Here is a 53,697-nt window from a genome sequence, read left to right as displayed (position 1 = left end):
GCAGTTGGCTGTCCCCGATCAGGTCGCGGCTGAGCGAGCCCGGGTCGGCGCACAGGTCGTCCACGGACCGCCCCAGGACGTGCGGGCGCAGCGCCGCGATCGCCGCGACCTGGACGTCGTTGCCGCGTCCGATGGTGAAGGTGAAGCCATGGCCTTCGAGCCCGTCTCCGGCGTCGGTGCGCAGCACGACATAGGCGGCGGAGTAGTCGGGATCCGGGTTCATCGCGTCGGAGCCGTCCAGTTCCCGCGAGGTGGGGAAGCGGACGTCGTGGGTGTCCACCGCGATGATCCGGGCGGGGGTTGCGGTCAAGGGGTGCCTCTCTTGGCTTGACAGCACTCATTCATCGGAGGTCGGAGGAATGACAGAACTGCGACTTTAGGGGCAGTGCGACGCCGTGACAACACCCCAAGAAGCCCGCGGATTCGTTTGAGGACGACCCCTTGTCAGCGCCGGCAACGCCGTCGTAACGTCCTCGGCGTTCCGAGATACATCGGAGGAATCACCCCCGCGCGGCTCCCAGCCCTGGCTAAGGAGATACCCGGCCATGAAGCTCGCTCGCACCCGCTCCACCGCCGCCGCAGTCGGCGCCGTCGTCGCGGCCCTCAGCCTCCTCACCGCGTGCAACCGCGACAGCGCGGGGTCGGACAGCGCGGGCGGCGACAAGCCGGCCATCGGCATCGACCTGCCGCGTTCCGACTCCGACTTCTGGAACTCCTACGCCGAGTACGTCCAGAAGGACATCAAGTCCGAGGGCGTCAAGGCGCTGCCGCTGAGCAACTCGCAGAACGACGTCACCAAGCTGGTGGCCAACGTGCAGGTGTTCCAGAACACGGGGGCCAAGGCCGTCGTCATGGCGCCGCAGGACACCGGCGCGATCGCCTCCACGCTGGACACCCTGGCGTCGAAGAAGATCCCGGTGGTCAGTGTCGACACCCGTCCCGACAAGGGCGACGTGTACATGGTGGTCCGGGCCGACAACCGGGCGTACGGCACGAAGGCCTGCGAGTTCCTCGGCAAGCAGCTCGGCGGGAAGGGCAAGGTCGCCGAGTTGCAGGGCGCCCTGGACTCCATCAACGGACGCGACCGCTCCGAGGCCTTCGCCGCGTGCATGAAGCAGAAGTTCCCCGGCATAACGGTGTTCGAGCTGCCCACCGACTGGAAGGGCGACGTGGCCTCCGCCAAGCTGCAGAGCCTGCTCGCCCAGCACCCCGACCTGAACGGCGTCTACATGCAGGCCGGCGGCGTCTTCCTGCAGCCCACCCTCGCACTGCTGGAGCAGAAGAAGCTGCTCAAGCCGGCCGGCCGGCCGGGGCACATCTCGATCATCTCCAACGACGGCATCCCGCAGGAGTTCGACGCCATCCGCAAGGGCCAGATCGACGCCACCGTCTCCCAGCCCGCCGACCTCTACGCCAAGTACGCGCTGTACTACGCCCAGGCCGCGGCCGAGGGCAAGACCTTCAAGCCGGGTCCGACCGACCACGGCTCCACCATCATCACGATCCCGAACGGCCTCGAGGACCAGCTGCCCGCGCCCCTGGTCACCAAGGACAACGTGGCCGACAAGACCCTGTGGGGCAACACCGTCGGCCAGTGACCGACCGGCCCGGCGACAGCGCCCGCACCCCTGGAAGGACGGTATCCCCCATGGCGGACACCGCGACCGCGCCCCGGCCGGCGCACGGCGGCGCCGGCCCCACCCCGGTGGCCGAGGCCGTCGGGGTCGGCAAGAGGTTCGGCGCCACCGTCGCGCTGCGCGACGCCCGTATCGCCGTCGCCCCCGGCGATTCGCACGCGCTGGTGGGCCGCAACGGAGCCGGCAAGTCGACGCTGGTGTCCCTTCTGACCGGACTGCGCCGGCCCGACACCGGCGCCGTGCGCTTCAACGGCGAACCCGCGCCGCCCGTCGGCGACATCGACGCCTGGCGGTCCCGGGTGGCCTGCGTCTACCAGCAGTCCACGATCATCCAGGACCTGACCGTCGCCGAGAACCTCTTCCTCAACCGGCAGAGCGCGAGCCCGCTGCAGCCCATCCGCTGGAAGCAGTTGCGCCGCCGGGCCGAGGAACTCCTCGGCGACTACGGCGTGGACGTCGACGCCGGTGCCCGGGCTCGTCAACTCACCGTGGAACAGCGGCAGTTCGTGGAGATCGCCCGCGCCCTGTCGTTCGGCGCGCGCTTCATCGTCCTCGACGAGCCGACCGCGAAGCTCGACGCCCGCGGCATCAGCCGGCTCTTCGACAAGCTGCGCGACCTCCAGGGTCAGGGCGTCGCCTTCCTCTACATCTCCCACCACCTCCAAGAGGTGTACGACCTCTGCACCACGGTCACCGTCTACCGCGACGCGACCCACATCCTCACCGCGCCCGTGGCCGAGGTCGGTCACCAGGCCCTGGTGGAGGCCATGACCGGGGAGACGACCGCCCCCGCCGTCAGTGCCCGGGCGGACGACGGCCGCGCCGCCGGGCCGGAGAGAGGGCAGGCACCGGACGAGCGCCCCGAGCTGCTGGCGATCGAGGGGCTCACACTCACCGGGACCTGCCACGGTCTGTCCCTGTCGGTCCGCTCCGGCGAGGTGGTCGGGCTGGCCGGAGCGGCGGCCAGCGGCAATGTGCGGGTGGGCGAGGCCGTCGCCGGGCTGCACCGCGCCGAGGAGGGCCGGATCACGGTCGGCGGCCGTGCCGTGCGCACCGGCAGCGTGCCGGCGGCGCTGGACGCCGGCGTCGGGCTGGTCCCGGAGGACCGTCATCTCCAGGGCCTGGTCCACAACCGAAGTGTGGCGGAGAACGCGACGCTCACCGTCACCGACCAACTGGGCCCGTTCGGCACGGTGTTGCCCGCCCGGACCAGAGTCTTCGCCCAGCGCATGATCCGGGATCTCGACATCAAGACGCCGGGGGCGGCCACCCCGGTCTCCGCGCTGTCCGGCGGCAACCAGCAGAAGGTCGTCGTCGCCCGGGCGCTGGCCACCGACCCGCGCGTCCTGGTCGCCGTCCGGCCCACCAACGGGGTGGACGTCAAATCCAAGGAGTTCCTGCTGCGCCGGATCCGCGAGGTCGCGGACGGCGGCAGGGCCGCGCTGATCGTCTCCGACGAACTCGACGACCTCAGGGTGTGCGACCGCGTCGTCGTGATGTTCCACGGCCGCGTGGTCGCCGAGTTCGCGCCCGGCTGGCGGGACGAGCAGGTGGTCGCCGCCATGGAGGGCGTGGCCGACAGGACCGACCCACCCGGCGCCGACGCGGCCCCCGACACCGGCGCGGCGCCCGACACCGACGAGGACGAAAGGTAGTCATGTCCGCCACCACTGATGTCACCGACCCCGCGGCGGGCGTGGCGCAGACGCCCGCCAAGGACACCGGGCGCGGCCTCGACCTCGGCCGGTTTCGTGAGCTGTCCCTGATCCCGGCGATCCTGGTCCTGGGTCTGATCGGGTTCATCGTCTCGCCGGCGTTCCTGACCTCCGACAACCTCATCGGCGTGGCCCAGCAGTCCACGGAGCTCAGCCTGCTGGTGCTCGCCACGGCGCTGATCCTGATCTCCGGGCGGATGGACCTGTCCCTGGAGTCCACCATCGGGGTGGCCCCGGTCATCGCCGTCTGGCTCGTGCTGCCCACGAGCGGCGCGCGGTTCACGGGGCTCGGGCTGCTCCCCGAGTGGACGGCCGTCCCGCTGTGTCTGCTGGTGGGCATGGTGATCGGCGCCGTCAACGGGTTCCTGATCCTGAAACTGCGGCTCAACGGCTTCATCGTCACCCTGGGCATGCTGACGATGCTGCGCGGACTGCAGGTCGCCCTCTCCGAGGGCCAGTCCATCGTCGAGCTGCCCTCCTCGTTCACCTACCTCGGCAAGGCGTCGTGGTGGGGGGCGCCCGCGGCGATCTGGATCTGTGTGCTGCTGTTCGCTCTCGGCAGCGCCGCGCTGGCCTGGCTGCGGCACGGCCGCGCGCTGTACGCGATCGGCGGCAACGCGGAGGCCGCCCGCACCGCCGGCATCCGCGTCGACCGGATCGTCTGGGTCGTCCTCATCATCGGCAGCCTGCTCGCCGCGTTCGCCGGCATCCTCTACAGCGGCCACTACGGCTCCATCTCCGCCACCCAGGGCAGCGGCTGGATCTTCCAGGTCTTCGCCGCGACGGTCATCGGCGGGGTCAGCCTCAACGGCGGCAAGGGCTCCGTCTTCGGCGCCCTCACCGGCGTCCTCACCCTCCAACTGGTCGTCAACGTCATGACCCTGGCCGGCGTGCCGCCGCTGTGGAACCAGTTCCTCAACGGCGCGATCATCATCGTCGCGCTGATCATCTCCCGCTTCGCCTCCGGCGAGAAGCAGGAGTAGACGCACAGAGAGGCACGCTCGTGGCACTGACGGACGAGGCCATGGACAAGATCAAGGCGATGATCGTGGCGGGCGACCTCGCGCCGGGTTCCCGGTTGCCGAAGGAGGAACTCCTCGCCGGACAGCTCGGTCTGTCCCGCAGTTCGCTGCGCGAGGCGGTGCGGGCGCTGACCGCGATGCGGATCCTGGTCGCCCGGCAGGGGGACGGCACCTACGTGTCGAGCCTGGAGCCCCATCTGCTGCTGGAGGCGCTCGCCTTCGCCTCGGACGTCTCCCAGGGCCAGACGGCGCTGCAACTGCTGGAGGTGCGCAGGCTGTTGGAGCCGCAGGCGACCGGGCTGGCCGCCGCGCTGCTCGGACCCGAGGACCTCGACGAGCTGGGCGCCGTCCTACGACGGTCCCGCGCCGCCGCGACGGTCGAGGAGTTCGTCGCTCACGACATCGCGTTCCATCTGCGGATCGTCGAGGCCGTCGGCAATCCGGTGCTGTCGATGCTGCTGCGCGTGCTCTCCACCCGCACCCAGCGGGTCCGCATCGTCCGCGGCACCCGGACCGGGCGGGCCGTGGAGCACGCGCACCGGGAACACGACGAGATCCTGCGCGCGCTACGGGCGCGCGACGCCCCGTTGGCCGTCTCGACCGCGACGGTCCATATCGCCGCCGTGGAGCAGTGGTTGGCGGCCGGCCTCGTCGACGATCCCCTTTGCGCACTCGACGGCTGACCGGGGGGAAATGCGCGCGGTGAAGTCCGGGAATTCGGTTGGCTGTTCCGTGGCGGGCATGTGTGGATCCTGTAGTGGCCGGTCATCGGTGGCGGCCTATAAGCCTTTCGGTACTGATTCGATCCGCCGCCGCGTCCCGGAGCAGGCTTGCGGCGATATCTGCTGTGCAGTAACTACGTGAATCATGAACCTGTTCACCCGCGGCGCCTCTTTCCGGCGCTCGGCGCCCCCCACGCCTGCGCAACGCCCCGCCGACTCCCCCGCTTTCCCCTCCGCCGGCCTGCCGGATCCCGCCCTGGCCGCGTTGACCGGCGACTGGATGATCGATCCCGCGCACAGCCGCATCGGCTTCTCCGTCCGGCACGCCCTGGTGACGACGGTGCGCGGCGCCTTCACGCAGTACGAGAGCCGGCTCTCTTTCGACGGGCGCAACCCGGCCCGCTCACGGGCCGAGATCCTGCTGTCCACCGCGAGCGTCGACACCGGCGTGGAGCAGCGAGACGCCCACCTGGTCGGCCGTGACTTCCTGGACGCGGCGACCTATCCGCGTATGCGATTCGCGAGTACGGCCGTACAACTCGCGGGCCCGGACGTCTACCGAATGACCGGAGATCTCACCATCAGGGAAACCACTCGTCCCGTGGTCCTGGAACTCACCTACATAGGACATGTCACCGACCCGTTCGGCTATGAGCGGGCCGGCTTCGACGGCACCACCACCATCAATCGTTCCGAATGGGGTCTGACGTACAACGCCCGGCTGGCCGAGGGCGGCGCCATGGTGAGCGAGAAGGTGCGTCTCCAATTCGACATCGCCGCCATTCGCACCACCGCCGCCGGCTGACGCCCGCGGTGTTCGCGGCCTGCACGGCGCACCCCCGCCGTGTCGGTGCCGGGTCGTAGGCTGATCAACAGGCCGCATTGGTGCGGACGTCCGGACGAGGGGGGAAGCCCGGTGGGTGTGGCGGAGGCGTTCGCAGTGCGGCCCGTCCCGGAGTTGCTCGTCGAGAACTCCTTACGCCACGGCGAGAAGCCGGCGTTCGCCGATGACCGGCGTGGGGTGAGCTGGGCCGAACTGGAGCGCAGAACCGCCCGGTTGGCGGCGCGGCTGGAGGTCGGCCGGGGCGCCCGGGTGGCCTTCTGCCTGGACACGAGCGTGGAGCTGGTCGAGGGGCTCCTCGCCACGGTGCGGGCCGCCGCGGTCGGCGTGCCGCTGAGTTCTCGCGGTACCGACGCCGAACTCGCGGAGCTGTTGACCGACTGCGATCCGGCCGTGCTGGTCACCGACCGGCGGAACCTGCCGCGGATCGTCCGCCTGACGGCGGGCCGCTCGCTGCGGCTGGTGGTGACCGGCGAGGGCCCGCTGCCGGACGGCGCCACGCGCTTCGAGGCCCTCGTGGCCGAACCGTCGTCCGCGCCGCCCGACGACCTCGGCCTGGACGAACCCGCCTGGCTGCTCTACACGTCCGGCACCTCCGGCACCCCCAGGGCCGCGGTGTCCTGCCAGCGGTCCGCGCTCTGGTCCGCGGTCGCCTGCTACGGCCCGCGGCTCGGGCTGTCGGAGACGGACCGGCTGCTGTGGCCGCTGCCGCTCTCCCACACCTACGCCCACTCGCTCTGCGTCCTGGGCGCCACCGTGGCGGCGGCGAGCGCACGGATCACCGCCACGCCCGAGCCGGCCGCACTGGCACGCCTCGTCGGCGAGTTCGCGCCCACCGTCCTGGCCGGTGTGCCCCTCACCTACCGGCAGTTGCTCGACGCCGGCCTGGGGGCGGCGCCGTCGCTGCGGTTCTGCGTCACCGCCGGCGCGCCCAGCGAGCCGGATCTGCGGGAGCAGGTCGAAGCCCGGTTCGGCGCCCCGCTCCTCGACGGCTACGGCAGCACCGAGACGTGCGGCAAGATCGCCATGGAGTCGCCCGACGGGCCGCGGACGCGCGGCGGAAGCGGACTGCCACTGCCCGGCATGGAGGTCCGGCTCGTCGATCCGGAGACGGGACGCGACACCCCCGAAGCTGGCACCGGCACTGGCGCCGGTACTGGCACGGACGCCGGCGCCGGCGCGGAGGGCGAGATCTGGGTGCGCGGCCCCGGTGTCATGCTCGGCTACCACAACCGGCCCGAGGACACCGCCGACGCCGTGCGCGACGGCTGGTATCGCACGGGTGACCTGGGCCGACTCGGCGAGGACGGCGGTCTGACCGTCACCGGCCGGGTGACCGACCGGATCGTGCGCGGCGGCGAGAACGTCGACCCCGCCGAGGTCGAGCACGTGCTGCGCGGCCTGGCCGGTGTGCGGGACGCGGCCGTGGTCGCGCAAGCCCATCCGCTGCTCGGGGAGGTTCCGGTGGCGTTCGTGGTGCCCGAGCGGCAGACACTCGATCGGGCGGGCCTGCTGCGGGCGTGCGCCTCGGTGCTCTCCGCGCACAAGGTGCCCGAGGAGGTCCTGTTCACCCCGGCCGTGCCGCGCACCTCCGCGGGCAAGCCGCGCCGCGCGCTGCTGCGCGAGGCACTCGCCGGGCGCCCCGTCGAACCGACGCTCGCCCGCCTGGCCGGCCGGGCGCCCGGAGAGCGGCGGGCCGCGCTCACCGACCTGGTGTGCGCGGAGACTGCGGCGATCCGGGGCACGGCCGCCGATCCCGGCACCGCGTTCGCCGACCTCGGCCTGACCTCGATGGACGCGATGACCCTGTGGCACCGGCTCAGCCTGCGCACCGGTCTGCGGCTGCCGGCGACGCTCGTCTGGGACCATCCGAACCCGGCCGCGGTCGCCGCCCACCTGGACACCTGGCTGCACGGGGCGCCCGCGCCCGCGAAGGCCGGACCGCGGCGGGGTCCGCAGACCGAGCCGGTGGCGATCGTGGCCGTCGGCTGCCGTTACCCGGGCGGGGTGAGTTCGCCCGAGGACCTCTGGCGGATGGCGGCCGACGGGGTGGACGCCACCGGCGACTTCCCCACCGACCGCGGCTGGGACCTCGCTTCCCTGCACCATCCCGACCCCGACCGGCTCGGGACGACGTACACCCGGCGCGGCGGGTTCCTCGACGACGTCGCGGACTTCGACCCGCTGTTCTTCGGGATGTCGCCCCGCGAGGCCCTGGCCACCGATCCCCAGCAGCGTCTGCTGCTGGAGGTCGCCTGGGAGACGCTGGAGCGCGCGGGCATCCCCGCACCGACGCTGCGCGGCAGCAGCACCGGGGTGTTCGTCGGGCTGATGCACGTCGGCTACGGCAGCGGGGTCTCGCCGCACGAGTTGGAGTCGCAGATCGGCATCGGGTCCTCGGGCAGTGTGGCGTCCGGCCGCGTGTCCTACGTCCTGGGGCTGCGCGGCCCGGTCATGACCCTGGACACGGCCTGTTCGTCGTCGCTGGTCGCGCTGGACCTGGCGGCCAAGTCGCTGCGGGCCGGGGAGTGCACGCTCGCGTTGGCGGGCGGGGTGACGGTGCTGTCGAGCCCGCAGCCGTTCGTCGCGTTCAGCCGTCAGCGGGCTCTGTCGCCGGACGGCCGTTGCCGGTCGTTCGCCGCGGGCGCGGACGGCACCGCCTGGGCCGAGGGCGTCGGTCTGGTGCTGCTGGAGAAGCTGTCCGACGCCCGGCGCCACGGCCATCCGGTGCTGGCCGTGCTGCGCGGGTCCGCGGTGAACTCGGACGGCGCGTCGAACGGCCTGACCGCACCCAACGGCGAGGCACAACGGGACCTGATCCGGCTGGCGTTGGCCGACGCGGGACTGCGGGCGGCCGACGTCGACGCGGTGGAGGGGCACGGCACGGGGACCGCGCTCGGCGACCCGATCGAGGCCGGCGCCCTGCTGGCCGCCTACGGGCAGGACCGGGATCCGGCCGACCCGGTGTGGCTGGGCTCGGTCAAGTCGAACCTCGGGCACACCCAGGCCGCGGCGGGCGTGGCGGGCCTGATCAAGATGATCGAGGCGATGCGCCACGGCGAACTGCCCGCTTCGCTGTACGCGGAGCAGCCGTCACCGCACGTCGACTGGGACGCCGGGGCGGTACGACTGCTCGACCGGGCCCGGCCCTGGCCGCTGCGCGACCGCCCGCGCCGCGCCGCGATCTCGTCGTTCGGCATCGGCGGGACGAACGCCCACGTGATCATCGAGCAGCCGCCGGAGCCGGATGCGATCGACGGCCGGTCCCCCGGTGCCGGCATCGCCTCGGCCGCGATCGGGTCGACGGTCCGTCTGCCGGTCGTGCCCTGGTTGGTCGGCGGCGGCGACGAGGCCGGGCTGCGGGCCCACGCCGGGAGGCTGGCGGCCGAGGTGGCCGAGGTGGGCGGCGAGTCCGCCGTGCTGGACGCCGGATACTCGTTGGCGACCACCCGCGCGCCGCTGTCCCGCCGGGCGGCCGTCCTGGCCGCCGATGCCGACGGCCTGCTCGCCGGGTTGCGCGACCTGGCCGAAGGGGTCGACAGCCCGGCGGTGGTACGGAGCACCGCGCGCACCCGTCCCAAGGTGGCGCTGCTCTGCGCGGGCCAGGGCGCCCAGCGCTCCGGAGCGGGCCGTGAACTGCGCGCCGCCTTCCCCGTCTTCGACGCGGCCTTCACCGCGCTGTGCGAAGAGTTCACGCCGTGGCTCGACCGACCGCTGCTGGAGGTGATCGACGCCCCCGACGACAGCCTGCTGAACCGTACCGACTACGCCCAGCCCGCGTTGTTCGCCTTCGCGGTCGCCCTGCACACGCTGCTCGCCGAGTGGGGGGTGCGACCCGACTACCTGGTCGGCCACTCGATCGGCGAACTGGCCGCCGCTCACATCGCCGGTGTGTTCTCCCGCGCCGACGCCGTACGACTGGTCGCCGCCCGTGGCCGGTTGATGGCGGCCCTGCCGGCCGGCGGCGCGATGGTCGCGGTCCGTGCGCCGCTGGCCGAGGTGACGCGTCGGCTCGACGAGGCGCCCGGCCGGGTCGCGGTCGCGGCGGTCAACGGACCGGCGTCGGTCGTGCTGTCCGGCGCCGAGGACGCGGTGACGGCGCTGGCGGCCCGCATCGGACGGCCGTCGCACCGGCTGCGGGTGAGCCACGCCTTCCACTCGCCGCTGCTGGACCCGATGCTGGCCGAGTATCGCGCGGTCGCCGAGTCGGTGACGTACCACCAACCGTCCGTCCCCGTGGTGTCCACGCTGACCGGTCGTCCCGAGTCCGACGCCCTCGCCGACGCCGACCACTGGGTCCGGCAGGCGCGCGAGACGGTCCGATTCGCCGACGCGGTGGGGTACTTGGCCGAGGCGGGCGTCACGGCGTTCGTCGAGGCCGGTCCGTCCGCCTCGCTCGGCGCGGCGGCCGAGGAGTGCCTCGGACCGGACGCGGACGCGGTGTTCGCCTCGGTCGCCACCGCGCGTACCGCACTTGAGGCGCTGGCCGCGCTGCACGTGCACGGGGTGGCGGTGGACTGGCGATCGGTGTACGCGGGCAGCGGCGCCCGTCGACGCCCGCTGCCCACCTATCCCTTCCAGCGACAGCGCTACTGGCTGAACGCGGTCCGGCACCCGGTCGCAGGCCCGGCCGGTCACCCCCTGATGGGGCAGCCGCTGCCCGATGCGGACGGTCCCGGCATCCGGCACACCGCCGTGCTGTCCACTGCACGTCACCCCTGGCTCGCCGACCACACGATCGGCGACCGAGTGGTGGCGCCCGCGACGCTCTTCGCCGAACTGGCCTGCCGGGCCATCGGCGCCCCCGGCCCTGTCCGGCTGGCCGAACTGGCTTTCCACGAGCCGCTCGTACTGCCCGCGGCGCATCAGCCGCAGGTGCCGGCGCAGATGCAGGTACAGGTGGTGGCCGGGGCGCCGGACGAGACGGGCGGCCGACCGGTCACCGTGTGGGCCCGCCCGACCGACGCCACGGACCCCACGACCCCCACGGACCCCTTGGGACCGTGGACGCGGCACGCGACCGCGAGGACCGCCCCGGCCGAAGCGCCCACCGATCCGCACACCGATCCGCCCGGCGCGTGGCCGCCCCCAGGGGCCGAGCAGATCCCGGTCGACTATCCGCGCCTCGCGGCGCAAGGCCACCGCTACGGGCCCGCTTTCCGCGGGGTGACCGCGCTGTGGCGACGGGACGGCGACCTCTTCGCCGAGCTGGCGCTGCCGCCCGGCGAGGCGGCCACCGCGGGCTCGTACACCCTGCACCCCGCTCTGTTCGACGCGGCGCTGCACTGCGCACTGCTGGCCGAGGAACCGGCGGGCGGGCGCTCGAGGGAGCCCCGGGCCCCGCTCGCCTGCACCGGCCTGACGGTGTATGCGACCGGCGCCTCCGCCGCCCGGGCCGTCGTACGTCGGCTCGGCCCGGACGAGTTCCGGGTCACCCTCTCCGACCCGGCGGGCCGGCCCCTCGCCGCCGTCGAGTCCGTGGTCACCCGCGCGATCCCCACGCGTGCCCTGGCCGCCGCCGAGACGTATCGCCTCGTCTGGCGGCCCGCCGCGCCGGTCCCCGAGATGAGCCCGGAGCACGAGGTGCTCGACGTGGGCCGCCTGGCCGCCGCCCTGCCGGTGGACGCCGCGCAGCCCGACCGTGTGCGCGGGCTTCTCGCGGCGGTGCTGGAGCGGGTGCGCGACTGGACCTCCGATGTACGGCCGGGCCGGCTGGCCGTGCTCACCCACAACGCCACGGGCGACGACCCGGACCTCGCCGAGGCGGCGGTCGCGGGGTTCCTGCGCAGCGCCCAGTCCGAGCATCCCGGCCGGATCGTCCTGGTCGACCGGCGTGGCGGTCCGGCGTCACCGGCGGAGCTGGACGCGGCGCTGCGGACGGACGAGCCTCAGATCGCGCTGCACGACGGTGTCGTTCTGGCGCCCCGGCTCGTTCCTGCGGTTCCGCCCGCCGCCGAGCCACCCGGCCTGGACTGCGCCGGGACGGTGATCGTCACCGGCGGCGCCGGCGCGCTCGGCGCGAGCCTCGCCCGGTACCTGGTCGCCGAACGCGGGGTCCGGCACCTGCTGCTGACCGGTCGCAGCGGCCGGATCCCGGACTGGGCGGGCGAGCTGCCGGCCGAGGTGCGGGTAGTGGCGTGCGACGTGAGCGACCGTACGGCCGTCGACGCCCTGATCGCGTCCTGCCGGCCGGCGCCGACCGCGGTCTTCCACCTCGCCGGGGTGGTGGACGACGGCGTGGTGGACGCGATGACCCCCGAGCGGCTCGCGACCGTGCTCGCGCCGAAGGCGGACGGCGCCTGGCATCTGCACGAGGCGACGAAGGGCCTCGACCTGTCCGCCTTCGTGCTGTACTCCTCGGCTGCCGGTGTGCTCGGCCGGCCGGGGCAGTCGAACTACGCGGCCGCGAACGGGTTCCTCGACGCGCTGGCCCGGCACCGGGTGGCCCACGGTCTGCCCGCGCAGGCCCTGGCCTGGGGCCCGTGGTCCACGCAGGGCGAGGAGGGGATGGCGGGCCGCGTAGCGCCCGAGCGGCTCGGCGAGGGCGGTGTTCTCCCCGTCACCGAGCAGGAGGGCATCGGTCTCCTCGACACGGTGCTGCGGATTCCGGAACCGGTGCTGGTGCCGGTCCCGCTGGACCTCGCGGCCGCGGGCGACGGTCCGGCCACGTCGCCGGTCCTCACGGACCTGCTGCCGCGGCGCTCGTCCCGGGACGAACAGGCCGTCACCGGCGGGCAGGAGATCGGCGGCGGGCCGGCCGGCGCGGCGGTCGGGCAGACGCCCGGTGCGTGGCGCGAGCGGCTCGCCTCCGTCGCCGCGCACGAACGCGAGAGGGTGCTGGCCGAGCTGATCCGCGCCGAGATCGCCGCGGTCCTGGGCTTCCCGGACCCGGCCGCGCTCCCCGCTGAACGGGCGTTCACCGAGCTCGGCTTCGACTCCCTGACCGCCGTGCAGCTCCGCAACCGGCTGAGCGCGTTCACGCGGGTGCGGCTGGCTCCGACCGTCGTGCTGGAGCACCCCACGCTGCCAGACCTCGCCGCCCACGTCCACGCCGCGCTGATCGACGCGGGCGCGCTGCCGCAGGACGGTCCGGCGACAGCGGCCGAAGCCAGTACGGCGCAGGCCGAGGGAAGTACGGCGCAGACGCAGGCCGCGGGCCGTACGGCGGAGGCGGCGGGAGGCACCGAGGCAGAGACGGGCACCGAGGCGGACACAGGGTCGCCGTACCGGTTCAGTGCGCTCTACCACCGAGTGCTGTGCGAGCAGGGGCCGTTGGAGGCGATGGGGCTGCGCCACCTCGCGTCCTACGCCCTGCCGGTCTTCCCCGACGGCGAACGCGCCCGGTACGCGGTCCCGCCGGTCCGACTCGCCCACGGCGACGGCGCCCCGCTGGTGTACATCCCGGACTACCTCTCGCCGTACCAGCGGGTCCCGACCGCTCTGGCCGAGCGGCTCGCAGGCGAGCGCGACGTGTTCCTGCTGGAGCATCCCGGTCTCGGCGCGCTCCGGGCCGTCCCGGACAGCATCGCCACGCTGGTGCGCACGCACGCCGACACGGTGCGCTCGCTGCCCGTCGACGCGGCGCCCGTCCTCGTCGGCTACTGCGCCGGCGGCGCGGTCGCGCATGCCGTGGCCCGCCACCTCGCGCGGACGGGACCGCCGCCGGCCGGTGTGATCCTCCTCGACTCCCATGCCGCAGTGCTGCGTCGCGGCGACCCGCGCGGGCTGGCCCTGATGTCCGCCGGGGCCGACCTGCCGGACGAGCTCGTCGACCAGGTGGACGACTCGTTGCTGATCGCCGGGGGCGGCTACGCGCGCCTGCTGGAGGGCTGGCGGCCGAAACCGTCACCGGTCCCGACGCTGCTGCTGCGCGGCCGGCCCACCCCGCACATGCGGCGCAGCGACCCCGACCGGGACTGGCAGCCGTACTGGCCGCTGCCGCACGACAGCGCGGACCTCCCGGGCGACCACTACTCCCTGCTCCATCGTGACGCCGCGAGCACGGCCGCGGCGATGCGCGCCTGGCTGACGATGTGACCGCCCGTCGGAAGACGTGGCCCCCATGAGAACAGGAGACCCCCTGATGACCTCGGAGTACGACCTCGTCGTCGTGGGCGGCGGGCCGGCCGGCTCGACCGCCGCGACGGCCGTGGCCCTGCGCGGGCACCGGGTGCTCCTGCTGGAGCGCGACACCTTCCCCAGGTACCAGATCGGCGAGTCGCTGCTGCCCGCCACCGTCCATGGTCTGTGCCGCCTGCTCGGGGTCGCCGACGAGGTCGCCCGGGCCGGCTTCACCCTCAAACGCGGCGGGACGCTGCGCTGGGGCCGCGACCCGGAGCCCTGGCAGTTCTCCTTCTCCATGACACCGCGGCTGCCCGAGCCCACCGCGACCGCCTTCCAGGTGGAGCGCTCCCGGTTCGACGAGATCCTGCTGCGCAACGCCGAGCGCGTCGGCGTCGAGGTCCGTGAGGGCGCTCCGGTGCGCCGGGTGCTCACCGGCGAGGGCGAGACCGCGGGCGCCCGGGTGCGCGGTGTCGAGTACACCGCCCCGGACGGGACCGTCCGCACGGCCCTCGCGCGGTTCGTCGTCGACGCGTCCGGCAACACCAGCCGGATCCACGGCCGGGTCGGCGGGCCGCGCGTGTACTCGGACTTCTTCCGCAACCTCGCCGTGTTCGGCTACTACGCGGGCGGCCGTCGGCTCCCCGAACCGAACAGCGGCAACATCTTCTGCGCCGCGTTCGACGCCGGCTGGCTCTGGTACATCCCGCTGCGCGACGATCTGACCAGCGTCGGCGCGGTGATCGCGCCCGAGCACTACGCGGCCGTCCAGCACGACCCGCGGGCCGCCTGGCGGGACATGATCAAGGCCTGTCCGGAGGTCGACCGGCTGCTGACCGGCGTACCGGTCGCGACCGAGCCGCCGTACGACCGGGTCCGGGTGCGCAAGGACTACTCGTACTGGAAGAAGTCGCTGTGGACACCGGGCATGGCGCTGGTCGGCGACGCCGCGTGCTTCGTGGACCCGGTGCTCTCCTCGGGTGTCCACCTGGCCACGTACGGCGCTCTGCTGGCCGCCCGCGCGGTGAACTCCGCGCTGGACGGCAGCGTCCCCGAGGAGCGCGGCTTCGCCGAGTTCGAGGCGCGCTACCGCCGCGAGTACGGCGTGTTCTACGAGTTCCTCATCGCCTTCTACGACATGGAGCGCAGCGAGCGGTCGTACTTCTGGTCGGCGAAGAAGGTCACCCGGGTGGACGTCGACGAGGCCGCCGCGTTCGCCGAGCTGGCCGCGGGAGTGGCGTCCGGCGACGCGGCGGTGGGCGCGAGCGGTCGGCTCGGCGCCCGCTGGAGTGCCGCCGCGGCCGAACTCGACGACGCGGTGGGCCGGTTGGCGACCGACGGGGACCGGGTGAACCCGCTGCTGTCCACCCGAGTCGTCGCCGACACGTTCCGCACCGGTAACGACCTCCAGGAGCAGGCCCTGTACGGCGGCCCGCTCGACGACTCGGGCCCGCCCGCCCCCGACGGGCTCGCGGTCGCCGCGGACGGCTTGTCCTGGAGCGCGCCGTGAGCCCGGCGTCCCGGCGGCAGGGTTATCCGGGGTGGCCGTCGGAGCGCTTGCGGTGGAGGGTGAACGTCTCGAACACCGACAGTTCGCCGTTCGGCTTGTTCACGTTGTAGTAGGTCACGTGCATGCGGGTGGTGTCGCCCGTCCGCGCGTTCCGGTCCTGTCAGGTCTGGCTGACCCTGACGGCCACCGCGCTCGGCTACGGCGGGATGTTCGGCGCGTTCAGCTACATCGCCTACACGTTCACCGAGGTCGGCGGCTTCTCCTCGGGGGATGTCGCCTGGCTGCTGATGGTGTACGGCCTCGGGCTGGTCGTCGGCAGCGTGGTCGGCGGGCGCGCGGCCGACCGTGACCGTGACCGCGCCCTGGTCCTCGCCCTGCTCGGACTCGCCGTCACCCTGGCCGTGTTCGGTCTGCTGGCCGGCAGCGCCGTCGCTTCGGTGATATTGGTGTTCCTGATGGGGCTGTTCGGGTTTGCCGGCGTACCCGGCCTGATCACTCGCGTCACCGACTTCGCCCACGGCGCGGCACTGGCCGCCAGCGCCAACGTCTCCGCGTCCAACGTCGGCAACGCGCTCGGCGCCTGGCTCGGGGGCCTGGCCATCACCGCGGGCCTCGGCTACACCGCGCCGCTCTACGTCGGCTCCGGCATCGCCCTGGTCTCCGTCGGCGTCATGGCCGTCGCCGCCCACCTGGCCAGGACGCACGCCCAGGAGCCCGCCTCCCGCGGGTGAGGCGAGGGTGGCTTCAGGCAGAAGTCGTGGTCTCGAACCACGTGGGTTCGTCGGAGAGCGCCTGTTTGATGCGGAACAGCTGGCGTTCGTGCATGGGCGGCAGGGCGTCCACCGCGAACCAGCCCACCGCGACGGACTCGTCGTCGTTGACCCGTGCCTCACCGCCGACGGCCCGGCAGCGCAAGGTGACGTCCATGAACTGGCACTTGTCGCCGTTCGGGTACTCCACCTGCCGCCCCGTGCGGACCAGGACGACGCGCTCGGGGACGCAGTGCACGCCTGCCTCCTCGTACACCTCCCGCACGGCGCAGTCGGCGGGCTGCTCCCCCGGGTCCGGGATGCCGGTGATCACGGTCCACTGGTGGTTGTCCGCGCGCTGCCCGAGCAGCACCCGGCCCTCCTCGTCGAAGACGACGGCGCTGACGCCGGGGAGCCAGAGCAGCTGGTGGCCCGCGGAGGCCCGGATCTCGGTGATGAAGTCAGGAGTCGGCATGGGCCGAGCCTACCCGGGCGCCCTCAACCCGGGCGGCCTGACCGATTCGTCGTCAGGCCGCCGCCGGCCCGCCGCCAGTCCTCGTCAGGCCGCAGCCAGGCCGCCACCAGTCGGCGGTCGCCTCGGTCGCCAGTCGTCGTCAGGTCGTCGCGCTCCGGCGGGCGCGCACCCCGGCGCCGATCGCCCATCCCAGGCCGCCCGCGGCGACGAGCACCAGGGCGATCTCGGGCAGGATGCCCAGCTTCGTCGCTGGCGTCTCCGAGGAGCGCAGGGGCACCTTCTGCACCAGCGAGTCCGCGACGAACATGCCGGTCTTCTGGGTGATCCTGCCGTCCGGCATGATGATCGCGCTGACGCCGCTGGTCACGGGCACCGTGACGGTCCGGCTGTGCTCGACGGCGCGGACGCGGGACATGGCGAGCTGCTGGTATGTCATCTCGCTGCGGTCGAAGGTGGCGTTGTTGCTGGGCACGGAGATCATCTGCGCGCCGTGGGTGACCGTGTCGCGCACGGCCCAGTCGAAGGCCGCCTCGTAGCAGGTGGCGAGGCCGACCTTGGCGCCGTCCATGTCGAACACGCCCGGCTTGCTGCCCCGGCTGAAGTCCTGGCGGACCATGGAGGTCCAGTTCTCGTTGATGGCGCCGATGAAGGAGCGCAGCGGAAGGTACTCGCCGAACGGCTGGACCTGCCGCTTGTCGTACGTCTGGGTGGGTCCCTTCACCGGGTCCCACAGGATCTGCTCGTTGTAGAGCTTGCCGTCCCGCCCGACGACCCCGCCGACCGAGATGGGCGCGCCGATCGCCTTGGCCGCGTTGTCGATCACGACGGCGGCGTCGGCGTAGGCGAAGGGGTCGATGTCGGAGGAGTTCTCGGGCCACAGCACGAAGTCGGGCTGCGGGACCTTGCCCGCCTTGACCTCGGCGGCCAGGCGTTGCGTCTCGCGCGCGTGGTAGTCGAGGACGGCTCGGCGCTGGGCGTTGAACTCCAGGCCGAGACGGGGCACGTTGCCCTGGATGAGGGCGACCGTCGCGGTGCCGTCCTGCGCCTTGTCGCTCACCAGCGCGCGTGCGGCCACGGCTCCGACGACCGGAACGGCCACGCTGAGCAGTGCCACGGCGGCGGCTGAGCGCCGCACCTCACCCGTGTTGCGGCGGTCCAGGACGAGGCGCACGACCTCGTACAGGCCGAAACCGCACAGGACGACCGCGAAGCCGAGGACGGGAGTGCCGCCCAGCGCGGCGAGCGGCAGGAAGACGCCGTCCGCCTGGCCGAAGGCGATCTTGCCCCAGGGGAAACCGCGGAAGGGCACGCGCGCGCGTGCCGCCTCGCCGGCGATCCAGAGCGCGGCCGCCCACACCGGCCAGGCCGGCAGCTTCGACACGGCGGCTATGCCCACGCCGACCAGCGCGACGAAGACCGCCTCGATGGCCGCCAGGGCGAGCCACGGGCCAGGGCCGACCTCGACGCCGGTCCACACGAGGAGCGGCAGCAGAAAGCCCAGCCCGAAGAGGTAGCCGAGGCCGAGGGCCGCCTTCCAGCTGCGCCCGCGCAGGACCCAGCCGAAGACGGCGAAGGCCGGCAGCGCCAGCCACCACAGGATGCGCGGCGGGAAACTGACGTAGAGCAGCACTCCGGAGAGCGCCGCGGCGGCGGCCGGGACGAGGCGCAGGAGCCGCGCGCCGCGCGAGAGCGGCGCGGTCTGCGGTTCCAGCTGGTCCGGCTGGCCCACGGGAGGTGCGGTGACGGTCACTCCGGGAGTGTACGGCGGGCGCCCTTTCGGCCGACAGCACGGTCCGCGGAGCGGGCCGGTGGGCGACGGCACGCGCCGGCCGTCGACATACGCCCCCCACGGCGCTCCATCACGGCACGACCCGGCGCACAACCCGGCGCAAGTCATCCACAAACCGCCCATCAGCCGTTACGGTGTGGCAGAGCTCCGGTCGCTCAGGCGTTCGGGGTCCGTCACGGTTCAGGTCCGTCACGGTCGGGGGGCGACCGGGTTCGGGGGGACGGGGTGGGTTCCACGGGGATGACGTCTGCGGCCGGCACGGACGCGGACGGGGAAAGACGAAACGTTTCCGACGCGGCGGGCGTGGCCGTGTTCGGGGCCTGCGCCATCTGGTCCCTGATCACCGCCGCGGTGCACGGCGGCCGCCCCGAGGGCGTTCTGCTCGCGGTGCTGGCGCTGGCCGCCGGATATGCGGCGGGCCGGATCTTCGGGGTGCTGCTGCCGGTCGCCGCGCCCTGCGCCGGGGCGCTGGCCGGGCTCGCCCTGACGGTGGCCCTGCCCCGGCTCGACCCGGGGCCCGAGATCGTCGAGCCGCTGGGCCACGCCGGCGCCACCGCCGCGCTGCTGACCCTGTCGGCCGGCGCCGCCTGCTGCGCCGCCTGGGCCACCCCGCTCCCCGCGCTGCGGTACGCGCTGTGGCTGCTCGCCGGGGTGATCGCGGTCACCGGGGCTCTCCTGGGCTCGGTCACGGCCGTGGTGTGCTGTGGCGCGGTGCTGCTGTGCTCGCTGGCCGCCGGCCGGATGCGCCGCCGGGGACCGGGCCTGCTGGCGCTGGCCGGCACGGCCTTCCTGATGACCGGCCTGACCTGGGCGATCGCCGCAGACGCACTGCCCGGCGGGCTCGCCGACGCGGTGCGCGACCGACTGACGCCTCGCCGGGTCGACCTCTGGCACGACGCCCTGAGCATGGCCCGTCACGAGGCCGGACTCGGCGTGGGTCCCGGACGCTTCGGAGAGCTGAGCACGACGGCGGTGCAGTCGACCCTGTCCGACGGCAAACCCCATTCCGCGCCGCTGCAACTGGCTGCCGAGCAGGGCGTCATCGGGGTGCTGCTGCTCGCCGCGGGCTTCTGCTGGGTGCTGTTCGCCCTGTGGCGCGCGCCGCGCCCCACGCCGGTCGTCCTCACCGCGGGCGCCGCGCTCACGGCCCTCGCGGGCCTCGCCGCGATCGGCAACGCGCTGAGCTTCACCACGGTGTCGGTCGGCGCGGGGCTGCTGGCTGGCCTGGCCACAGCCCGACCGCTGGCCCAGCAGGCCGCGGCGCCCGAGGCGCCGACGGGGTACGAGAGGAACCTCCGCCACGGCGACCGCCCGGCCGCCTGACGGCGGGCGCGACCCGGAGTGGGACCCGGCCGGCTGTCGGACGGACGTCAGTGTGCGGCGCCCGCGGCGCCCGTCCGCAGCCGGGCCCTGATGACGCGTACGGCGGACTCCGCGTCGTCCACGGTGATCGTGAACGTGTGACCGTCCCAGAGCCGCAGCAGCACGCCCTCGCCACGGCGTACGACGACGGCGGTGCCCTTCTCCGGCCGCCAGCGGTAGCCCCAGCCGCCCCAGTGGCGCGGGGTGACGAGCGGTACGAAGTCGGCGCCTGCGACATGGGCCAGCGGGATGCGGCGGCGCGGCAGGCCGATGTGACCGCAGCGCACTTCGAGGGACTCCTTGTCGAGCTTCAGGTCGACGTGGACGAAGGCGAGGGTGCCGAAGAGGACCAGCAACCCGGCGGCGATGCAGCCGACGACGGCCATGGCGAGCGGGGCGATGCCCGACGTCCACGCGGAATCGACGGCGAGCTCGATGCCGAGCGCCATGCAGGCGGCGCCGACGAGCGCGAGCAGCCACTGGAACCGGTTGGTGGCGCGCCCGGTCCAGACGTCGGGGTGCGGGGCGTCACGATGCGGGACGTCGGGAGGCGGAGTGCTCTCGTCTTGGGGGTGGTCCCTCATATGCATGAGGTTACTCAGGTTTCGCTGCGCCGGTAGCCCGTTGCGCAGAGTGACTGCTCCGCCCGGGCGGCGAGCCGTCCCCGAGGACGGCGTGGACCGCCCGTCGGTCACTGCGCGGGGCTGACGGCCTGGAGCAGGCGGCCTTCCGCGTAGGCCAGGGCGGGCTCCGGGAGATCGCCCTGGCGGCCGCTGAGGATCACGGTCACGGTGCCGAGGGCCGCCGCCTCGGGTGCGGGGCGCGCACCGATCCGGCGCAGTGCCTGAGCCGCCACTGCCCCGGCCGAACCGTGCAGGACGAGCGGCGGACGCCGGGGGCGCTGCACGGCGGCACGGATGCGGTCGGCGACCAGTTCGTAATGGGTGCAGCCCAGGACGACGGTCGTCACCTCGTCGGGGGTGAGGGCGGCTGCCGCGGCGACCGCGGCGTCGATCGCCGCCTCGTCGGCGTGCTCCACGGCCTCGGCCAGTCCCCAGCAGGGCACCTCGGCGACCGGGACTCCGTCGGCGAAGTCCTGGATGAGGCCCCTCTGGTAGGGGCTGCCGGTGGTGGCGGGGGTCGCCCAGATCGCGACGGGACCGCCGCCGGCCGCGGCCGGCTTGATCGCCGGGACGGTGCCGATCACCGGGATGCCGGGTTCGAGGCGGGCGCGCAGGGTGGTCAGGGCGTGCACGGTCGCCGTGTTGCAGCCGACGATGAGGGCCTCGGGCCGGTGCGCGGCGGCGGCGTCGGCGACGGCCACGGCACGCTCGGTGAGGTCCTGGGGGGTGCGCGGACCCCAGGGCATGCCGTCGGGGTCGAGGGAGAGCACGAGATCGGCGTCGGGTCGCAGGCGCCGTACCGCGGCGGTGGCCGCCAGCAGACCGATTCCGGAGTCCATGAGCGCGATCTTCACCCGGCCACCATAGACGATGGGCTCTTGACGGCCGGTCGGGTGGGGCAGACTGCGCGCGTGAGCGCCATCGTGTGGATCGCCGCCCTGTCCCTGGCCGCCTGGCTGTGGCTGCTGCTCTGTCAGGGCTTCTTCTGGCGTACGGATGTGCGACTGCCGGCTCGGAGAGAACCGGAGCGGTGGCCGTCGGTCTGTGTCGTCGTCCCCGCGCGCGACGAGGCGGCGGTGCTGCCCGCGAGCCTGCCGTCGCTGCTCGCGCAGGGGTATCCGGGACGGGCCGAGATCTTCCTCGTCGACGACGGCAGCTCGGACGGCACGGGCGAACTGGCGCGCGATCTCGCCCGGCGCCTCGGCGGGCTCCCGCTGACCGTGGACTCGCCGGGCGAGCCGCCCGCGGGCTGGACCGGCAAGCTGTGGGCGGTGCGGCACGGCATCGCGCTGGCACGCGCGCGTGAGCCCGAGTACCTCCTCCTGACGGACGCCGACATCGCGCACGCGCCCGACAGCCTGCGGGAGTTGGTGGCGGCAGCGCGCACCGGGGGTTTCGACGTCGTCTCCCAGATGGCCCGGCTGCGGGTGGACAGCCTGTGGGAGCGGCTGGTGGTACCGGCCTTCGTCTACTTCTTCGCGCAGCTCTACCCCTTCCGCCGGATCGGCCGGCGTGGGGCGCGCACGGCGGCCGCGGCGGGCGGCTGCGTACTGCTGCGCGCCGAGGCGGCCGAGCGGGCCCGGATCCCGGACGCCATCCGGCATGCCGTCATCGACGACGTGGCGCTCGCGCGCGCGGTGAAGGGCGGGGGCGGCCACATCTGGCTGGGACTGGCCGAGCGGGTGGACAGCGTGCGCCCGTACCCGAGGCTGCACGACCTGTGGCGGATGGTCTCGCGCAGCGCCTACGCGCAACTGCGTCACAACCCGCTTCTGCTGACCGGTACGGTGCTCGGACTCGCCCTGGTGTACCTGGCGCCGCCGCTCGCCCTGCTCACCGGGCTCGCCTTCGGCAGTCCGGCCGCGGCGGTGCCCGGCGGTCTGGCGTGGCTGGTGATGACGGGGACGTACCTCCCGATGCTGCGTCACTACGGTCAGCCGCTGTGGCTCGCTCCCCTGTTGCCGTTCACCGCGTTCCTCTACCTGCTGATGACGGTGGATTCAGCGGTGCAGCACTACCGGGGGCGCGGCGCGGCCTGGAAGGGCCGCACCTACGCACGTCCGGACGCCGTGACCGACGAGGGCTGAACCCCGGGGCGGGGGCCCTACTTCCGGCCCGGGGTCCAGTTCATGCCCCACCCGTAGGCGTGGTCGACGGTCCGCTGCGGGCTCACCCCGCGCTCGGGCACCAGGTAGCGGGCCTCGCGCTGGACTACGAGGTCGCCGCCGTGGTTGGTGATCAGCGCGAGGGCGCACACCGTCGAGGGGACCGTGCACTCGTCGAGGGAGAAGTCGATCGGGGCGCCGAACTGCGGTCGCAGGGTGACCGTGGCGTGCAGGTCGGCGAAGGAACGGGCGCCCTCGTAGATGGTGACGAAGACGAGGATGCGCCGGAGGTCGTTCTTGCGGTCGAGGTTGACGGTCAGGTTCTCGCCGCTCGCCACCGCGCCGGTGCGGTCGTCGCCGTCGAGGTGGATGTAGGGCGGCTGGTGCAGGGCGCCGAAGGCGTTGCCGAGGGCCTGGACCACGCCCTTGCGGCCGTCGGCGAGTTCGTACAGGGCGCACAGGTCGAGGTCGAGGTCGTTGTGCAGGGCCATCGCCCGCCCGCGCTTGCTGCCCCACCCCGAGAACTGCTTGCGTGTCTCCCAGTTGAGGTTCACGTGGAGGGCGCCCGAGGTGCCGCCCTGCTTGGTCAGGGAGACCGACGGGGCGGCCTTGGTGAGCGTCACCTTGGTCAGGCGGACCGGCGCGGCGGGCGGCGCCGACGGCGGGGGCGGGGCCTGGTGGACGGGCGGGGGAACCGTGGCCGGGAAGGCGGGCCTGGTCGGCGGTGGCGGAGGCGGGGACTGCGGGGTCGACGGCGCCGGGGCGGCGGCGTGCTGGGGCTCGTCCACGGTGATCCCGTAGTCCGTGGCCAGGCCTTCGAGGCCGCTGCCGTAGCCCTGTCCGACGGCCCGGAACTTCCAGGCGCCCTGGCGGCGGTAGAACTCGCCCAGCACGAACGCCGTTTCGACGGTGGCGCCGGCGCTGTCGAACCGTGCCACGACGGTGCCCGCGGACGCGTCCCGTACCTCGATGTAGAGGTCCGGGATTTGACCGAACGAGCCGCCGTCCGTCGAAGCGGCCAGGACCACGGTCTCGATCGCGGGCTCCACGCGCGCGAGGTCGACGAGAAGGGCGTCCGTGACGCGGCCCGCGGCGTCGCGCTTGCCTTCGTGGCGCACGGCCCCGGAGGAATGGGCCGGCTGGTTGTAGAACACGAAGTCGGCGTCGGAACGGACCTTTCCGCCCACGAGGAGCAGCGCCGACGCGTCCGCGTCCGGAACGCCCGGTCCCGAGCGCCAGCCCAGTTCGACTCGCAGTGCCGTGGTCGGCACCGGGGCGTTGGACCCCTTCGACATTGACATGCACGTCCCCCTTGTGTGTCGGTGCGCCCAGGCCGCACGCCCGGCACCCCTCGGGTTGTCTACCCGGCCAACCTATTGCGCAGGACAACGAACTCCCATCGGGAACACCGGATCAGCGTCGGCCGACCCGCCGGTAACCCGCTCGGAACTCGGCCTTTACACGATCTACAGACGGTTTACCGTCCCTTTTTCCCAACTTCGCTCGCATTAGGGATCCGAGGCCACTACCGACACGGAAAACAACCTTCTTATCGGTCTCCCCAACCAGCACATCGTGGGCTTAACTTATGTGCCATGACCTCCCCCCGCTCCACCTATGGCGGCGGCTACTACGCCTCCTTCCCGGACACTCCGATCTACGACTCGCTCGTGGCCGAGCGGGGCACCCCGCAGATCGCCCCGATCCGGGTCCCCGCCGCGTACGACATGGGCAGCAGCAACCTGCCCGCGTTGCCGTCGGCGCTGCCCGCCCTCCCGGCAGGCCCTTCCCAGGCGCCCTACGGCTACCCGCAGGCACAGCAGCCCGCTCCGCTGCAGCAGGCCCCGGCGGCGTACATCCCGCCGCAGGCCGCCGCGCCGCGCGGCTATCCCGGCTCCCAGGCGCAGCAGCAGCCGCGCCCGGCGGGTCACGGCATGGGCTACGAGGCGATGCGCCCGGCCGCGCCCCGGCCCGCCGCGCCTCAGTACCAGGACCCGTACAACCAGCAGCAGCAGTACCGCGGCGGCTACTGAGTCGCTCCACCCCGGGTCGTCGGCGCCGCCTGGCAGGATGACCCCATGGGGAATGCGGAGCTGCTGTCGATACACGTCCATCCGGTCAAGGCGTTCCGGGGCCAGGCGCCGCGGAAAGCCGTCGTGGAGCCCTGGGGGCTGGCCGGTGACCGACGCTGGACGCTGATCGACCACGGGGGAAAGGTCGTCACACAACGCCAGCAGCCGCGCCTCGCGCTGGCCGCCGCCGAGCTTCTGCCCGGCGGCGGCGTGCGTCTGTCCGCGCCCGGTCTCGAGCCGCTGGCCGTGCGGACACCCGAACCGGTGGGCACGGTGTCGCTGGAGATCTTCGGCGACAAGGTGGAGGGGGTCCTCGCCGACGCTGCCGCACACGCCTGGTGCAGCGCCCACCTCGGCGTCGACGTACGGCTGGTGCACATGGACGCCCCCGCGACGCGCAGGCCCGTCGATCCCGAGTACGCGCTGCCCGGCGAGACCGTGTCCTTCGCCGACGGATATCCGCTGCTGGTCACCACGACCGCGTCCCTCGACGCCCTCAACTCCCTGATCGCGCAGGGCGGGCACGCCGACGAGGGGCCGCTGCCGATGAACCGTTTCCGGCCGAACCTGGTCGTGGCGGGCACCGACCCCTGGGCCGAGGACGGCTGGTCGCGCCTCGCCGTCGGCGAGGTCGAGTTCCGCGTCGCCAAGTCCTGCGGACGGTGCGTCGTGACCACCACCGACCAGAGCACCGCCGGGCGCGGCAAGGAGCCGCTGTCCACCCTCGGCCGGCACCGGCGCCTCGACGGCAAGCTGGTCTTCGGGCAGAACCTGGTGCCCCTGTCCCGGGGCACGGTCAGGGTCGGCGACCCGGTGCGCGTCCTCGCCTAGCCAGCGCGCCGTCATCGCATGGTTCCGGCCTCCATCAGGGCCGGGGCGATCCGCGGGAACCCCCGCCCGGTCCCGGAGCGTTGGCACTGCGTGAGAAGTTCATGAGAGGTCCCGAGCCCTGGTGATTTCGCTCTCTCTTTCACCGGGCTCGCGCGTGAACGGCTCCGACGGGAGTTATCACGGAGGGGGAAGGGGGTGCGGACGGTGCGAGCGATCCGCGGAATCTGGCGCTGGCGACACAACCCGCTGCGCCGTGGCACGGACCTGGCCGAGGCCTGGGTGGCCCTGTCGGCCCTCCTCCTGATCCTGCTCGTGGCGCCCGTGGTGGGCTCGGTCGTCGGAGCGGTCGCGCAGGGCGTCCTGCAACAGGCGGTCCGCGAGCAGCGTGTGTCCCGCCACGAGGTCACGGCCACCGTGGTGCGGAAGGTGGACGGCTCGCCCCTGGAGATGGACCCCGAGACGGCCACCGGCCGGGACTCCCGTACGCGGGTCGTCGCCGACTGGACCGCGCCGGACGGCACCACGCAGCACGGCACGGTCCTGGCGGGCCTCAAGACCCCGCACAGCGGCGACCACTTCGAGATATGGACGGACGGACACGGCCGGCTGGTGGCCCGCCCGCTGGACTCCGCCACGGCGACGACGCACGCCGTGCTCGCCGGTTTCGGCGCGGCCCTGCTCACCGCGGGCCTGGTCGAGGGCGGCCGACGGCTGATCGTCTGGCGCATGGTCCGCCGCCGGTACGCCCGTTGGGATCAGGCCTGGGACCGGGCGGGCCCGGACTGGGGCCGCACCGGCACCGGCAGCTGACGGCCTTCCGTCTCTGGTCAACCCACCACCCGCGCGCACGCTACGGTGGTCCGGCCGAAGCATTTCGGCATCAACCCGCGTACCACGAGGTGGGGGCACAGCAACGCCATGGCACAGGGCACGGTCCAGGTGACGCACACCGGCACATCGAGGTGGCGGCGCCGCACGGGTGAGTACGCATCGCTCGCCGCCGCCCTGGAGGCCGCGGCCGAGGGCGATGTCCTCACCATCGCTCCCGGCACCTACCGGGAGAACCTCGTGGTGCAGCGGTCGGTGACGCTGCGCGGCCCCGAGGGCTCCCCCGGCTCCGTGCGCCTCGCGCCCGTGGACGGGGTGCCGCTGACCGTGCGGGCCTCTGCGGTGGTACAGGACCTGCACGTGGAGGGCCAGGACGCGGCGGCGCCCGCCGTGCTCGTCGAGGAAGGCACGCCGGAGCTGCTGGACCTGCGGATCGTCACCCGCTCCGCGGCGGGCATCGAGGTGCGGGGCAGCGCCCGCCCGACGGTCCGGCGGTGCACGGTGGACAATCCGGCGGGCATCGGCATCGCCGTGGTCGACGGCGGCGGCGGTGTCTTCGAGGAGTGCGAGGTCGTCGCGGCGGGGCAGGCCGGCGTCGCGGTGCGCGGGGGCGCGCACCCCCGGCTGGAGCGCTGCCGGGTGCACCACACCTCGGGCGCGGGTCTGAGCGCGACCGGCGACAACTCGGCGCTGGAGGCGGTGGGGTGCGAGGTGTACGAGGTCAGGGGCAGCGGTGTGCAGATCACCGCCCGGGCCACCGCCCACCTCACCGACTGCGATGTGCACCGCACGACCGCCGACGGCGTCACCCTCGACACGGACGCCGTGCTCACCCTCGCCGACTGCCGTATCCACGACATCCCGGAGAACGCGGTCGACCTGCGCTCCCGCTCCGTCCTGACGCTGACCCGCACGACGGTGCGTCAGTTCGGGCGCAACGGGCTGTCGGTGTGGGACCCGGGCACACGGGTGGACGCCAACCAGTGCGAGATCTTCGACAGCACCGGCGACTACCCGGCCGTCTGGGTCAGCGACGGCGCCACCGCCGTGCTGGACTCCTGCCGGGTGCACGATGTGCCGGACGCGCTGTTCGTCCTCGACCGCGGCTCGCGCGCGGACGTCGTCGACAGCGACCTCTCCCAGGTGCGCAACACGGCCGTGTCGGTGAGCGACGGCGCGACCGCCCAGCTCGACGACTGCCGGATCCGGGACGCGGCGACCGGCGCGTGGTTCCGTGACCACGGCAGCGGCGGCACCCTGAACAACTGCACGGTGGACAGCACGCAGACCGGCGTGATCGTCACCAAGGGCGCCGACCCCACCGTCGAGCGCTGCACGGTCGACTCCCCCGCCGAGGCCGGCTTCTATGTGTCGGCCGGCGGTCGCGGCAGCTTCCTGAACTGCCGGGTGACCAACAGCGGCGGCTACGGCTTCCACGTGATAGACGGCAGTCGTACGACGCTGCGCAAGTGCCGTACGGAGCGCTGCGCGCGCGGTGGCTACGAGTTCGCGGACGCCGGGGCGGACGCCACGCCCGGTTCCGGTCCGGTGGTCGAGGACTGCACCAGCGACGAGAGCGCGGGCGTGCGGACGCCGACGGCCATGGGGGCGCCGGAGACGGCCGTGCAGACGACCGCCCAGTCGCCCGGTCTGCTCGGGGTGATCCCCGAGCAGCGCGTCACCGTGCCGGAGCCGCAGCACCCCGCCGTCGAGCCGCAGACGTCGGTGCGGACCTCCAAGGACGTGCTCGGCGAACTGGACACGCTGGTGGGCCTGGAGAGCGTCAAGCGGGAGGTGCGGGCCCTCATCGACATGATCGAGGTGGGCCGTCGCCGCCTGCAGGCCGGGCTCAAGGCGGCGTCCGTCAAGCGCCACCTGGTCTTCACCGGCTCCCCCGGCACCGGCAAGACGACGGTCGCGCGTCTGTACGGCGAGATCCTCGCCGCCCTCGACGTCCTGGAGAAGGGCCACCTCGTCGAGGTGTCCCGTGTCGACCTGGTCGGCGAACACATCGGCTCGACGGCGATCCGGACTCAGGAGGCCTTCCAACGGGCGCACGGCGGTGTGCTGTTCATCGACGAGGCGTACGCGCTGTCGCCGGAGGACGCGGGACGGGACTTCGGCAAGGAGGCCATCGACACCCTGGTGAAGCTGATGGAGGACCACCGGGACGCCGTGGTGGTGATCGTGGCGGGCTACACGGCCGAGATGGAGCGGTTCCTTTCGGTCAACCCCGGAGTGGCGTCCCGTTTCTCACGGACCATCACCTTCGGTGACTACGGCCCCGACGAGCTGCTGCGGATCGTGGAGCAGCAGGCCGAGGAGCACGAGTACCGGCTCGGCCCGGGCACCGCGGACGCCCTGCTGAAGTACTTCACGGAGCTCCCCAAGGGCCCCGCCTTCGGCAACGGACGTACCGCGCGGCAGACGTTCGAGGCGATGGTCGAGCGGCATGCCAGCCGGGTCGCCCAGGTGGCGGAGCCGGACAAGGACGACCTGACGCTGCTGTACGCGGAGGACCTGCCCGAGCTGCCCTGATCCGCTCACACGCGCTGCACGGGGACCTCCGGTCGCAGCCGCCCCAGCAGCAGCTCGCGCTCCTGCGCGAACGCCGGGTCGGCCTGGTAGTCGGAGTGGCCCAGGATGGGCGCGGGGAGCGGGTGCTCCGCGGTGCGGCCGTACGCCAGCGGGTCGGCGAGGGGCTCGCGGTCCACCTGGGGGCCGCAGTCGTCGCCGGAGAGCCGTACCGGGCCGCCGATGGGGTCGGTGAGCCGGTACAGGTTGCGCCAGCAGTCGATGTCCTCGTGCAGGGCGGCGAGCGCGGCCGGCCCGAAGTGGGCCGGGAACCAGCGTCCGTAGAGCCGCTCGATCGGGGAGCCGTAGGTGAGCAGGGCTACCCGTTTGCGGTCGGAGGGCTGCAGCTGCCAGGCCGCTGCGGCCGCGAGGACGCTGCCCTGGGAGTGGCCGGAGATGACGAGGCGCCCGCCCGTGGCGCGCGTCCAGGTGGCCATGCGCCAGGTCAGGTCGGGTACCGCGCGCTCGGCGTAGCAGGGCGGGGCGAAGGGGTGCGCGGCGCGCGGCCAGAAGGTGCCGACGTCCCAGAGGATGCCGATGGTGCGCCGCGCCGAGGGGTCCTTGTAGGCGCGCCGGCCCCAGGTGACGAACAGGACGAAGCCCAGCCCGATCAGCCAGGAGCCCAGGGCCTGGGCGGTCTGGGCCGCCCCGTGCACGAAGGGCTGGGCCGTCTGCCCGGCCTGGACCGGGGTCTTCCCGGTGCTGAACGCGCCGACGATCGCGCCGGCGCCCAGGACCAGGGTCGCGGTGGAGGTGACGGCGACGAGCAGGGGTGCGCGGTCGGTGAGGGTGGCCATGGCACGGGCGCGGGCGATACGACGGGTTCGGGCCGGGTCCCCGGTCTTCACCCCGTACTCCCGGACGACCTTGTCCTGCTCGGCGCGGGTCAGCAGCAGGGTCCGCCGGCCGAGTACCGCGCACAGCACCAGCAGGACCGAGATCAGCACGGGGATCGCGGACGCCTGCCAGGTCAGCAGCACGGGCGGCCCGTCGAGGGAGGTCCCGGTGCCGTCCAGCCAGTCCGACACCCGCTGCGACACGCCGCCCGACATCACCCCGCCCAGCGCACAGGCCAACAACGCGACCGCGGGCCCGCCGAGCCCCCGCAGCGCACAACGATCCAGCCGCCCGGCGGCGCCCTGGCCGACGCCCTTCGACACGAGGCCGACCGGGTCCGCGGGCGCTGCGTCCGTCTCGCGAGGTGCGGTGGAGCCGACGGCGCTGCCGGGCGGTGCGGGCTCCTGGGGGCAGTGGTGCAGGGTGCGGGCGACGACGGCGAGGGCGATGACCAGGGCGCCCTGGGCGAGGGCCAGGCCGCCGAAGGTCGCGTCGCCCGGGAGGCGGCCCTCGGACGTCCAGCCGGGGCGGTCCCATCCGGCGTACACCAGCGTGAGAGCGAGCAGGACGAAGGCGGCCAGCGGGAGACGACGGACGAGGTGGGCGTCGAGGCTGCGGTCGAGACGGTGCTCGCTGCGGCCCCGGCGGCACACCACCCACACCGTGGCCAGCGCTGCCGCGACCAGGGACACCTCCAGCAGCCGGCCGAGCCCGGCGAGGAGGGCGGAGCCGCCGGGCCGACGGTCCTGGCGTACGGCCGCCGTGCCGACCGCCGCGGCCACCGTCAGCAGTCCCGCCGCGGTGTGCGCCGCGCGCAGGCGGGCCACCAGGCGGCGCCCGTACCAGAAGCCGGGCCGGCCGAGCGCGGTGTGACCGGGGTCGTTCTCCGGTTCGGGCGTGCGGTCGAGGGGTTCCTGGGACTCGTACGCCCGCCAGGTGCGGTGGGAGAGGTACCAGAGGAGGCCGGTGAGGGCGGTCGGGACCAGGGCGGCGAGGGCGAGACGGCGGCCGGGCAGGCTCCACCAGCCGTCGTTCGAGACCGCCGGGGAGAGAAAGCCCAGCCAGGAGTGGCGCTCGGCGCACGCGGGCGTGCCCGCGCACTGCCAGGCCGTCAGGTCGAGGGCTACCTCGCAGGCCGCGGCGACGAGCAGCACCGTCAGGCTCAGCGCCGCGAGCCGCACCAGCAGTCCGTAGAGACGCACCGTGCGGATGCGTTCCCGGGCGGCGGGGCGCATCCAGTGGGCGAGGTTGACGACCATGAACGGCAGCAGCAACAGCCACAGGGCGCGGGTGCCGTTGCCGGAGGTGAGGTTGGACCAGACGTAGGCCTCGGGGACGGGTGCGTCGCGGCCGCGGTCGTCGCCGGGTCCGGTGTCCGCGGTGACGTCGTCGGCGCGCCGGTAGACGGCCGCCGTGTCGTCGCCGGTGATCCGCACCGTGCGCGGATCGTTCAGCATCTTCTCGGGCGTGGCGCCACCCACGCCGTGTACCAGGAGTTCCAGGGCCGTTCTGTCCGCAGAGGCAGGTTCCACTGTTCGCACTTCCCCCGTGACACGCCTTCGACATGTGTCCGTGCGGGCATAAGGATCGCCGTTTCGCCGGCGTGATACACCTCCCGTCACGGAATCTCCGCGGACAGGGCGGGAAAACGCCGATGCCACCCGTGACTGGCATGCACGCGTCGGGGTGGTGGCACAGCTGTGAGCAGGCCGTGCGAGGATGGGACGCCCGCACACCGGCGTCGGGGAGAATGTCCTCGTCGGAGCAGGTGAGCGGGCCTGTCGGACGGCTTGAGGGAAAGGACCGGAGCGTACGTGAGCGAGAATCAGAACCTCCTCGCGGAGCAGCGCCGCGCCCTGATCCTGGACGAGGTCCGGCGTCGTGGCGGCGTCCGTGTCAACGAGCTGACCCGCAAGCTCGGCGTGTCGGACATGACGGTGCGGCGCGATCTCGACGCGCTGGCCCGGCAGGGCGTCCTGGAGAAGGTGCACGGCGGCGCGGTGCCGATCGTGGAGGCGAGCACCCACGAGCCGGGCTTCGAGGCGAAGTCGGGCCTGGAGCTGACTGCCAAGGAGGACATCGCGAAGGCCGCGGCACAGCTCGTCGCCCCGGGCAGCGCGATCGCGCTGTCGGGCGGTACGACGACGTACGCGCTGGCGCACCACCTGGTGGACGTGCCCGATCTGACCGTGGTGACCAACTCGGTGCGGGTCGCCGATGTCTTCCACATGGCGCAGCGCACCTCGGGCCCGCGGCAGGGCGCCGCGACGGTCGTGCTGACCGGCGGAGTGCGCACGCCGTCCGACTCGCTGGTGGGTCCGGTCGCCGACCAGGCCATCGCGGCGCTCCACTTCGACGTGCTGTTCCTCGGCGTGCACGGGATATCGGCCGAGGCCGGCCTGTCGACGCCGAACCTCGCGGAGGCCGAGACCAACCGGCGTCTGGTGCAGTCCGCGCGCCGGGTCGTGGTGGTCGCGGACCACACCAAGTGGGGTGTGGTGGGCCTGAGTTCGTTCGCAGCGCTGGAGCAGGTCGACACGCTGGTGACGGACGCGGGTCTGCCGGGCGCGGCCCGCACGGAGATCGCCGAGCACCTGCGGCGGCTGGTTGTCGCGGGCGAGCCCGACGAGGGTGCAGACATCTGAGAGGGCTGCGGATAGGGTGGCGCACCCGTTTTTCCTCGCCATGAGGAGGTTGTGCGCATGGCTCACCGGTTACGCCCCGAAGGGCTCGACTTCGTCGGCATCGCTCCCGTACGCATGGTCTTCGCGCGGGAGGCCGCGGCCTCTCCCGAACAGGTCTTCCGTGCGCTCGCCGAGGACGTGTCCGGCTGGGCCGAGTGGTTCCCGGGCGTGAACTCCATCCAACCGCTGGACGGCGGTGCGGGGCGCGACGTACGGCTGGTGGGCGGCGGGCGTTTTCGCGAGACGGTCCTCGTGGCGAAGGAGCCGGAGGTGTACGCCTACCGCGTGGACGTCACCAACGCGCCGGGCTTGCGCGCGCTGGTCGAGGAGTGGCGGCTGGAGCCGGCCGGGACGGGGACCCGGGTGCAGTGGACGTTCGCGGCCGACGGAAACGGGGCGCTCAGGTCCGTCCTGCGGCTGGCCCGGGCGGGTCTGGGACGGTCCTTCCGGGACGCGGTGACGCGACTGGACCGGCGGCTCACCCCTTGAGCGGCGAGCCTTGAGGGGTGCGTCTGCCCCTGTTCGTCACTCCGGCCACACGCCCGTGGCGAGCAGTGACTCGATCACGGCGGTGTACGGGGCGATGTCCAGGCCCTGCTCGGCGAGCCAGGCGTCGGAGTAGTACTTGTCGAGGTAGCGGTCGCCCGGATCGCACAGCAGGGTGACCACGCTGCCCCGGCGTCCGTCGGCGACCATCTCAGCGACGATCTTGAGCGCGCTCCACAGTCCGGTGCCCGTCGAGCCGCCCGCCTTGCGGCCGATGGCCCGCTCCAGGGCGCGTACGGCGGCGACGCTGGCCGCGTCGGGGACCTTCATCATCCGGTCGATGGCGCCGGGCACGAAGCTCGGTTCCATCCGCGGCCGGCCGATGCCCTCGATGCGCGAGCCGCAGTCGCAGGTGACGTCGGGATCGCCGGTGGTCCAGCCCTCGAAGAAACAGGAGTTCTCCGGGTCGGCGACGCAGATGCGGGTGTCGCGCCGGGTGTAGTGGACGTAGCGGGCGAGGGTCGCGGAGGTGCCGCCGGTGCCGGCCGTGGCCACGATCCAGGCGGGCACCGGGAACCGCTCCCATTCCAGCTGGCGGAAGATGGATTCGGCGATGTTGTTGTTTCCGCGCCAGTCCGTGGCCCGTTCCGCGTAGGTGAACTGGTCCATGTAGTGGCCCCCGCCGTCCGCCGCGAGGCGGGCCGACTCCTCGTACATCGTGCGCGGGTCGTCGACGAAGTGGCACCGGCCGCCGTGGAACTCGATCAGGCGGATCTTCTCGGCGCTCGTCGTGCGCGGCATCACGGCGATGAAGGGCACGCCGATCAGCTTGGCGAAGTAGGCCTCGGAGACGGCGGTGGAACCGCTGGACGCCTCGATCACCGGGCGGCCCGGCCGGATCCAGCCGTTGCACAGGCCGTAGAGGAAGAGGGAGCGGGCGAGTCGGTGCTTGAGGCTGCCGGTGGGGTGGGTCGACTCGTCCTTGAGATACAGGTCGATGCCCCACTTCTCGGGCAGCGGAAAGCGCAGCAGGTGCGTGTCGGCCGAGCGGTTGGCGTCCGCCTGGACCTTGCGGACGGCTTCTTTCAGCCAGTCCCGATACGTGGTGTCGCTGTGGTCGACGTCGAGGGTGGCGCCGGTCCTGGCGTGGTGGGAGGTGGTCACGGCGGGGGCTCCTTCAGGCTTCGCGCCGACGGTGGTCCGCGCGGCCGACACCACGATCATAAGCACCTTCCGCACGCTTCTCACCTGCATAAACACACCTTTGAGACGCTCAAAGCCGACCCTGGGGAGCGGGCGTCGGCGCTTGGGGGCGCATTCGCGCGAGTGCTCCGGCCGGGTGGCGCCGGGGCGTCGTGCGCACTGGTGCTCGACGCCGGGCGCGGGCAGACTGCACCGGGTCGGGCGAAGGCCTCGGACGCGGTGAGAGCGGGATATGACACAGGCTCTCAACGCCCCGGTCCGCAGGCGGGTCCCGGACGGGGGCGCACACTGGATCACGAGGACGGGTTCGATCACGCGGGCTGGATCACGCCCCACGCGGGTGCACGGTCCGGCTCGCCCAGGCGCACAAGGGGGCGGGGAGGCATGGCGGAGCCGGAGTTCACGGCTACGGGCGTGCGCATCGGAAAGCGGCTGCGCTCGCTCACCCGGGCCGGCCAGGTCCGGATCAGCGACGGCAGGCTGGAGTTGCTGACCAGCTACGGCAGCGAGATCGACAGCGCGCCGGTGCAGGCGGTCCGCGCCTCCAAGCCCTGGTTCGCTCCGGAGGACCGGGCGCTGGCCGACGTCAACGGCACGCGGTACCTGCTGACCCTGGGCGAGCACGACCCGGCGCCGGGCGAGCCGGGGCCGCCCGCGGCGCGCCGCTTCATCGAGGCCGTGCGCAGGGCGGCGGGGCGCGGCGGCTGAGCCGACGCAGAGGGGCGGCCCGAGTCGGTGGCCGGATCACCGCGAGTTGCGGCACCGCGACCACTGCGTCACTCTGGTCTCACGTCACTCTGGGTTTACCGGCGATAACGCTGCGAACCAGCCCGCCGGCCACGACAGCAGGCGGCCGCCTTGCGCAGACGCCCTGCTCGATCCGAACTCCGTGTTCTTCCGGACCTCAGTCGGGGAGTCGCAGCCGTGATCACCAACCCAAGCAGGCACTGCACGGTGGAGCTTCAGGCCCTGCCGTCGCGGATCGGCCAGGTCCGCAGAATCGTATCGGCGCAGTTGCGTTACTGGCATTTGGATCCGCTGATCGACCGGGCCGCGCTCGGTGTGACCGAGCTGCTGACCAACGTCCACCTGCATGCCCAGCCCGACAAGGTGTGCGTCGTGGAGATGGAGCTGCTGTCCGACCGGCTCACCGTCTCCGTGCGCGACCACGACCCGCGGCTGCCGGTGGTGGGTGAGCTGAAGGACGCCGGGGCCCTCGCCACCTGTGGGCGCGGGCTCGCCATGGTGGCTGCGGTGAGCGAGAGCTGGGGCGCGCGGCCGGACGGCGAGTCGGGCAAGGTCGTGTGGTTCACGCTGCCGACGCCCGTCGCCGTGCGCGAGCTGGCGGCGCGTCCGCCGCGCCGCACCCCCCGGGAACAGGTCCCGCCCCGGTTCACCGAAGTGGTGGCCGTCGACGAGCTGCGGCCCGCACACGCTCCCGCCCGGTCGGCCGTCGTCGGCTGACCGGGCGGTGACCTCAACCCTCGGGCGTACGTCGCCCGGTGGAGCCGTACGTCACTCGGTGGCGATGGCCCGCAGGACGTCCAGGCGGGCGGCGCGCCGGGCCGGGCGCAGGCCCGCGAGGGCTCCGGCGGCCACGCCGACCAGGGCGACGACGGCGAGTTGGGCGGGCGGCAGCGCGAAGGCGAAGGCGCTGTCGCTCGCCCCGTCGGAGGCCCGGACGAGCACCCAGCCGAGGAAGGCGCCGAGGGCCAGGCCGCCCGCCGTGCCGAACGCGGCGACCAGGACGGATTCCCAGCGGACCATGGCCCGCAGTTGGGACCGGGTCTGGCCGACGGCGCGGAGCAGGCCGAGCTCACGGGTGCGTTCGTGGATCGCGAGGGTCAGCGTGTTGGCGATGCCGAGGAGCGCGATGAGGACGGCTAGGGCGAGCAGGGCGTAGACGAGGGTGAGCATCATGTCGATGCCGCCCGCCGAGGACTGCGCGTACGCGTCGCGGGTCTGCACCTCGGGGTTGCCGTACCCCGCGGCGACCTTTTCGACGGCCGCCTTGCCCGCGCCCGCGCTCACGCCGTCCTTGAAGGAGACGGCGATCAGGGTGTCGGCGTCCTGGGTGCGGTGCGGGGCCCACGCGACACGGGTGATGACGTAGTCGCCGGCGAGTTCGGAGCGGCCGTACACGGCGCGGACGGTGAAGGTCTGCTGCGCGCCGTCCGTGAACGCCAGTCGGGCGGTGTCACCGGGGGCGAGGTGCTGACGGTCGGCTTCCTGGCGGGTGATCGCGATGCCGTCGGCGCCGAGGGCGCCCAGATCGCCCTGGACGGTGCCGAGGTCGAAGGTGCGTCGCAGGGCGAGCGGGTCGGTGACGGTCAACGCCCGTCCCTTGCCGTCGACTTCGGCGACTCCCCTGCCGAGCCCGACGGCCGTGTCGACCTCCGGCAGCCTGCCGATGGCCGGGGCCAGTTTCGGGCTGAGACCGCTGCCGCCCGCGCCGAACGAGGGGGTGCTGACGGCGACGTCGCCCGCGAAGGAGCGGGAGACCGTCTGGTCCATGGTCGCCTTGAGCGAGGCCCCGAACACGGTGAACAGCGACACCACGGCGACGCCGATCATCAGGGCGCTCGCGGTGGCGGCCGTCTGCTTCGGGCTGCGCAGGGCGTTGCGGCGGGCGAGGCCCCCGGTGACGCCGCGCAGCCGGTCGAGCGGGCTGCCGAGGAGACGTACGGCCGTGCTGGAGGCGACCGGGCCGAGGACCACGAAGGCGACCAGGGCGAGGACGGCTCCGCCTCCCGCCATCCAGACGGACGGGGAGACGAGGACGCCGGTGAGGGTCAGGGCGACGGCGAACGCGACCAGGGCCGTGCCGATGACCGCGCGCGGTCGCGAGGCCCCGGAGGAGTCCACGGCCGTCTCGCGGAGCGCGGCCAGCGGAGCGGTGCGTCCGGCGCGTACGGCGGGCAGCGTCGCCGAGCCCAGGCAGACCAGGACGCCGACGGCGAGCGGCAGGACCAGGGAGAGGGCGCTGATCACCAAGTCGCCCTCGGGGAAGGGAAAACCGATGGCCGGGAACAGTGCCTGCAGGCCGGCCGCGATGCCGACGCCGCCTGCGAGCCCGGCCGCCGAGGCGGTCATGGCGACGGCGCTCGCCTCGACGAGGGTGGCGGCGGTGACCTGGCGGCGGGACGCGCCGAGTGCCCGCAACAGGGCGTTCTCACGGGCGCGTTGGGCGACGACGATCGCGAAGGTGTTGTGGATGGAGAACGTCGCGACCAGCAGGGCCACGCCGGAGAAGACCAGCAGGAACGTGGTGAAGATCGTCAGGAACTGGCTGGCGATCATGTCGGTGTTCTCCTGCGCCGACTCCTGACCGGTGATGGCCTCAACGCCCTTGGGGAGGACGGGAGTCAGCCGGTCGACGAGCTCCGACTGGCGCACGCCGGAGTCGGCGCGCACGACGATGCTCGACGCCTGGCCCGGCCGGGCGGTGAGGTACTTCTCGGCGTCGGCGCGGGTCATGCCCGTGTAGGTCACCTGGGCCATGCCGTCCTCGCCGCCGAAGGTCGCGAGCCCGACGATCGTGACGCGCACGGGGTCGGGCGTGCGGAGCGTGGTGGTGTCACCGATCTTCAGCCCGCCCTGCTCGGCGGTGCCGCGGTTGACGACGACCTCGCCCGACCGGGCGGGCGCGCGGCCCGCCGCGAGCCGGTAGGGGTTGAGCTTCGGGTCGGTGATCCAGTTTCCGGCGAGGGTGGGCGGGCCCTGGCCGCCGATCGGCTTGCCGTCGCTGCCGACGAGCTGGCCGGCGCCCTGGATGTCGGGGGCCGCGGCGGCGACGCCGGGGACCGCCTCCACCGTCCTGACCAGGTCGGTGTCGACGGGTTGGCGCACGCCCCGGCTCTCGCCGGGTGTCGTGATGGTGTCGGCGCCGCGCACGACGGCGTCGGTGCCGGCGGTCGCCTCGCCGAACATCGAGTCGAAGCTCGCGCGCAGGGTGTCCCCCATGACGAGCGTCCCGGCCAGGAAGGCCACGCCGAGGAAGACCGCGAGGAAGGTCCCGGCGAAGCGGCGCCGGTGCGCCCGGAGGGAGGAGAGGCTGAGGCGGAAGGACGCGTTCATGACGGCGCCTCGAAGGCTTTCAGCCGGTCCAGGACGCGGTCGGCGGTCGGGGACTCCATCCGGTCGACGAGACGTCCGTCGGCGAGGAAGACGACCTCGTCGGCGTGGGCGGCCGCGACCGGGTCATGGGTGACCATGACGACCGTGCGGCCGGTCCGGCGCACGGTGCGGGCGAGGAGAGCGAGCACCTCTCCGCCGGCGCGGGAGTCGAGGTTGCCGGTGGGCTCGTCGGCGAACACGACGTCCGGCCGGCCGGCGAACGCCCGGGCCACGGCGACGCGTTGCTGCTGGCCTCCGGAGAGCTCCGAGGGCCGGTGGCGGAGGCGGTCGCGCAGGCCGACGACGTCCACGAGGGCGTCGATCCACTCCGACTCGCCGCGCTCGCCAGCCAGGTCCAGCGGCAGCCGGATGTTCTCCTCGACGGTCAGGGTCGGCACCAGGTTGAACGCCTGGAAGACGAAGCCGACCCGGTCGCGGCGCAGGAGCGTGAGGCGGCGGTCGTCCAGGGCGCCCAGTTCGGTGCCGCCGATGTACGCGGCCCCAGAGGTGAGGGTGTCCAGGCCGGCCGCGCAGTGCATCAGGGTGGACTTGCCGGAGCCCGACGGGCCCATGATCGCGGTGAACCGTCCGGCCGGAAAGGCCACGCTCACCCCGTCCAGGGCCCGTACGGCGGTGTCGCCGACGCCGTACACCTTCACGGCGTCGACGACCCGCGCGGCGTCCCGCGTGCCGGTCGCGGCAGTCGCTGTGGGCGCGGCGCTCATGCCGCACCGCCCTTGCCCATGCGGCCGAACTGCTCGTCCAGGACGGACAGCCGGCGCCAGTACTCGTCCTCGTCGATCTCGCCGGAGGCGAAGCGACGGCCGAGGACCGCGAGGGGCGAGTCGCCGGTGGGGCGGGGGTCGCCGACCGCGTTCCAGGGTCCGCGAGCGCCGCGCCGGACGGTGCGGCGCAGGAACGTGACGACGCCGACCACCACGGCCGCCCAGATCAGCGGGAAGAACAGGATCCACGGGCCGGGGCCGCCGCCGTCCCAGTTCGCCAGCGTGTTCATCTCGGATCATCTCCTCGGTGAGGTTCTCGTTCGATGTCTCGAGAGTCCCGCCGGGAGGGGGTCCGGGTCGTCGTACAGCCAGCGGCAGTGCGGGTACCTCCTGGGGAGTACACGCGGATGACGTGGCTGCTCTCCGTGCGGGTCAGGCGTTCTCGTCGAAGCTGGCGAAGTAGGCGGCGGCCATGTCCTCGTCGCCGTGGCCCTGGGCGGCGGCCCGCTCCAGGCGTTCGGCGCTGGCGGCCGCCACGTCCAGGCGGACGCCGCTCTCGCGGCCGGCCTCGACGATCAGACGCGCGTCCTTCGCGGCGGTCGTCACCGCGAACTGGGCGGGCGAGAGCCGGTCGTCGAGGATCAGGCCCGTCTTCGCCTTCAGGTACCCCATGTCGAGCGGGCCGCCCGCGATCAGTTCGAAGAACGCGTTCGGATCGACGTCCAGGGACTGCGCCAGGGCGAGGACCTCGCCGGCCGCGGCCGTGGCCGCGATGACCCAGCTGTTGGCCACCAGCTTCAGCCGGGTGGCGCTGCCCGCGCCGCCGTCCTCGCCGGTCCACACCGTCCGCGCGCCGACGGCGTCCAGGACGGGCGCCACCGCGTCCCGGCTCGCCTGCGGGCCGGCCGCCAGCACGGTCAGCTGACCGGCCTCGGCGGGCTGCCGGGTGCCCAGCACGGGGGCGTCGAAGAAGACCAGGTCGTGTGCGCGGGCGAAGTCGGCCAGGTCGCCGATGGCCTCGATCCCTGCGGTCGTCGACTGCACCCAGGCCGTGCCGGCGCGCAGCGCGGGAGCGGCCTCGCGCATGACGTCCAGGGCCGCGGGACCGTCGTAGAGCATGGTCAGGACGACGTCCGCGTCACGGACCGCCTCGGCGGGGGTGTCCACGACATGCACGCCGTCCGAGGCGAGCGGCTCGGCCTTGGCGTGGGTGCGGTTCCAGGCGCGCACGGTGTGTCCGGCACGGGCGAGGTTGCGGGCCATCGCGGCGCCCATGATGCCGGTCCCCAGGACACTCACGGTCAGTTCGTCTGTCATGACGTCAACCTACTTCCACCCTGCTGCTTCGACACGGCGGCGACCAGGCCGTCCAGCCACGCCTGGTGACCGTTGAGCATGGGTCGGGGCGTTCGCGGGCCAGGGCGTCGGCCGGGTGGCCGAGCTGCGTCTCCTGGGTGAGGATCCGGACCCGGTCGCCGGGCGCCCGGGGCCTGGCACCCCACGACGTGCGCGTCCAGGGGCGGGAAGCCGAAGGCGCCGAAGAAGCCCTCCCACTCGGAGGTGTCGATCACGACCTGGTGATCGCCACCCGGCGGCCGCGCGGACGGGCGGGCGCGGGAGTCGGGGCCGCTGGGCGACGAGGAGTGCGTCCTGGTCGCCTCCCCGCGTGGGCCCGGCGGGCCGCAGGGCATCCGGAGGCCGACGGCCTGTGCGTCGCGCTGCGGGACGTCCCGCTGGTCACCTACGCCGAGGATCTCCCGATCGCCCGTCGCCACTGGCGGAGCGTCTTCGGCAAGCAGCTCACCGCCCGGGCGGCCGCCACGGCGCCGAACCTGTACGCGGGAGCCGGTTGCCGCGTCCTGCCGCATTCCCTGTGCCAGGAGTACCTGGGCGTGAGCCGCCTGGCGCAGCTCTGCTTCCCCGAGGAGTCCCCGCTCAACACCCTCTTCCTCGTCCAGCGCCCCGGCGCCGACGCCAACCCGGACGTACGGCGGCGCGGGGCTGGTGACAGCCGACGACGACGGCTGCCGGTTCGGTCCGCGCCGTGGCTCACACCGGGCTCAGCGCCGCCAGCGGATCGTCGAGGACCGGCTGCCAGGCCAACTCGGCCGCGCCGACCAGGCTGTTGTGGTCGAGGGAGCAGGCGAGGATGGGGACACCGCCGCTGCGGCCCCACAGGCTGCGGTCGGCGACGACCGCGCGCAGCCGGTCGGGGTCGGCGTCCAGCAGGGTGCGGTGCAGGCCGCCGAGGATGATGCGGTCGGGGTTGAGGATGTTCACCAGACCGGCCAGGCCCAGGCCGAGCCGGTCGATCAGGGCCTCGGCGGCCGTGCGGACGACCGGGTCGCCGTATTCCTCGCGGATCAGTTCGTTGGCCTGCTGGAGCAGGGAGCCCTCGGGGCCGGGCTCGCGACCGGCCGCGGTGAGCAGGGCGAGCGGGTCTGCCTCGACGTCGAGGCAGCCACGGCTGCCGCAGTGGCAGGGGCGGCCCTCGGGGTTGACGGTGAGGTGGCCGACTTCGAGGGCGAGGCCCGAACTGCCCGTGTGCAGACGGCCGTCCAGCACCAGCGCACCGCCGACGCCGCGGTGTCCGGTGGCCACGCACAGCAGGTCGCGGGCACCGCGTCCGGCGCCGTGCCGGTGTTCGGCGAGGGCGGCGAGGTTGACGTCGTTGGCCGCGAACGCGGGGCCGGTGAGGCCGGCGGCGCGGATCCGCTCGGCGAAGATCTCCCGCACGGGCGCCCCCACCGGCCACGCGAGGTGCAGGGGGTTGAGAGCCAGTCCCTCGGGTTCGGTGACCGCGGACGGTACGGCGAGTCCGGCGCCCACACAGCGCCGGCCGGTCTGCCGCAGCAGCTCCGCGCCGGCGTCGACGGCGGCGCCGAGCACCTTGGCGGGATCCGCGTCGACCGTCTCGCAGCTGGGCGTGGTGGCGACGATCCGCCCGCCGAGGCCGACGAGTGCGGCCCGGAACCCGTCGGCGTGGACCTGGGCGGCCAGGGCGACCGGGCCCTCCTGCGCCAGTTCGAGCCGGTGCGAGGGGCGGCCCTGCGAACCGGCGGCGGCGCCGGGCCGCGCGTCCACCCTGATGAGCCCGAGCGCCTCCAGCTCCGCGGCGACCGCGCCGGCCGTCGCGCGGGTGACGCCGAGTTCGGCGGTGAGCACCGCGCGGGTGGGCGCCCGCCCGGTGTGGACGAGCTCCAACGCGGGCCCGAGCGCACCGCGCCCCCGGTCCAACCGCGCTCTCGAGGTGGTCCTTTCCCCCGCCGGCCGGGGGTCCGCCTTGCCGCTCATGAGGGCGAGTCTCCCATGATCCGCTTCGTCAGGTGGCGTCCGGGAAGCCACTGACGCGCAGGGTGACGTTCAGCCGCCCGGTCAGCCCCAGCCCGGCCGGCGCCGTGCCCGGCAGGACACGCGGCACCCCGTGGTACGCGAGCCGGGACGGCCCCCCGAACACGAACAGGTCGCCGCTGCGCATCTCGACATCGGCGTAGGGGCGGGTGCGGGTGTCGGTGTTGCCGAAGCGGAAGACGCAGGTGTCGCCGAGGCTGAGGGAGACCACGGGCGCGTCGGAGTGCTCGTCGGCGTCGCGGTGCATGCCCATCCGGGCGTCACCGTCGTAGAAGTTGATCAGCGCGATGTCGTACGCGGCTCCCCCGGCCGCCTGCGGTCCCAGCGCGTCGGCCGCCGCGCGCCGGCCCAGTTCGCCCAGCCAGGCGGGGAAGGGCTTGACGGGCGCGCCGTCCCCGTCGGTGACCGTGCGGGCGTAGGCGTACGGGTACCAGTGCCAGCCCAGGCAGACCTGGCGGGCGGTCATGGTGCCGCCGCCGGGAGTGCGGACCGTGCGCAGACCGGCCGGTGGGCGCGCCCTCCCCCAGAGGGGGTACCCCCACCGGCAGGCCCGCAGCAGCTCGCGCTGGTGGGTCTCGTCCAGCCAGTCCGGCACGTGCACCGCGCCCGGCGCGACCTGCGCACGCTCCCGGGGAAACAGCTCGGTATCCATGGACCCATCTTCCTCCACAGGTCTGACACCGGGTCTGAGCTGCGGCTCGGTTAGCCTTGACGCACGATGAACGACCGTATGACGACGCCGTGGGGCGAGGTCGCCTTGGCCCGCCACCCCGAGGATCCGCGTGAGACCCTGCGTGCCTGGGACGCCTCCGACGCGTACCTGCTCAGACACCTCGCGGCCCAGGACGTCCCGCTGACCGGCACGGTGGTGGTGCTCGGCGACCGCTGGGGTGCGCTGGTCACGGCGCTCGCGGCGCACGGTCCGACGCAGATCACGGACTCCTGGCTGGGGCAGGAGGCGACCCGGGCGAACCTCGCGCGGGCCGGTGTCGAGCCCGGCGCCGTGCGGCTGCTCACCACCCAGGACCCGGCGCCGGAGCGGATCGACGTGCTCCTGGTCAGGGTGCCCAAGAGCCTTGCGCTCCTGGAGGACCAGTTGCTGCGGCTGGTGCCCGCCGTGCACGCGGACACCGTCGTCGTCGGCGCCGGCATGGTGAAGGAGATCCACACCTCGACGCTGACGCTGTTCGAGCGGATCCTCGGGCCGACGCGGACCTCTCTCGCCGAGCAGAAGGCCCGGCTGATCTTCTGCGCCCCGGACCCGTCGCTGAAGCGTCCCGCCAGCCCGTGGCCGTACGCCTACGACCTTCCCGCCGACGTCGGCGGCGCCCTGTCGGGCCGCCCGGTCGTCAACCACGCGGGCGTCTTCTGCGCCGACCGCCTGGACATCGGCACGCGGTTCTTCCTGCAGCATCTGCCGGCGACGAGCGGCGTCCGCCGGGTCGTCGACCTGGGGTGCGGCAACGGGATCGTCGGTACGGCGGTGGCGCTGGCCAATCCGGCGGCCGAGGTGCTGTTCACGGACGAGTCGTTCCAGGCGGTGGCGTCGGCGGAGGCCACGTACAAGGCGAACGGGGTGCCGGGGCACGCCGAGTTCCGGGTCGGGGACGGACTGGCGGGGGTGGCGGACGGCAGTGTGGACGTCGTGCTGAACAACCCGCCGTTCCACTCCCACCAGGCCACGACGGACGCGACGGCGTGGCGGATGTTCACGGGCGCACGGCGTGCGCTGCGGCCGGGCGGCGAGCTGTGGGTGGTGGGCAACCGGCATCTGGGCTACCACCTGAAGCTGAAGCGGCTGTTCGGCAACAGTGAACTGGTCGCCGGGGACCGGAAGTTCGTGGTGTTGCGGGCGGTCAGGCGGGGTTGAGCCCGGCTCCGGTGATGATCCGCTCGACGGTTCTCGCCATGGCCTCCCGTCCTGCGTTCAGGTAGGTGCGGACGTCGACCGCGTCGGGATGGGTCCCGAGGTGGTCCCGGATCGCGCCGGTCATGGCCAGGTTGAGCGCGGTGCCGACGTTGACCTTGGCTATGCCGCCCGCGACGGCGGCCTTCAGCTCGCGGTCCGGGACCCCGGAGGAGCCGTGCAGAACGAGGGGCACGTCGAGGGCCGCGCCGAGCCGGACGATCAGGTCCTGGTCGAGGGCCGCGGTGCGGGTGGTCATCGCGTGGACGCTGCCGACGGCCACGGCCAGGGCGTCCACCCCGGAGCCGGCGACGAACGCGCGGGCCTCGGCCGGGTCGGTGCGGGCCCCGGGCGTATGCGCGCCCTTGCCGCCGATCTCCCCCAACTCGCCCTCGATCCACAGCCCTTGGTCGTGTGCCCGGTCGACGGCGGTGCGGGTCGCGGCGAGGTTCTCGGCGTACGGGAGACGGGAGGCGTCGTACATGACCGAGCCGAAGCCCGCGTCCGCCGCCTGGCGGAGCAGGGCGTCACTCTGGACGTGGTCGAGGTGCAACGCGACCGGTACGGCGGCCCGTTCGGCGGCGACTGCGGCGGCGCGGGCGAGCGGGAGCAGCCGCCCCTGACGGAACTTCACGGCGTTCTCGCTGACTTGCAGGACGACGGGCGCCTGGGCGGCCTCGGCGCCGGCGACCACGGCCTCGACGTGTTCCAGGGTGATGATGTTGAAGGCGGCGACGGCGCTGCGCGCCGCCCGGGCGCGGGCGACCAGTTCGGCGGTGGTGGTGAGGGGCACGGCGACTCCTCTCAGGGTCCGGGGCTCAGGAGCCGAGGATCACCGAGCGGGTGAGGTGGCGCGGCCGGTCGGGGTCGAGGCCGCGCGCGGCGGCGACGGCCACGGCGAGGCGCTGGGCGCAGACCAGCTCGGCGAGCGGGTCCAACTCGCCGGGGACCCACAACGCGCCGGTGGCGCACACCTGTTGGGCCAGGCCTTCGGGCGCCTCGCCGAACATCCAGGTCGCCGTGCCGGCGGTGCTGATGCTGATGGGGCCGTGGCGGTACTCCGTCGCCGGGTACGCCTCGGTCCAGGCGCGGGCCGCCTCGCGCATCTTCAGCGCGGCCTCGTTCGCGAGACCGACGCTCCAGCCGCGCCCCAGGAAGGTGAACTGTCCGCAGTCCACGAGCCGTTCGGGCAGCGGCTGGCCGAGCGCGGTGCGGGCGTCGGCGACGACGGCGTCCGTGTGCAGACCCAGGTGGGCGCGGAGCAGGGTGAGCGCGGTGGTGGCGAACCGGGTCTGTACGACGGAGCGTTCGTCGGCGTAGTCGAGGACGATGACGTCGTCGGCGGCCTTCAGGACCGGGCTGTGCGGGTCGGCGGTGATCGCGGTGGTGGGCGTCCTGCCCCTGAGCCGTGCGAGCAGGTCGAGGACCTCGGTGGTGGTGCCGGAGCGGGTCAGCGCGACCACCCGGTCGTAGGAGCGGCCGTGGGGGAACTCCGAGGCGGCGAAGGCGTCGGTCTCGCCGTGGCCCGCGCCCTCGCGCAGGGCGGCCGCCGCCTGGCCCATGAAGAAGGAGGTGCCGCAGCCGACGATGGCTACCCGCGCCCCCGGCATCGGCAACTCCCTTGTGTAACGGGGGGCTTCGGCGGCGGCGCGGGTCCAGCACGCGGGCTGGTCGGTCAGTTCGGCCTCGACGTGGGTCATGCGGTGCCTCTCCCCGACGGTTATCGTTCAGGAACGCTCATGACTGTTCCTGCAAGATAGAGCCGCCTTTCGTGCAACTTCAAGCATGCGAACGGAGAACGTCGATGTCACGTGACGCCCGCTGGAAGGCGCTGCTGGAGCTGCTCGTCGAGCGCGGCCGGCTGGACGTCGAGGACGCGGCGGCCGAGCTGGGCGTGTCGCCTGCGACGATCCGCCGGGACTTCGACCAGCTCGCCGACCAGCAGATGCTGTTGCGGACCCGGGGTGGCGCGGTGGTGCACGGGGTGTCGTACGAGCTGCCGTTGCGGTACAAGATCGCCCGGCACGCCTCCGAGAAGCAGCGGATCGCCCGGGCGGTGGCGGATCTGGTCGCGCCCGGCGAGGCGGTCGGGCTGACCGGCGGCACGACGACCACGGAGGTGGCGCGCGCCCTGGCCGTGCGGGGCGATCTGGCGTCCGGCTCGCCCGCGCTGACCGTGGTCACGAACGCGCTGAACATCGCGGGCGAGCTGGCCGTGCGCCCCCAGTTCAAGATCGTGGTGACGGGCGGGGTGGCGCGGGCTCAGTCGTACGAGCTGGTCGGGCCGCTCGCCGACGGGGTGCTGGGGCAGATCACGCTCGACGTGGCGGTGCTCGGGGTGGTGTCCTTCGACGTGACGCACGGCGCCGCCGCGCACGACGAGGCCGAGGCGGCGGTCGACCGGCTGCTGTGCGAGCGCGCCGAGCGGGTCGTGGTCGCCGCCGACTCCAGCAAGCTGGGGCGGCGGGCGTTCGCCCGGATCTGCGCGGCCGACACGGTGGACACCCTGGTCACGGACTCGGCGGCCGACGCGCAGACGGTCGGGCGGTTCGAGGAGGCGGGGATCAGGGTCGTCCTCGCCTGAGCCCGTGCCAGCCGGACGCGGCGCGCCGGTCCCGCAGGGCGCGGCGGATCTTTGCGGCGCCTCGTCGAGCAGGACCGACCTCTCCCAGACGCACCGCGAGCCCCTGACCGCGCGCGGAACCGGCGACGGCTCACGCGGGCACGACGTACGGCGCGACGCTGCGCAACTTCTCGCAGGTCTCCTCCAGTTCACGCTCCGGAGTCGAGCCGGCGAGGATGCCCGCGCCCGCCCTGAGCCAGGTGCGGCCGTCCTCCTCGAACAGGCTGCGCAGCACCAGGGCCGCGTCGAGGTCCCCGGCGCTGCCCGCCATCAGGACGGCTCCGCTGTAGATGCCGCGCGTGCCGCCCTCGATGCGGGCGATGCAGTCGTACGCGGGGGCCTTGGGGATGCCGGAGGCGGTCACGGCCGGGAAGACGGCCCGCAGTACGTCCCAGGCGGTGGCGCCGTCGGCGAGCAGACCGTGCACGCTGGATCCGAGGTGCTGCACGCTGCCGCGCTGCCGGATGCTCAGCAGGTCGCGGACCGAGACCGTGCCCGGGCGGCACACGGTGGCGAGCTCCTCCTCGGCGAGTTTCACGGAGAGGACGTGCTCGGAGATCTCCTTGGGATCGGAGAGGAGTTCGGCTCGCAGCCGCTCGTCCTCCCGGTCGCCGAAGCCGCGGGCGCGGGTGCCCGCCAGCGGCTGGGTGACGACCTCGCCGTCGGTCCCCACCTCGGCGACGGTCTCGGGACTGAATCCGAGGACCCGGCGACCCCCGAGGTTCAACAGGAAGGAACGAGCTGGGGTGTTGCGCGATCTGCCGTGCAGATAGGTGCCGACGAAGTCGACCGGGAAGGGCACCGGCACGGTCCGCGAGAGGATGACCTTCTGCAGCTCGCCGTCGGCCCGGAGCTCCTCGATCGCCCGGGCGACCATGCCGGGGTAGCGGCCCTCGGCGTCCGAGACGTCGACCGGACGGGGCGCGGCGACCGGACGGGTGCCGGTCCGCGCGAGTAACGCGAGCAGCGCGTCCAGCGTCTCCTGGTCCGAGCTGCGCACCAGGGCGCTTCCCTGACGGAGTCTCACTTCGCTGTGGGGTATGACGAGACGGAGCAGTTCCGCGTCGCCCGCCCGGTCGGGCCGACCGGCGTGGAGGTGGGAGAACTCGAAGGCCATCCACCCGTAGGCGTGCCAGTCCTCGACGGCCATTCCGGCGAGCTGTTCGTGGACCTGGCCCAGCGGGTGCGGGCCGAGCGGGGCCACGCTCTCGTCGGCGAGCAGGCGTCCGCGGACCTCGGAGCGCGTGACCGCGACCTCGCCGAGCACCCCTCCGGCGAACCAGAACTCGCCGTCCCGCTCATAGACCACGTGCTGGTCGAACAGGCCCGACTCGGCCAGTGCCGCGGCCAACCGGACCGGATCTCCCAGAAGTTCCGTCTCCGCGCTCCGATACCGCAGCAAGAACCAACCCCCCCTGGACTTAGGCTAAGCTAACCTAATCAACGAAACCCTAGCCGCTGCCTCGGAGGCGCGTCCAGATCACCCGGCAGCTCGGCGGTCGGGCGCCCTGGCCGCCTCGGTGAACTACTCGCCGGCGTGGGCGAGTTCGATGTCGTGGTCGTCGACGTCGCCGCCGAGGCTGATGCCGGTCGCCCGGGGCGGGTAGCCGGTCGCGATGACCGTGTACTGGCCGCCGTCGAGGTCGGTGAACGCGTACGCCCCGTCGCTCCCGGTCGTGGTCGTCGCCACGACGTTGCCCGCGGCGTCGACCAGGGTCACCCGTGCGTCGCCCAGCGGAGCGCCCGCGCCGCGCACGGTGCCCCGCACCTGCGCTCCGGGCCGCAGCTCGACGTCGACCCGGGTGACACCGGTGACGCCGATCTCCACGGGCAGGGCCAGCGGCCGGTGCTTGGGCGAGCTGACGGCGAGGGTCACGGGCCCCGGCACCAGGTCGACGACGGAGAACTCGCCTATGCCGTCGGTCCGGGTGGTGGCCAGCACGTCGCCGCGGACGTCCGTGAGGATGACGACGGCCCCGGCGACCGGCGCCCCGCTGTCCGCGGACCGCACCGCTCCGGCAAGCCCGCTGGAGCCGCTGAGCAGCACGTCGTACGTCACCGGCGTCGCCCCGACCACGACCGTCGTCGCCTGCGGCTGGTGCCCGTCGGCGGAGGCGATGAGCATGTACGTGCCCTCCCCGGGCGCCTCGACGGCGTAGGCGCCGTCGGTCTCGGCGACCGCTCGGCTCACCTGCCGTCCGCCCAGCGAGATCAGCGTCACCGCGGCCCCGCCCACCGGCACGCCTTCCGCGCCCCGCACCTGTCCGCGCACCGGGCGCCTGCCTCCGGCCGGATCGTCGCCGGTCAGCCCCGGCACGGTCGCCACGAGCTCCGCCACGGCACTGGCCAGCGGCACGGCGACCGCGGAGCCCGCGGAACGCCGTTCCTGGTCCGGCTCGGCGGCGACCGGCTCGGCGGTCACCGGTTCCGTGGTGACCGGCTGCGCGACGGTTTCCGTGCCCGCCGTCCGCTGTCGCGGGATGAACGCGGCGACGAGGAGGGCGAGGAGGGCCGCGCCCGCGCCGACGGCCATGACGACCTTGAAGCCGTTCTCCGAGGGCAGGGGGGCGCCGCCGAACGTGGTGGTCATCTGGGCCAGGATCACGCCGGCGACGGCACTGGCGGTGGAGGTGCCGATGGACCGCATCAGGGTGTTGAGGCTGTTCGCGGCGGCCGTCTCGGAGGGGTCCACGGCGCCCATGATGAGCGCGGGCATGGCCCCGTAGGCGAACCCGATGCCGGCGCCGATGACGCAGGAGACCAGGACGAGTTCCCACACCGCGTCCATCAGCACGATGTTGAGGCCGTAGCCCGCGGCGACGATGACGGCGCCCAGCATCAGGGTCACCTTGGGGCCCCGCGCCTTGGAGACCAGCGCGGACAGGGGCGCGGTGGCCATCATGACCAGGCCCGTGGGGGCCATGACCAGGCCCGCGGCCAGCAACGACCTGCCCAGACCGTAGCCCGTCGCCTCGGGCAGCTGCAGGAGCTGGGGCAGGACCAGGGACATCGCGAACATGGAGAAACCGAAGGCCGTCGAGGCGAGGTTGGTCACCAGCACCTGGCGGCGGGCGGTGGCCCGCAGGTCCACCAGGGGCTGCTTGACGCGCAGTTCGAACACGCCCCACAGGAGCAGGACGACGACCGCCGCGCCGAACAGCCCGAGGGTGGTGCCGCTGCCCCAGCCCCAGTCGGCGCCCTTGGAGATCGCCAGCAGCAGGCAGATCAGCCCGGCCGCCATGCCGAGGGCGCCGACCAGGTCGAAGCGTCCGCCCGTGCGCGCCTTCGACTCGGGCACGGTCAGCGGGACGAGCAGGAGGGCGACGGCGCCGAGGGCGGCCGACGTCCAGAACAGCACGTGCCAGTCGAAGTGGTCCGCGATGAGCGCTGCGGCGGGCAGACCGAGGGCGCCGCCGACGCCGAGCGAGGCGCTCATGAGGGCGGTGGCCGAGCCGAGCCGCTCGGCGGGCAGCTCGTCGCGCATGATGCTGATGCCGAGCGGGATGACCCCGGAGGCGAGCCCCTGCAGGGCCCGGCCGACGATCATCGGGGCGAGCCCGTCGCTGAGGGCGGCCGTGACCGATCCGGCGATCAGCATGAGCAGGCTGACCAGCAGCATGCGGCGCTTGCCGTACATGTCGCCGAGCCGGCCCATGACGGGGGTGGCGACGGCGGCCGCGAGCAGGGTGGCGGTGACCGCCCAGGCGGTGTCCGAGGCCGGGGCGTCCAGCAGCTTCGGCAGCTCCGGGACGATCGGGATCACCAGGGTCTGCATCAGCGAGACCACGATCCCGCCGAAGGCCAGCACCGCCACGACGAGGTTGGTCCGCGGTGCGGCGGACCCCTCCCCCGTCTCCGTGGACCGGGGTTGCGCATGGGACATGGTCGGGCCCTCCGTGGCGGGATGCGGTCCTGCACGACTGCGGAGCATCGTAAGCCCGATTGATTGACTCAAGCAACGAGAACTTCTGGTGTGCGGGACGTGAAGAAACCGGGCAGGCGCGCCCCTGCCCGGAATCCTCCGCGAGCGGCTACAGCGCGCGCTCCAGGTGGTCCGCGACCAGCTTCACGAACCGTCCGGGCTCCTTCGGCCGCCCGCCCTCGGCGAGGACCGCCAGCCCGTGCAGCAACTCGGCGGTCTCGGCGAGCCCCGCGCGGTCCTCACGCTCCTGGTAGGCCTTGTTGAGGCCCTTCACGAGCACGTGGTCGGGGTTGAGTTCAAGGATCCGCAGGGCGCGCGGCACCTCCTGCCCCATCGCGCGGTACATGTTCTCCAGCGCCGGGGTGAGGTCGTGCGCGTCGGAGACGATGCACGCCGGGGACACGGTGAGACGGGACGACAGCCGCACCTCCTTGACGTCCTCGGCCAGCTGCTCCTTCATCCAGCCGAGCAGACCGGCGTACTCCTCGCCCTGCTTCTCCCGCTCGCCGTCGGCCTTCTCGTCGTCCTCCCCGCCGAGGTCGACCTCGCCCTTGGCGACGGACCGCAGCGGCTTGCCCTCGAACTCGCCCACCGCGTCGACCCACACCTCGTCGACCGGGTCGGTGAGCAGCAGGACCTCGATGCCCTTCGCCCGGAACGCTTCCATGTGCGGGGAGTTCTCGATGCTCTGCCGGGACTCGCCGGTCAGGTAGTAGACGGCGTCCTGCCCGTCCTTCATCCGCTCCAGGTAGCTCTTCAGCGTGGTCGGCTCGTCCTCGCTGTGGGTGGTCGCGAACGACGAGACGGCGAGCAGGGTGTCGCGGTTGTCGGAGTCGGTCAGCAGTCCCTCCTTCAGGACCGCGCCGAACTCCCGCCAGAACGTGGCGTACCGGTCGGGGGCCGCGGTCATCATGTCCTTGACCGTCGACACGACCTTCCTGGTGAGCCGGCGCTGCATCATCTTGATGTGCCGGTCCTGCTGCAGGATCTCGCGGGAGACGTTCAGCGAGAGGTCCGCCGCGTCGACCACGCCCTTGACGAACCGCAGGTACGGCGGCAGCAGCGCCTCGCAGTCGTCCATGATGAAGACGCGCTTCACATACAGCTGCACACCGCGCTTGTAGCCCTGGTTGTACAGGTCGTGCGGGGCGTGCGAGGGGACGAACAGCAGCGCCTGGTACTCGAACGTGCCCTCCGCCTGGAGGCGGACGGTCTCCAGCGGTTCGCGCCAGTCGTGGCTGATGTGCTTGTACAGCTCGTGGTACTCGTCGTCGGACACCTCGTCGCGGGGGCGCGCCCACAGGGCCTTCATCGAGTTCAGCGTCTCGGGTTCGGGTGTGCCGGCGTCGCCGTCGGCGGTTTCGGAGGCGTCGCCGCCCACCGCCTTCGGCACCATCCGGATCGGCCAGGTGATGAAGTCCGAGTAGCGCTTGACGATGTCCTTGATCGTCCAGTCCGAGGTGTAGTCGTGCAGCTGGTCGTCGGAGTCGGCCGGCTTGAGGTGCAGCGTGACCGTCGTGCCCTGCGGCGCGTCCTCCACCCGCTCCAGCGTGTACGTGCCCTCACCGCGCGAGGACCAGCGGGTGCCGTGGCCCTCGCCGGCGCTCCGGGTCAGCAGCGTCATCTCGTCGGCCACCATGAAGCCGGAGTAGAAGCCGACGCCGAACTGCCCGATGAGCCCCTCGGCCCCCGCCTCCTCCTGGGCCTCGCGCAGCTCCTGCGCGAACTTGGCCGTGCCGGAGTTGGCGATCGTGCCGATGAGCCGCCCGACCTCCTCGTACGACATCCCGATGCCGTTGTCCCGCACCGTCAGGGTGCGGGCCTCGGCGTCGGTCTCGATCTCGATGTGCAGGTCGGAGACGTCGGCGTCGAGCGTGTCGTCCCGCAGTGCGGCGAGGCGCAGCTTGTCCAGCGCGTCGGAGGCGTTGGAGACGAGCTCGCGGAGAAAGACGTCCTTGTTCGAGTAGACCGAGTGGATCATCAGCTGCAACAGCTGACGGGCCTCTACCTGGAACTCAAACGTTTCGGTCGACATGACTGGCTTGTACCTCACAGGTTCCGGGGTCTCCTGGACTGGCGAGAGCCACTGTAAAACACCAAGTCAGGGTGGCATGCCCGATGTTTCGAGGTCGTCCCTTCGGGCGCGATGATCGCCACGATCGAGCCGAACGGCTTGGCCGCCCGCCGCAACAGCTCCTGCCGGGCCGGTGGACGGGCCACGCCGTTGATCCAGGACTGGTGGGCGCGGTCGCTCGCGAAGTCCCCTGGTAAGGGTGCTGCATGCGCGTATGCCGGAGATACCGGGAGATCAGCGGGGAATCTCCTCCACTTCCGCGAAGCCCTCCGTCCGGCTCCACCGAAGCCGGGTCAGCGACTCGGTGGAGGCCTCGCTGAAGACCAACTGCCGGGCGTCGTCCGCCGCGACGACCTTCGTCCAGCCGTCGAAGTCCTCGGTGAGCTCGGTGTCCCAGCGGGACAGGTCGCCGGTGCCGACCGCGGCGATCGACTCCGTCGGCGGTTCGCCGTCGTAGCAGTAGACGCCCCAGTCCGCGATGACGGCGACCGTCCCGTCGAACGCCTTGAGGGTGAGGCTCTGGCAGCGGTCCGTCGCCGTCGCGTACACCACGCGCGGCGCGCTCCACGCTCCCGCGCCCGTGTCCCGGTGCCGTTCGACGAGCCCGCGTCCGGCGACGTACGCCATGCCCACACGCCGGCCGTCGGACAACGTGATCTCGGCGTCGAACCGAGGGGTGGAGGGAGTGGCCGGGGTGGCCGGGGTGGCCGCTCGGCTTCTGTCACCGTCTCCGTCACCGTCTCCGTCACTGTCTGCGGGACCGCCGCAGGCCACCACGACACCCACCATCAGCGCCGTCCCCGCCAGGGCCCAGCGCCGGTCTCCGCGCATCCGCATCCCCCCATGGTGCCCGA

38 protein-coding genes and 2 pseudogenes are annotated in these 53,697 nt (G+C 73.2%); 20 read left to right on the top strand and 20 right to left on the bottom strand.

What is annotated here, in order from left to right; translation table 11 throughout:
- A pseudogene (locus tag ACIBAF_RS21210) lies at positions 1-310 on the bottom strand (fuconate dehydratase); the annotation flags it as partial.
- 235 nt (positions 311-545) lie between these two features.
- Between ACIBAF_RS21210 and ACIBAF_RS21205 the strand changes: the two are divergent.
- From ACIBAF_RS21205 to ACIBAF_RS21170, 8 genes and pseudogenes are all read left to right on the top strand, one after another.
- Entirely contained in the window at positions 546-1,598 is a 1,053-nt protein-coding gene (locus ACIBAF_RS21205; protein WP_399464767.1) for a sugar ABC transporter substrate-binding protein, read from the top strand.
- 50 nt (positions 1,599-1,648) lie between these two features.
- Positions 1,649-3,292 carry a sugar ABC transporter ATP-binding protein gene (locus ACIBAF_RS21200; RefSeq protein ID WP_399464765.1) on the top strand — a complete coding sequence of 548 codons (1,644 nt, stop codon included), beginning with the start codon at positions 1,649-1,651 and terminating at the stop codon, positions 3,290-3,292.
- Positions 3,293-3,294: 2 nt separating this feature from the next.
- Positions 3,295-4,335: an ABC transporter permease gene (locus tag ACIBAF_RS21195; protein ID WP_399464764.1), complete on the top strand. Its 1,041-nt coding sequence runs from the start codon at positions 3,295-3,297 to the stop codon at positions 4,333-4,335.
- Between the two features lie 20 nt (positions 4,336-4,355).
- A complete protein-coding gene (locus ACIBAF_RS21190; protein ID WP_399464762.1) occupies positions 4,356-5,057 on the top strand; it encodes a FadR/GntR family transcriptional regulator in 702 nt (233 codons plus the stop codon).
- A gap of 184 nt (positions 5,058-5,241) precedes the next feature.
- Positions 5,242-5,901, top strand: a complete 660-nt coding sequence (locus tag ACIBAF_RS21185) for a YceI family protein (RefSeq protein WP_399464761.1) — start codon at positions 5,242-5,244, stop codon at positions 5,899-5,901.
- Positions 5,902-6,012: 111 nt separating this feature from the next.
- Positions 6,013-13,974: an SDR family NAD(P)-dependent oxidoreductase gene (locus ACIBAF_RS21180; RefSeq protein WP_399464759.1), complete on the top strand. Its 7,962-nt coding sequence runs from the start codon at positions 6,013-6,015 to the stop codon at positions 13,972-13,974.
- Between the two features lie 46 nt (positions 13,975-14,020).
- On the top strand, positions 14,021-15,508 hold the full coding sequence (locus tag ACIBAF_RS21175) for a tryptophan 7-halogenase (RefSeq protein WP_399464757.1): 1,488 nt from the start codon (positions 14,021-14,023) through the stop codon (positions 15,506-15,508).
- Positions 15,509-15,651: 143 nt separating this feature from the next.
- A pseudogene (locus ACIBAF_RS21170) lies at positions 15,652-16,239 on the top strand (MFS transporter); the annotation flags it as partial.
- Positions 16,240-16,252: 13 nt separating this feature from the next.
- Here ACIBAF_RS21170 and ACIBAF_RS21165 read toward each other — a convergent pair.
- Positions 16,253-16,732 carry an NUDIX hydrolase gene (locus ACIBAF_RS21165; protein ID WP_399464756.1) on the bottom strand — a complete coding sequence of 160 codons (480 nt, stop codon included), beginning with the start codon at positions 16,730-16,732 and terminating at the stop codon, positions 16,253-16,255.
- Positions 16,733-16,871: 139 nt separating this feature from the next.
- On the bottom strand, positions 16,872-18,482 hold the full coding sequence (gene lnt / locus ACIBAF_RS21160; RefSeq protein WP_399464755.1) for an apolipoprotein N-acyltransferase: 1,611 nt from the start codon (positions 18,480-18,482) through the stop codon (positions 16,872-16,874).
- Between the two features lie 279 nt (positions 18,483-18,761).
- Between lnt and ACIBAF_RS21155 the strand changes: the two genes are divergently transcribed.
- Positions 18,762-19,844 carry an O-antigen ligase family protein gene (locus ACIBAF_RS21155; protein ID WP_399464754.1) on the top strand — a complete coding sequence of 361 codons (1,083 nt, stop codon included), beginning with the start codon at positions 18,762-18,764 and terminating at the stop codon, positions 19,842-19,844.
- Between the two features lie 47 nt (positions 19,845-19,891).
- Here ACIBAF_RS21155 and ACIBAF_RS21150 read toward each other — a convergent pair whose 3' ends face one another.
- Both ACIBAF_RS21150 and ACIBAF_RS21145 read right to left on the bottom strand, forming a co-directional pair.
- Positions 19,892-20,467, bottom strand: coding sequence for a hypothetical protein (locus ACIBAF_RS21150; RefSeq protein WP_399464753.1), 576 nt, complete (start codon positions 20,465-20,467; stop codon positions 19,892-19,894).
- Positions 20,468-20,574: 107 nt separating this feature from the next.
- Positions 20,575-21,360 (bottom strand): glutamate racemase, encoded by a 786-nt coding sequence (locus tag ACIBAF_RS21145; RefSeq protein ID WP_399464752.1) that lies wholly within the window; start codon positions 21,358-21,360, stop codon positions 20,575-20,577.
- Positions 21,361-21,417: 57 nt separating this feature from the next.
- On the opposite strand from ACIBAF_RS21145, the gene ACIBAF_RS21140 reads away from it, so the two are divergent.
- Positions 21,418-22,593, top strand: a complete 1,176-nt coding sequence (locus tag ACIBAF_RS21140) for a glycosyltransferase (RefSeq protein WP_399464751.1) — start codon at positions 21,418-21,420, stop codon at positions 22,591-22,593.
- Positions 22,594-22,610: 17 nt separating this feature from the next.
- Here the strand turns inward: ACIBAF_RS21140 and ACIBAF_RS21135 are convergent, their stop codons facing one another.
- Positions 22,611-23,906 (bottom strand): TerD family protein, encoded by a 1,296-nt coding sequence (locus ACIBAF_RS21135; protein ID WP_399464778.1) that lies wholly within the window; start codon positions 23,904-23,906, stop codon positions 22,611-22,613.
- A gap of 300 nt (positions 23,907-24,206) precedes the next feature.
- On the opposite strand from ACIBAF_RS21135, the gene ACIBAF_RS21130 reads away from it, so the two are divergent.
- The 4 genes from ACIBAF_RS21130 (at position 24,207) to ACIBAF_RS21115 (ending at position 28,880) form a co-directional block, all read left to right on the top strand.
- A complete protein-coding gene (locus tag ACIBAF_RS21130) occupies positions 24,207-24,644 on the top strand; it encodes a DUF6643 family protein (protein WP_399464750.1) in 438 nt (145 codons plus the stop codon).
- A gap of 45 nt (positions 24,645-24,689) precedes the next feature.
- The gene (locus ACIBAF_RS21125) at positions 24,690-25,514 is read left to right on the top strand and encodes an MOSC domain-containing protein (RefSeq protein ID WP_399464749.1); all 825 of its coding nucleotides are present in this window, start codon (positions 24,690-24,692) and stop codon (positions 25,512-25,514) included.
- A 204-nt stretch (positions 25,515-25,718) separates the two neighbouring features.
- Positions 25,719-26,324 carry a hypothetical protein gene (locus ACIBAF_RS21120; protein WP_399464748.1) on the top strand — a complete coding sequence of 202 codons (606 nt, stop codon included), beginning with the start codon at positions 25,719-25,721 and terminating at the stop codon, positions 26,322-26,324.
- Between the two features lie 108 nt (positions 26,325-26,432).
- Positions 26,433-28,880 carry a right-handed parallel beta-helix repeat-containing protein gene (locus ACIBAF_RS21115; RefSeq protein WP_399464747.1) on the top strand — a complete coding sequence of 816 codons (2,448 nt, stop codon included), beginning with the start codon at positions 26,433-26,435 and terminating at the stop codon, positions 28,878-28,880.
- Between the two features lie 5 nt (positions 28,881-28,885).
- Here ACIBAF_RS21115 and ACIBAF_RS21110 read toward each other — a convergent pair whose 3' ends face one another.
- Positions 28,886-31,285: a hypothetical protein gene (locus ACIBAF_RS21110; RefSeq protein WP_399464746.1), complete on the bottom strand. Its 2,400-nt coding sequence runs from the start codon at positions 31,283-31,285 to the stop codon at positions 28,886-28,888.
- Between the two features lie 282 nt (positions 31,286-31,567).
- Here ACIBAF_RS21110 and ACIBAF_RS21105 point away from each other — a divergent pair, with 282 nt between their 5' ends.
- Together ACIBAF_RS21105 and ACIBAF_RS21100 are read left to right on the top strand one after the other, a co-directional pair.
- On the top strand, positions 31,568-32,398 hold the full coding sequence (locus ACIBAF_RS21105) for a DeoR/GlpR family DNA-binding transcription regulator (protein ID WP_399464745.1): 831 nt from the start codon (positions 31,568-31,570) through the stop codon (positions 32,396-32,398).
- 57 nt (positions 32,399-32,455) lie between these two features.
- A complete protein-coding gene (locus ACIBAF_RS21100; protein WP_399464744.1) occupies positions 32,456-32,926 on the top strand; it encodes an SRPBCC family protein in 471 nt (156 codons plus the stop codon).
- A 36-nt stretch (positions 32,927-32,962) separates the two neighbouring features.
- Here ACIBAF_RS21100 and ACIBAF_RS21095 read toward each other — a convergent pair whose 3' ends face one another.
- On the bottom strand, positions 32,963-34,087 hold the full coding sequence (locus ACIBAF_RS21095) for a PLP-dependent cysteine synthase family protein (RefSeq protein WP_399464777.1): 1,125 nt from the start codon (positions 34,085-34,087) through the stop codon (positions 32,963-32,965).
- Positions 34,088-34,510: 423 nt separating this feature from the next.
- On the opposite strand from ACIBAF_RS21095, the gene ACIBAF_RS21090 reads away from it, so the two are divergent.
- On the top strand, positions 34,511-34,834 hold the full coding sequence (locus tag ACIBAF_RS21090) for a hypothetical protein (RefSeq protein WP_399464743.1): 324 nt from the start codon (positions 34,511-34,513) through the stop codon (positions 34,832-34,834).
- A gap of 216 nt (positions 34,835-35,050) precedes the next feature.
- Positions 35,051-35,590 (top strand): ATP-binding protein, encoded by a 540-nt coding sequence (locus ACIBAF_RS21085; protein ID WP_399464742.1) that lies wholly within the window; start codon positions 35,051-35,053, stop codon positions 35,588-35,590.
- Between the two features lie 51 nt (positions 35,591-35,641).
- Here the strand turns inward: ACIBAF_RS21085 and ACIBAF_RS21080 are convergent, their stop codons facing one another.
- The 6 genes from ACIBAF_RS21080 to ACIBAF_RS21055 form a co-directional block, all read right to left on the bottom strand.
- Complete coding sequence (locus tag ACIBAF_RS21080; protein WP_399464741.1) at positions 35,642-38,203, bottom strand: ABC transporter permease; 2,562 nt, start codon at positions 38,201-38,203, stop codon at positions 35,642-35,644.
- The gene (locus tag ACIBAF_RS21075; protein WP_399464740.1) at positions 38,200-38,967 is read right to left on the bottom strand and encodes an ABC transporter ATP-binding protein; all 768 of its coding nucleotides are present in this window, start codon (positions 38,965-38,967) and stop codon (positions 38,200-38,202) included. Before ACIBAF_RS21075 ends, ACIBAF_RS21080 begins: the two co-directional genes overlap by 4 nt.
- The gene (locus ACIBAF_RS21070) at positions 38,964-39,257 is read right to left on the bottom strand and encodes an SHOCT domain-containing protein (protein WP_399464739.1); all 294 of its coding nucleotides are present in this window, start codon (positions 39,255-39,257) and stop codon (positions 38,964-38,966) included. The genes ACIBAF_RS21075 and ACIBAF_RS21070 overlap by 4 nt, the downstream gene beginning before the upstream one ends.
- Positions 39,258-39,399: 142 nt before the next feature.
- A complete protein-coding gene (locus ACIBAF_RS21065) occupies positions 39,400-40,284 on the bottom strand; it encodes an NAD(P)-dependent oxidoreductase (RefSeq protein WP_399464738.1) in 885 nt (294 codons plus the stop codon).
- Between the two features lie 732 nt (positions 40,285-41,016).
- The gene (locus ACIBAF_RS21060) at positions 41,017-42,261 is read right to left on the bottom strand and encodes an ROK family protein (protein ID WP_399464737.1); all 1,245 of its coding nucleotides are present in this window, start codon (positions 42,259-42,261) and stop codon (positions 41,017-41,019) included.
- Positions 42,262-42,289: 28 nt separating this feature from the next.
- Positions 42,290-42,970 carry an alpha-ketoglutarate-dependent dioxygenase AlkB family protein gene (locus ACIBAF_RS21055; RefSeq protein ID WP_399464736.1) on the bottom strand — a complete coding sequence of 227 codons (681 nt, stop codon included), beginning with the start codon at positions 42,968-42,970 and terminating at the stop codon, positions 42,290-42,292.
- A 78-nt stretch (positions 42,971-43,048) separates the two neighbouring features.
- Here ACIBAF_RS21055 and ACIBAF_RS21050 point away from each other — a divergent pair, with 78 nt between their 5' ends.
- Positions 43,049-44,188: a methyltransferase gene (locus ACIBAF_RS21050; RefSeq protein ID WP_399464776.1), complete on the top strand. Its 1,140-nt coding sequence runs from the start codon at positions 43,049-43,051 to the stop codon at positions 44,186-44,188.
- Here the strand turns inward: ACIBAF_RS21050 and ACIBAF_RS21045 are convergent.
- Both ACIBAF_RS21045 and ACIBAF_RS21040 read right to left on the bottom strand, forming a co-directional pair.
- On the bottom strand, positions 44,175-45,017 hold the full coding sequence (locus tag ACIBAF_RS21045) for a ketose-bisphosphate aldolase (protein ID WP_399464735.1): 843 nt from the start codon (positions 45,015-45,017) through the stop codon (positions 44,175-44,177). The two genes, ACIBAF_RS21050 and ACIBAF_RS21045, sit on opposite strands and share 14 nt — an antisense overlap.
- Before the next feature lie 25 nt (positions 45,018-45,042).
- Positions 45,043-45,924 (bottom strand): SIS domain-containing protein, encoded by an 882-nt coding sequence (locus ACIBAF_RS21040; protein WP_399464734.1) that lies wholly within the window; start codon positions 45,922-45,924, stop codon positions 45,043-45,045.
- Between the two features lie 104 nt (positions 45,925-46,028).
- On the opposite strand from ACIBAF_RS21040, the gene ACIBAF_RS21035 reads away from it, so the two are divergent.
- The gene (locus ACIBAF_RS21035; protein ID WP_399464733.1) at positions 46,029-46,808 is read left to right on the top strand and encodes a DeoR/GlpR family DNA-binding transcription regulator; all 780 of its coding nucleotides are present in this window, start codon (positions 46,029-46,031) and stop codon (positions 46,806-46,808) included.
- 130 nt (positions 46,809-46,938) lie between these two features.
- On the opposite strand, the gene ACIBAF_RS21030 is transcribed toward ACIBAF_RS21035, so the two are convergent.
- The 4 genes from ACIBAF_RS21030 to ACIBAF_RS21015 all read right to left on the bottom strand — a co-directional run bounded on the left by ACIBAF_RS21030 (position 46,939) and on the right by ACIBAF_RS21015 (position 53,680).
- Positions 46,939-48,198 (bottom strand): salicylate synthase, encoded by a 1,260-nt coding sequence (locus ACIBAF_RS21030; RefSeq protein WP_399464732.1) that lies wholly within the window; start codon positions 48,196-48,198, stop codon positions 46,939-46,941.
- Between the two features lie 174 nt (positions 48,199-48,372).
- Positions 48,373-50,730: an MFS transporter gene (locus ACIBAF_RS21025; protein ID WP_399464731.1), complete on the bottom strand. Its 2,358-nt coding sequence runs from the start codon at positions 50,728-50,730 to the stop codon at positions 48,373-48,375.
- A 148-nt stretch (positions 50,731-50,878) separates the two neighbouring features.
- The gene (gene htpG, locus ACIBAF_RS21020; RefSeq protein ID WP_399464730.1) at positions 50,879-52,804 is read right to left on the bottom strand and encodes a molecular chaperone HtpG; all 1,926 of its coding nucleotides are present in this window, start codon (positions 52,802-52,804) and stop codon (positions 50,879-50,881) included.
- Between the two features lie 273 nt (positions 52,805-53,077).
- Entirely contained in the window at positions 53,078-53,680 is a 603-nt protein-coding gene (locus ACIBAF_RS21015; RefSeq protein WP_399464729.1) for a hypothetical protein, read from the bottom strand.
- Positions 53,681-53,697 lie beyond the last annotated feature (17 nt).

Origin of the sequence: Streptomyces sp. NPDC051677, from assembly GCF_044453465.1 — a bacterium.
Lineage (GTDB): Bacteria > Actinomycetota > Actinomycetes > Streptomycetales > Streptomycetaceae > Streptomyces.
The sequence above is the reverse complement of the archived record's forward strand: the minus strand, read 5'-3'. Positions and strand labels throughout refer to the sequence as shown.

What these genes read in the sequence shown, in the direction of transcription:
- ACIBAF_RS21090 (WP_399464743.1), top strand. Translation starts at nt 34,511, where the DNA reads ATGGCGGAGCCGGAGTTCACGGCTACGGGCGTGCGCATCGGAAAGCGG.
- htpG (WP_399464730.1), bottom strand. Translation starts at nt 52,804, where the DNA reads ATGTCGACCGAAACGTTTGAGTTCCAGGTAGAGGCCCGTCAGCTGTTG.
- ACIBAF_RS21075 (WP_399464740.1), bottom strand. Translation starts at nt 38,967, where the DNA reads ATGAGCGCCGCGCCCACAGCGACTGCCGCGACCGGCACGCGGGACGCC.
- ACIBAF_RS21065 (WP_399464738.1), bottom strand. Translation starts at nt 40,284, where the DNA reads ATGACAGACGAACTGACCGTGAGTGTCCTGGGGACCGGCATCATGGGC.
- ACIBAF_RS21185 (WP_399464761.1), top strand. Translation starts at nt 5,242, where the DNA reads ATGAACCTGTTCACCCGCGGCGCCTCTTTCCGGCGCTCGGCGCCCCCC.
- ACIBAF_RS21150 (WP_399464753.1), bottom strand. Translation starts at nt 20,467, where the DNA reads ATGAGGGACCACCCCCAAGACGAGAGCACTCCGCCTCCCGACGTCCCG.
- ACIBAF_RS21175 (WP_399464757.1), top strand. Translation starts at nt 14,021, where the DNA reads ATGACCTCGGAGTACGACCTCGTCGTCGTGGGCGGCGGGCCGGCCGGC.
- ACIBAF_RS21130 (WP_399464750.1), top strand. Translation starts at nt 24,207, where the DNA reads ATGACCTCCCCCCGCTCCACCTATGGCGGCGGCTACTACGCCTCCTTC.
- ACIBAF_RS21025 (WP_399464731.1), bottom strand. Translation starts at nt 50,730, where the DNA reads ATGTCCCATGCGCAACCCCGGTCCACGGAGACGGGGGAGGGGTCCGCC.
- ACIBAF_RS21125 (WP_399464749.1), top strand. Translation starts at nt 24,690, where the DNA reads ATGGGGAATGCGGAGCTGCTGTCGATACACGTCCATCCGGTCAAGGCG.
- ACIBAF_RS21055 (WP_399464736.1), bottom strand. Translation starts at nt 42,970, where the DNA reads ATGGATACCGAGCTGTTTCCCCGGGAGCGTGCGCAGGTCGCGCCGGGC.
- ACIBAF_RS21135 (WP_399464778.1), bottom strand. Translation starts at nt 23,906, where the DNA reads ATGTCGAAGGGGTCCAACGCCCCGGTGCCGACCACGGCACTGCGAGTC.
- ACIBAF_RS21070 (WP_399464739.1), bottom strand. Translation starts at nt 39,257, where the DNA reads ATGAACACGCTGGCGAACTGGGACGGCGGCGGCCCCGGCCCGTGGATC.
- ACIBAF_RS21060 (WP_399464737.1), bottom strand. Translation starts at nt 42,261, where the DNA reads ATGAGCGGCAAGGCGGACCCCCGGCCGGCGGGGGAAAGGACCACCTCG.
- ACIBAF_RS21040 (WP_399464734.1), bottom strand. Translation starts at nt 45,924, where the DNA reads ATGACCCACGTCGAGGCCGAACTGACCGACCAGCCCGCGTGCTGGACC.
- ACIBAF_RS21200 (WP_399464765.1), top strand. Translation starts at nt 1,649, where the DNA reads ATGGCGGACACCGCGACCGCGCCCCGGCCGGCGCACGGCGGCGCCGGC.
- ACIBAF_RS21195 (WP_399464764.1), top strand. Translation starts at nt 3,295, where the DNA reads ATGTCCGCCACCACTGATGTCACCGACCCCGCGGCGGGCGTGGCGCAG.
- ACIBAF_RS21205 (WP_399464767.1), top strand. Translation starts at nt 546, where the DNA reads ATGAAGCTCGCTCGCACCCGCTCCACCGCCGCCGCAGTCGGCGCCGTC.
- ACIBAF_RS21100 (WP_399464744.1), top strand. Translation starts at nt 32,456, where the DNA reads ATGGCTCACCGGTTACGCCCCGAAGGGCTCGACTTCGTCGGCATCGCT.
- ACIBAF_RS21080 (WP_399464741.1), bottom strand. Translation starts at nt 38,203, where the DNA reads ATGAACGCGTCCTTCCGCCTCAGCCTCTCCTCCCTCCGGGCGCACCGG.
- ACIBAF_RS21155 (WP_399464754.1), top strand. Translation starts at nt 18,762, where the DNA reads ATGACGTCTGCGGCCGGCACGGACGCGGACGGGGAAAGACGAAACGTT.
- ACIBAF_RS21165 (WP_399464756.1), bottom strand. Translation starts at nt 16,732, where the DNA reads ATGCCGACTCCTGACTTCATCACCGAGATCCGGGCCTCCGCGGGCCAC.
- ACIBAF_RS21035 (WP_399464733.1), top strand. Translation starts at nt 46,029, where the DNA reads ATGTCACGTGACGCCCGCTGGAAGGCGCTGCTGGAGCTGCTCGTCGAG.
- ACIBAF_RS21050 (WP_399464776.1), top strand. Translation starts at nt 43,049, where the DNA reads ATGACGACGCCGTGGGGCGAGGTCGCCTTGGCCCGCCACCCCGAGGAT.
- ACIBAF_RS21015 (WP_399464729.1), bottom strand. Translation starts at nt 53,680, where the DNA reads ATGCGGATGCGCGGAGACCGGCGCTGGGCCCTGGCGGGGACGGCGCTG.
- ACIBAF_RS21115 (WP_399464747.1), top strand. Translation starts at nt 26,433, where the DNA reads ATGGCACAGGGCACGGTCCAGGTGACGCACACCGGCACATCGAGGTGG.